Origin of the sequence: Pseudoalteromonas sp. MMG005 (assembly GCF_018101015.1) — a bacterium.
Taxonomy (GTDB): domain Bacteria; phylum Pseudomonadota; class Gammaproteobacteria; order Enterobacterales; family Alteromonadaceae; genus Pseudoalteromonas; species Pseudoalteromonas aurantia.
In genome coordinates this window covers 57,672-115,342 of the sequence record NZ_JAGJEK010000021.1, presented here as the reverse complement: position 1 = coordinate 115,342, position 57,671 = coordinate 57,672, and the positions used below count along the sequence as shown (strand labels likewise).

Annotated in this window: 54 protein-coding genes (2 of these 54 cut by a window edge); 41 read left to right on the top strand and 13 right to left on the bottom strand. The window is 40.8% G+C overall.

Annotation, left to right across the window (positions count from 1 at the left end):
* Positions 1-293, top strand: the end of a protein-coding gene (gene trkA, locus J8M01_RS16995) for a Trk system potassium transporter TrkA (protein ID WP_211050543.1). It extends 1,084 nt beyond the left edge of the window; only the last 293 of its 1,377 coding nucleotides appear in the window; its start codon lies beyond the left edge, outside the window; it ends in the stop codon at positions 291-293.
* Between the two features lie 17 nt (positions 294-310).
* Here trkA and J8M01_RS16990 read toward each other — a convergent pair whose 3' ends face one another.
* From J8M01_RS16990 to J8M01_RS16970, 5 genes are all read right to left on the bottom strand, one after another.
* A complete protein-coding gene (locus J8M01_RS16990) occupies positions 311-994 on the bottom strand; it encodes a flagellar brake protein (RefSeq protein ID WP_211058745.1) in 684 nt (227 codons plus the stop codon).
* 188 nt (positions 995-1,182) lie between these two features.
* On the bottom strand, positions 1,183-2,634 hold the full coding sequence (locus J8M01_RS16985; protein ID WP_210997978.1) for a TrkH family potassium uptake protein: 1,452 nt from the start codon (positions 2,632-2,634) through the stop codon (positions 1,183-1,185).
* Between the two features lie 50 nt (positions 2,635-2,684).
* Positions 2,685-3,299: a YigZ family protein gene (locus tag J8M01_RS16980; RefSeq protein WP_211058744.1), complete on the bottom strand. Its 615-nt coding sequence runs from the start codon at positions 3,297-3,299 to the stop codon at positions 2,685-2,687.
* Between the two features lie 71 nt (positions 3,300-3,370).
* Entirely contained in the window at positions 3,371-4,693 is a 1,323-nt protein-coding gene (gene pepQ, locus J8M01_RS16975) for a Xaa-Pro dipeptidase (RefSeq protein ID WP_210997976.1), read from the bottom strand.
* A gap of 107 nt (positions 4,694-4,800) precedes the next feature.
* Positions 4,801-6,687: a transglycosylase SLT domain-containing protein gene (locus J8M01_RS16970; RefSeq protein WP_211058743.1), complete on the bottom strand. Its 1,887-nt coding sequence runs from the start codon at positions 6,685-6,687 to the stop codon at positions 4,801-4,803.
* A 274-nt stretch (positions 6,688-6,961) separates the two neighbouring features.
* On the opposite strand from J8M01_RS16970, the gene fadB reads away from it, so the two are divergent.
* From fadB to J8M01_RS16950, 4 genes are all read left to right on the top strand, one after another.
* A complete protein-coding gene (gene fadB, locus J8M01_RS16965) occupies positions 6,962-9,124 on the top strand; it encodes a fatty acid oxidation complex subunit alpha FadB (protein ID WP_211058742.1) in 2,163 nt (720 codons plus the stop codon).
* Positions 9,125-9,134: 10 nt separating this feature from the next.
* On the top strand, positions 9,135-10,301 hold the full coding sequence (gene fadA / locus J8M01_RS16960) for an acetyl-CoA C-acyltransferase FadA (protein WP_211058751.1): 1,167 nt from the start codon (positions 9,135-9,137) through the stop codon (positions 10,299-10,301).
* Between the two features lie 188 nt (positions 10,302-10,489).
* Positions 10,490-10,729: a sulfurtransferase TusA gene (tusA, locus tag J8M01_RS16955; RefSeq protein ID WP_211050536.1), complete on the top strand. Its 240-nt coding sequence runs from the start codon at positions 10,490-10,492 to the stop codon at positions 10,727-10,729.
* Positions 10,730-10,819: 90 nt separating this feature from the next.
* The gene (locus J8M01_RS16950; RefSeq protein ID WP_211058741.1) at positions 10,820-10,978 is read left to right on the top strand and encodes a hypothetical protein; all 159 of its coding nucleotides are present in this window, start codon (positions 10,820-10,822) and stop codon (positions 10,976-10,978) included.
* A 44-nt stretch (positions 10,979-11,022) separates the two neighbouring features.
* Here the strand turns inward: J8M01_RS16950 and J8M01_RS16945 are convergent, their stop codons facing one another.
* The 7 genes from J8M01_RS16945 to dnaA form a co-directional block, all read right to left on the bottom strand.
* Positions 11,023-11,466, bottom strand: coding sequence for a hypothetical protein (locus tag J8M01_RS16945; RefSeq protein ID WP_211058740.1), 444 nt, complete (start codon positions 11,464-11,466; stop codon positions 11,023-11,025).
* 116 nt (positions 11,467-11,582) lie between these two features.
* Positions 11,583-13,652 (bottom strand): glycine--tRNA ligase subunit beta, encoded by a 2,070-nt coding sequence (gene glyS, locus J8M01_RS16940; protein ID WP_211058739.1) that lies wholly within the window; start codon positions 13,650-13,652, stop codon positions 11,583-11,585.
* Positions 13,653-13,655: 3 nt separating this feature from the next.
* The gene (gene glyQ / locus J8M01_RS16935; protein WP_010366281.1) at positions 13,656-14,555 is read right to left on the bottom strand and encodes a glycine--tRNA ligase subunit alpha; all 900 of its coding nucleotides are present in this window, start codon (positions 14,553-14,555) and stop codon (positions 13,656-13,658) included.
* 188 nt (positions 14,556-14,743) lie between these two features.
* The gene (gene gyrB / locus J8M01_RS16930) at positions 14,744-17,167 is read right to left on the bottom strand and encodes a DNA topoisomerase (ATP-hydrolyzing) subunit B (RefSeq protein ID WP_211058738.1); all 2,424 of its coding nucleotides are present in this window, start codon (positions 17,165-17,167) and stop codon (positions 14,744-14,746) included.
* Between the two features lie 12 nt (positions 17,168-17,179).
* Positions 17,180-18,268 (bottom strand): DNA replication/repair protein RecF, encoded by a 1,089-nt coding sequence (gene recF, locus J8M01_RS16925; protein ID WP_211058737.1) that lies wholly within the window; start codon positions 18,266-18,268, stop codon positions 17,180-17,182.
* Position 18,269: 1 nt separating this feature from the next.
* Positions 18,270-19,373 carry a DNA polymerase III subunit beta gene (dnaN, locus tag J8M01_RS16920; RefSeq protein ID WP_192509181.1) on the bottom strand — a complete coding sequence of 368 codons (1,104 nt, stop codon included), beginning with the start codon at positions 19,371-19,373 and terminating at the stop codon, positions 18,270-18,272.
* A 15-nt stretch (positions 19,374-19,388) separates the two neighbouring features.
* Complete coding sequence (gene dnaA / locus J8M01_RS16915) at positions 19,389-20,783, bottom strand: chromosomal replication initiator protein DnaA (RefSeq protein ID WP_192509180.1); 1,395 nt, start codon at positions 20,781-20,783, stop codon at positions 19,389-19,391.
* A 580-nt stretch (positions 20,784-21,363) separates the two neighbouring features.
* Here dnaA and rpmH point away from each other — a divergent pair.
* The 7 genes from rpmH (at position 21,364) to J8M01_RS16880 (ending at position 26,450) form a co-directional block, all read left to right on the top strand.
* A complete protein-coding gene (rpmH, locus tag J8M01_RS16910; RefSeq protein ID WP_004335215.1) occupies positions 21,364-21,498 on the top strand; it encodes a 50S ribosomal protein L34 in 135 nt (44 codons plus the stop codon).
* Positions 21,499-21,503: 5 nt separating this feature from the next.
* Positions 21,504-21,965, top strand: a complete 462-nt coding sequence (gene rnpA, locus J8M01_RS16905; protein ID WP_211058736.1) for a ribonuclease P protein component — start codon at positions 21,504-21,506, stop codon at positions 21,963-21,965.
* A gap of 45 nt (positions 21,966-22,010) precedes the next feature.
* Complete coding sequence (gene yidD / locus J8M01_RS16900; protein WP_225738488.1) at positions 22,011-22,304, top strand: membrane protein insertion efficiency factor YidD; 294 nt, start codon at positions 22,011-22,013, stop codon at positions 22,302-22,304.
* An 8-nt stretch (positions 22,305-22,312) separates the two neighbouring features.
* Positions 22,313-23,953 (top strand): membrane protein insertase YidC, encoded by a 1,641-nt coding sequence (gene yidC / locus J8M01_RS16895; RefSeq protein ID WP_211058735.1) that lies wholly within the window; start codon positions 22,313-22,315, stop codon positions 23,951-23,953.
* Positions 23,954-24,448: 495 nt separating this feature from the next.
* Positions 24,449-25,144, top strand: a complete 696-nt coding sequence (locus J8M01_RS16890) for a cytochrome c biogenesis protein CcdA (RefSeq protein WP_192509177.1) — start codon at positions 24,449-24,451, stop codon at positions 25,142-25,144.
* A gap of 18 nt (positions 25,145-25,162) precedes the next feature.
* Positions 25,163-25,645 (top strand): TlpA disulfide reductase family protein, encoded by a 483-nt coding sequence (locus tag J8M01_RS16885; RefSeq protein WP_192509176.1) that lies wholly within the window; start codon positions 25,163-25,165, stop codon positions 25,643-25,645.
* Positions 25,638-26,450, top strand: a complete 813-nt coding sequence (locus J8M01_RS16880; protein ID WP_211058734.1) for a thioredoxin family protein — start codon at positions 25,638-25,640, stop codon at positions 26,448-26,450. Before J8M01_RS16885 ends, J8M01_RS16880 begins: the two co-directional genes overlap by 8 nt.
* On the opposite strand, the gene J8M01_RS16875 is transcribed toward J8M01_RS16880, so the two are convergent.
* A complete protein-coding gene (locus J8M01_RS16875) occupies positions 26,426-28,678 on the bottom strand; it encodes a winged helix-turn-helix domain-containing protein (protein ID WP_211058733.1) in 2,253 nt (750 codons plus the stop codon). The two genes, J8M01_RS16880 and J8M01_RS16875, sit on opposite strands and share 25 nt — an antisense overlap.
* Before the next feature lie 135 nt (positions 28,679-28,813).
* Between J8M01_RS16875 and mnmE the strand changes: the two genes are divergently transcribed.
* The 29 genes from mnmE to J8M01_RS16760 all read left to right on the top strand — a co-directional run.
* Positions 28,814-30,178, top strand: a complete 1,365-nt coding sequence (gene mnmE, locus J8M01_RS16870) for a tRNA uridine-5-carboxymethylaminomethyl(34) synthesis GTPase MnmE (RefSeq protein ID WP_211058732.1) — start codon at positions 28,814-28,816, stop codon at positions 30,176-30,178.
* A 752-nt stretch (positions 30,179-30,930) separates the two neighbouring features.
* Positions 30,931-31,377: an FMN-binding protein MioC gene (gene mioC / locus J8M01_RS16865; protein WP_211058731.1), complete on the top strand. Its 447-nt coding sequence runs from the start codon at positions 30,931-30,933 to the stop codon at positions 31,375-31,377.
* 431 nt (positions 31,378-31,808) lie between these two features.
* Positions 31,809-33,698, top strand: a complete 1,890-nt coding sequence (gene mnmG, locus J8M01_RS16860; RefSeq protein WP_192509171.1) for a tRNA uridine-5-carboxymethylaminomethyl(34) synthesis enzyme MnmG — start codon at positions 31,809-31,811, stop codon at positions 33,696-33,698.
* 15 nt (positions 33,699-33,713) lie between these two features.
* Entirely contained in the window at positions 33,714-34,334 is a 621-nt protein-coding gene (gene rsmG, locus J8M01_RS16855) for a 16S rRNA (guanine(527)-N(7))-methyltransferase RsmG (RefSeq protein WP_192509170.1), read from the top strand.
* 16 nt (positions 34,335-34,350) lie between these two features.
* Entirely contained in the window at positions 34,351-35,136 is a 786-nt protein-coding gene (locus J8M01_RS16850) for a ParA family protein (protein WP_192509169.1), read from the top strand.
* Between the two features lie 15 nt (positions 35,137-35,151).
* Positions 35,152-36,105 (top strand): ParB/RepB/Spo0J family partition protein, encoded by a 954-nt coding sequence (locus J8M01_RS16845; protein ID WP_192509168.1) that lies wholly within the window; start codon positions 35,152-35,154, stop codon positions 36,103-36,105.
* A gap of 135 nt (positions 36,106-36,240) precedes the next feature.
* Positions 36,241-36,621: an ATP synthase subunit I gene (locus J8M01_RS16840; RefSeq protein WP_010366214.1), complete on the top strand. Its 381-nt coding sequence runs from the start codon at positions 36,241-36,243 to the stop codon at positions 36,619-36,621.
* 15 nt (positions 36,622-36,636) lie between these two features.
* Positions 36,637-37,494, top strand: coding sequence for a F0F1 ATP synthase subunit A (gene atpB, locus J8M01_RS16835; RefSeq protein ID WP_192509167.1), 858 nt, complete (start codon positions 36,637-36,639; stop codon positions 37,492-37,494).
* 52 nt (positions 37,495-37,546) lie between these two features.
* Positions 37,547-37,780, top strand: coding sequence for a F0F1 ATP synthase subunit C (atpE, locus tag J8M01_RS16830; protein WP_004335261.1), 234 nt, complete (start codon positions 37,547-37,549; stop codon positions 37,778-37,780).
* A gap of 39 nt (positions 37,781-37,819) precedes the next feature.
* Positions 37,820-38,290, top strand: coding sequence for a F0F1 ATP synthase subunit B (gene atpF, locus J8M01_RS16825; RefSeq protein WP_010366190.1), 471 nt, complete (start codon positions 37,820-37,822; stop codon positions 38,288-38,290).
* 14 nt (positions 38,291-38,304) lie between these two features.
* The gene (gene atpH / locus J8M01_RS16820; protein ID WP_010366188.1) at positions 38,305-38,838 is read left to right on the top strand and encodes a F0F1 ATP synthase subunit delta; all 534 of its coding nucleotides are present in this window, start codon (positions 38,305-38,307) and stop codon (positions 38,836-38,838) included.
* Between the two features lie 14 nt (positions 38,839-38,852).
* Entirely contained in the window at positions 38,853-40,394 is a 1,542-nt protein-coding gene (gene atpA, locus J8M01_RS16815) for a F0F1 ATP synthase subunit alpha (protein WP_010366186.1), read from the top strand.
* 58 nt (positions 40,395-40,452) lie between these two features.
* Positions 40,453-41,313 carry a F0F1 ATP synthase subunit gamma gene (gene atpG, locus J8M01_RS16810; RefSeq protein ID WP_010366183.1) on the top strand — a complete coding sequence of 287 codons (861 nt, stop codon included), beginning with the start codon at positions 40,453-40,455 and terminating at the stop codon, positions 41,311-41,313.
* A gap of 32 nt (positions 41,314-41,345) precedes the next feature.
* Positions 41,346-42,731 carry a F0F1 ATP synthase subunit beta gene (gene atpD, locus J8M01_RS16805; protein ID WP_119862580.1) on the top strand — a complete coding sequence of 462 codons (1,386 nt, stop codon included), beginning with the start codon at positions 41,346-41,348 and terminating at the stop codon, positions 42,729-42,731.
* Between the two features lie 11 nt (positions 42,732-42,742).
* Positions 42,743-43,162, top strand: coding sequence for a F0F1 ATP synthase subunit epsilon (locus tag J8M01_RS16800; protein ID WP_040698348.1), 420 nt, complete (start codon positions 42,743-42,745; stop codon positions 43,160-43,162).
* 222 nt (positions 43,163-43,384) lie between these two features.
* Positions 43,385-45,508: a winged helix-turn-helix domain-containing protein gene (locus J8M01_RS16795; RefSeq protein WP_211058730.1), complete on the top strand. Its 2,124-nt coding sequence runs from the start codon at positions 43,385-43,387 to the stop codon at positions 45,506-45,508.
* 1,036 nt (positions 45,509-46,544) lie between these two features.
* Positions 46,545-46,682 carry a hypothetical protein gene (locus J8M01_RS16790; protein ID WP_210997955.1) on the top strand — a complete coding sequence of 46 codons (138 nt, stop codon included), beginning with the start codon at positions 46,545-46,547 and terminating at the stop codon, positions 46,680-46,682.
* Between the two features lie 46 nt (positions 46,683-46,728).
* The gene (locus J8M01_RS24245) at positions 46,729-46,863 is read left to right on the top strand and encodes a hypothetical protein (protein WP_263973709.1); all 135 of its coding nucleotides are present in this window, start codon (positions 46,729-46,731) and stop codon (positions 46,861-46,863) included.
* A 46-nt stretch (positions 46,864-46,909) separates the two neighbouring features.
* Positions 46,910-47,044, top strand: a complete 135-nt coding sequence (locus J8M01_RS24240; RefSeq protein WP_263973709.1) for a hypothetical protein — start codon at positions 46,910-46,912, stop codon at positions 47,042-47,044.
* Between the two features lie 46 nt (positions 47,045-47,090).
* A complete protein-coding gene (locus tag J8M01_RS24235; RefSeq protein ID WP_282100533.1) occupies positions 47,091-47,225 on the top strand; it encodes a hypothetical protein in 135 nt (44 codons plus the stop codon).
* Between the two features lie 46 nt (positions 47,226-47,271).
* Positions 47,272-47,406, top strand: a complete 135-nt coding sequence (locus J8M01_RS24230; protein WP_263973709.1) for a hypothetical protein — start codon at positions 47,272-47,274, stop codon at positions 47,404-47,406.
* A 46-nt stretch (positions 47,407-47,452) separates the two neighbouring features.
* Complete coding sequence (locus J8M01_RS24225) at positions 47,453-47,587, top strand: hypothetical protein (RefSeq protein WP_263973709.1); 135 nt, start codon at positions 47,453-47,455, stop codon at positions 47,585-47,587.
* Positions 47,588-47,633: 46 nt separating this feature from the next.
* Positions 47,634-47,768, top strand: a complete 135-nt coding sequence (locus J8M01_RS24220) for a hypothetical protein (RefSeq protein WP_282100532.1) — start codon at positions 47,634-47,636, stop codon at positions 47,766-47,768.
* Positions 47,769-48,049: 281 nt separating this feature from the next.
* A complete protein-coding gene (locus J8M01_RS16785) occupies positions 48,050-48,598 on the top strand; it encodes a hypothetical protein (RefSeq protein ID WP_211058729.1) in 549 nt (182 codons plus the stop codon).
* 252 nt (positions 48,599-48,850) lie between these two features.
* Entirely contained in the window at positions 48,851-50,215 is a 1,365-nt protein-coding gene (glmU, locus tag J8M01_RS16780; protein WP_211058728.1) for a bifunctional UDP-N-acetylglucosamine diphosphorylase/glucosamine-1-phosphate N-acetyltransferase GlmU, read from the top strand.
* Between the two features lie 134 nt (positions 50,216-50,349).
* Complete coding sequence (locus J8M01_RS16775; RefSeq protein ID WP_211049009.1) at positions 50,350-51,594, top strand: HlyD family efflux transporter periplasmic adaptor subunit; 1,245 nt, start codon at positions 50,350-50,352, stop codon at positions 51,592-51,594.
* Between the two features lie 33 nt (positions 51,595-51,627).
* A complete protein-coding gene (locus J8M01_RS16770; protein ID WP_211058727.1) occupies positions 51,628-53,760 on the top strand; it encodes a peptidase domain-containing ABC transporter in 2,133 nt (710 codons plus the stop codon).
* A gap of 328 nt (positions 53,761-54,088) precedes the next feature.
* The gene (locus J8M01_RS16765; protein ID WP_211058726.1) at positions 54,089-55,306 is read left to right on the top strand and encodes a lanthionine synthetase C family protein; all 1,218 of its coding nucleotides are present in this window, start codon (positions 54,089-54,091) and stop codon (positions 55,304-55,306) included.
* A gap of 9 nt (positions 55,307-55,315) precedes the next feature.
* Positions 55,316-57,671: the 5' portion of a lantibiotic dehydratase gene (locus J8M01_RS16760; RefSeq protein ID WP_348772762.1), read on the top strand. Its footprint extends 815 nt past the window's final position; the window shows 2,356 of its 3,171 coding nt (coding positions 1-2,356); it begins with the start codon at positions 55,316-55,318; its stop codon lies off the right edge, out of view.

The following is a 57,671-nucleotide window of genomic DNA, read 5'->3' as shown; positions in this document are numbered from 1 at the left end:
TGCGTCGTGGCGACATTGTAAATGTATATTCTTTACGTAAAGGTGCTGCAGAAGCAATTGAAGCCGTAGCACATGGGGATGAAACAACCTCGAAAGTTGTAGGTCGCTCAATCAGGGAGATTAAGCTTCCTATGGGCACAACCATTGGTGCCATCGTAAGAGATGATGAAGTGCTTATTGCTCACGATGACACCGTCATTATATCAGGTGACCATGTCATCATGTTTTTAATTGATAAGCGTCAAATTAGCGTAGTTGAGAAGTTATTCCAGGTGAGTGCGCTATTCGTCTAGCGCACTCAATTTATTGCCTATTGCTCTTCATGCAATATTGTTAAATCAATCAAGTACTCTTTTAAAATACTTTCCATGGTGTTTTGCTCTCCTGTTAGTCTAATACCAAGGGCAATTGTGTCATCTTGAGGATGCAAGCTACAAATTGAGCCTGATAACGTGATCTGTTGATTATTCTTCCCTTCAAGTAAGACTTTGCAGTCTTGCTCTTTCATATTTTCAGAGTCATTACCATCTTCATGGTGAATATCAAATTGTAACCCAGACAATGAAATATCTTTGATCACCCCAACACAAGAATGATCAGCTAAATTTATTACCGCAGGGATCAAGGTCGGCACACGTGTTTGAGCACGCAAGCAGTACGTTTGTACTTGTTTAGGAGGCATTAAAAAAACCAGTCGCGCAGGGTGAGAAGTCATTGCTTTAATTGTTGTTTTGAAAGCGATGACCTGGCCTTCTCCATGCTCTAATAATGCGCGAACAATGACCTGTGTCCCTTCTTTAATATAATCAACTGCTGCACCGAGGCGTTTAGAGCTAGGAAAGTTCAGCACTAAGAATTGTGCATCCAACTGACCGACAAATTCCGTTTTTAAACGCTTTGAGCCTGCCGGCATGATCACTTCAATATCTATCACACTACCAGCTGGGATCTGCGCAATATGGTGTCCGCTTCCTGCGGCGCTGGTTTTTAACATCACTCAACCTTACTAATATAATGACTAAACCACACAGTTCAGTCCAAGAAATAAGTATATACCTATTATATAAGCCTCAATTAAAAACCGATATTTACTTAAATGCAAGCTGAGAACCGCATATTCATGCTTAGAATAACGTAAGAGAAAGACAAGTGATACTGAAGTCCAAGTATCACCTAATACCATTACCCACGCCAAAATGTTGGGGTAAATAAAACTAATAAAGTAAATATTTCCAATCGACCAAATACCATCGCAATCGTCAATATCCACTTTGCAGTGTCTGTTATATCACCATAATGTGCCGCGACTTCGCCTAACCCAGGTCCTAAATTATTCAAGCATGCAGCCGTTGCTGAAAACGCTGTAATGTTATCCATTCCTGTACCAAGTAGTGCAATCATGATAATTACAAATACCAATGCATAGGCTGAAAAGAACCCCCATACGGCCTCAACTACTTTGTCTGGTAATGCTTTTCGACCTAGCTTAATTGAATAAATAGCGCGAGGATGTACCAATCGATTGAGCTCTCTCACGCCTTGAAGGTACAGCAAAAAGACCCGTACTACTTTCATCCCTCCGCCAGTAGATCCTGCACATCCACCAATAAAACTAGAAAAAATCAGTAATATAGGTAAAAATAATGGCCAAGCAGAAAAGTTATCGGTCGCAAATCCAGCTGTCGTGCTAATGGATACAGCCTGGAACAACGCCTGATCTAATGTTTCATCGCCATTAACATATACTTGATTTGACGACAGTACCGCAAAACATAACACTACCAATGCCAACTGAATAAAAAGAAATACTTTAAATTCAGGATCGCGCAAATATACCCGTACATTTCGACTTGATACAGCCGCATAATGCAATGAGAAATTTATCGCAGCAATGATTAAAAATACCACACAAATAAAATTAATTAAGGGGCTATCGAAATATCCCATCGACGCATCATAAGTAGAAAACCCGCCAATCGCTATCGTGGAAAAAGCATGGCAAATCGCATCAAACCACCCCATTCCTGCTGCCCAATATGAAACCGTACATGCAGCAGTAAGCGATACATAAATATACCAAAGGTGCTTTGCTGTATCGGCAATTCGAGGTGTCATTTTCGAATCTTTTACCGGCCCCGGAGTTTCAGCTCGATACAACTGCATACCACCCACGCCGAGCATGGGTAAAACAGCCACAGCCAAAACAATGATCCCCATACCACCAAGCCACTGCAATTGTTGTCGATAAAACAATACCGACTTAGGCAAATGTTCGATGCCAGTCAGCACCGTTGCGCCTGTCGTGGTAAGCCCTGAAAACGCTTCAAATACCGCATCAGCTAAAGACAAACTCGGTGTTTGTAAAAAGATCAACGGGACTGATGCAAATGACCCTAACACCAACCAAAATAGTACAACGATTAAAAAGCCTTCTCGTGCCTTTAAATCCCCCTTCTCTTTACGGTTAGGATAATATGCCAACATACCTATCACAATGCTAAATACGAAAGCTAAAACGAATGGTACACCACCACCGTCTTTATAGATCAATGACACCAAAGCTGGTGGTACCATAGTAATACTAAACAATGCCACCAGCTGGCCGAGAATTTTAATGATGGTACGAAATTGCATGCTGCTTTTCGCTTTTTCTGATTATTAGAACTAATTTAGCACCAATTGTCTTATTCTTTGATAGTTAACTCAACTACACCGTTACTTAAATCAAAAATTTCTTGTTGGGCTTGGCGCGCCTGACGATGATCAATACTAATTTTCCAGCAAACTGACGCACTATATTCTTTATCTATCGCTAAAATAGTAAAGTGTGACTGTAAGTACTGTTCAATAATACCTTGCAAGGCATAATCAGATTCGCCTTGTAATATAATTGAAGGTATTTTTAAGCGAGTTTCGAGTTCAACAAGGGCATTATTTAGCGACCCACCATACGCACGTACTAGTCCACCGGTACCAAGTTTAATGCCTCCAAAATAGCGTGTCGTCACTGCCGTGATTTCTCCAAGCCCGGAGCCAGTTAGTACATTCAGCATCGGTTTACCTGCGGTCCCATTCGGCTCACCATCATCAGAAAACCCATAAACATGACTACCTCCTGGCTGTCCCGCAACATGCGCCCAACAATTATGTCGCGCATCAGGGTAGTCCTCATTTATTTTTTTGATAAATGCTTTAGCATCGTCAAGCGTTGGCGTATGTGCAATATGCACTATAAACGTACTTTTTTTAATTTCTTCTTGGAACTTTAATGTATCACTCGGGATGTAATATTCTGACATACAATAATTGTGTACCTTAACAACAAAAGGGAGCTTTATGCTCCCTCATTCTAATTTAAACTTGCATAACCTTAATCTAAGTTCAAATCTCGTGTCATATTCTCTAGTTGGTCATCATGCACAATGATGTTATCTTCAATTCGAATACCGCCAAAAGGTTTTAACTCTGCCACTTTGTCCCAATTGATGTACTGCTTATTGTCTGTATCTGCTAAATCTCTCAATAATGAATCAATGAAATATAATCCAGGTTCAATGGTGAATACTTGATTGGCTTCAATTTTACGCGTACAACGCAAGAACGGATGACCTTCAGGTGGGTCTTGATGGGTACCACGCTCGTCAGCCATAAACCCACCCATGTCGTGTACTTGCAGACCTAGATGATGACCTAAACCATGAGGGAAAAACGTTGACGTAATACCTTTAGTAACAATGTCTTCTGCTGGTAGCTTTACAATATTAAAGTCAGCTAAAACTTGGGCAACACGATTGTGGCAATCAATATGCAGTTCACCATAGAGTTTGCCTGGTTGTAATGCCTTACCTAATGCGATTTGATGCTCATTCATGACTGACACTAAATCGGCAAACTGTCCTTGTTTAGCATAGTCATAGGTACGTGTGATATCAGATGCATAGCCATGAAAGTTTGCGCCTGCATCAATTAAGAATGATCGATGTTGCGCAGGTGCCTGACGATCAAAGTGGGTATAATGTAAAATTGCACAATTTTCATTTAGTGCCACTATATTGCCATACGGTGTATCATTTTCCATATGTGATGTTGCATTCAAATAAGCTTGCTGAATACCAAACTCGGATGCCCCTGCATAAAAAGCGTTTCTTGCTGCAGTGTGACCAAGTACAGCGATACGGTTTGCTTCACGTAAACACACTAACTCATACTGTGTTTTATAAGCACGATGAAAATGTAGATAATTCATCACTGGCTCTGGGTTCATTTGTGTAAACCCGAGCGCTTGTGCAACCTCTAAGTATTCACCGATATATCCATAACCGGCTTTATCATAAGGTAAAAACTTTTCAACTTGATCAGGTTTTAATAATAATTCGATATCGAAATAATCAGCCCAAAAATCGCTCGGCTCATCTGGTACTTTATGCCAAAAATCAACCGGACGATAAAATATCAACTTTGGTTTATCTGTGCCGTTCACGACTAACCAACAGTGGGGGTTATCTATTACCGGTAGCCACGCCTTAAATTGTGGGTTTACCTTGAACGGATAATACATATCATCTAAGAATTGACGTTTAGCTTGACCTGAATGGATCACAAGCCCTTCCAATCCTTCACGTTCTACGATTGTTTTTGTGCGCTGCTGTAACGTTGCAATATGCTCAGCATAATATTGTGCTAATTGTTCCATGGTGTACCCATTAAGTTTAATCTACCAATAAATCCAGTCTATCATAAGCGCTAAAAGCCAATCCAGCGAAGTCGCTAGATTGACTCTGTGGTAATACTTGATTCGACTCAGCCACCAATTTTCATATCCAAGATTGGTGCCAATACATTACCATCGCGACCCATTTTAGTGTGGTAAACTTGGCGGTAAGCAAAGACATTTTTAACATAATCACGCGTTTCTTTGTATGGGATCAATTCAATCCACAACTCTGCAGGCATCGCTTCATCTGGCAACCATTTTTTAATACGGTGATATCCCGCATTATAAGATGCAGTAGCCAGTATTTCATTTCCACCATTCTTCTTTTTTAAATACTCTAAGTAGTCAGTCCCTAAACGGATATTGGTAACTGGCTGAAATAGCTTTGTCTTAGAAACGCGTTGTTTACTTACATAACGCGCAGTGCTAGGTAGCAATTGCATTAACCCATAGGCATTAGCATGAGAGCGCGCATCAGGGGCAAAAGAGCTTTCACGACGCGCAACCGCGATACTCCAAGCCACATCAATATGGCTCTTTTCACTGTAACGATTAAATAAATCTTGATACGCAAGTGGGAAACGTAAATCGACATAGTCCCATGCTTTGATTTCTGCCAATGTATAAATAGTACTATCATACCAATCAAGATCAGCGGCCAATGTAGAGGCTGCTAATTTCTCTGGTGTACTCGATGTATTCGTCAAATAGTTCCACTCTCTCCTCGCTTCAGTATAACGTTTCATTTCATAGAGTGCTTTTGCACGTTTAAAACCGGGCGCTTCTGACACTTTAATCAATAATTCAGGAGAAACATCTAAGGGCTTAGCGTTAAGAGATATAGGTAAACCAAGCCGTTCTGCTGCTAAAAAACCGTAGTAATCTCTTTTAACAGCAAGACTTTGCCACAATTGCTTTGCTTTGGATTCGTTGCCGCGATGAGCATGACTATATGCTAACCAATACGTTTGACCGTTACTTAAGTTTTTCATGGGTGTAAACAAAGCCGTGATCCCTGCCCAATCCTGCTCTTTGAGCATATTACCCATCATCCATTGCTTTAATTTACTATCTTGGTTTTCAGACGGAACTTTATTCAACCAAAATCGCGCTTGTGGGTGGCCTTTCGATGCCAATGCAAGAGCAAAACGATATGCGACGCTGTCTTTTTGTGATTGCGTGAAAGGAAACATTTTTTGCAACTTATCCCAAGCTTTGAGCGCTAACTTCTGATCCCGCCAAATTAATCTGCGTACGCCATAAATTGCAATTTCAGCCTCTTTTATGGAGCGCTTTTTAAATCGGTATAACCCCGCAGCAGCACTTGGATCCCGCCTAACGGTCGCATATAAATCAGCTAGGTACGCCTGCTCCTTTGGTAACAAGGTTTTTAGATAACGTAGCAATGATGTTTGCCCCCCTTGCGCAGCTTTGGTAATTCGCTGCCATACCATGTCGTCGGTTCTATATCCTGCATTTTGCCATTGCTTGAATAAGCTATTACACGCACGAGGCTGGGATTTGCCCACGACCCAAAGTGGTTCGACCTGATTTAAAATGGCTTTTTTTGGCGCGCCTAAATCTAGCTGATATTTTAGATAGCTACAGTGCAACTCAGCATCTTTAGTAGGCTGGTAATACTCAACGAATAGCGCTTTTTTACTTCGCCTTTTCAGGTACTTTAACCAACTAGAACGCACCGGCCACTCTAGGGGAGTACCATCATACACACTCAGAAAATGCGCAATTTCCGCTTGATACTTTAGCTTGCTATTACGTTTATAAAAAGCCAGTTCCACATACGGTTTTAACGGATGATTTAGCGTTTGTAAGGACCGTTTAAACGCCTTGTGCTGTCCAGACCAAGCAATTCGCTCAGCAGCTTTAAATGCTTTATGAGTGTCATCTGCACAAGAAAACCAGCTAAATAGCCCAAGACTGGTAGCAGCAACATTCAAGATCCATGATTTCATAATGACCTAAATTGATTAAGTAAAAATAATATGCGGGCGTACCACACATGCTTTTGTAATACAGTAATTATCTAAAAATTCCACAGTATAGTGACTGCGCACATCTATACTGGAGGTGAATAAAATCAACATCTCCACCTTAGCATCAAAATTTACGCTTTTTAAGGAGATGAGAAATACAGCATAAATTTTTCATTGCAATTTTTATTTAAAGCGGCCAAACTGGGTGAAATAGCAACTCATCGTACCAGTGTTACTACACGGGAGAACAAGCATGTTATATAAGAGTGAGTCCTTTGTTGTTGATTTCTGCAAAGGCAAAATCGCTGAATTTAGGTTTTGTATGCCAGGTTCGGTCAATAAACTATCTCAACAAACCCTATCAGAGTGCGCAAACGCATTTGCCGATTTACGTCAACGTGACGATATAGACGCAATGGTATTTACCAGTGATAAAGATCACTTCATCATTGGAGCTGACATTTTTGAGTTTTTACCAACCTTCCAGCGCCCCGAAGAAGAGCTCATTGGCTGGATAAAAGACGCAACCGATGTATTTGATGCCATCGAAGATTTACCGTTTCCTACTGCATCTGCCATCAATGGTTTAGCGCTTGGTGGTGGGTGTGAGTGGTTACTTGCTACTGACTTTCGTTTAGCCAGTACATCAGCAAAAATTGGCTTACCTGAAGTCAAACTTGGGATCATGCCTGGATTTGGCGGCACAGTACGTTTACCAAGAATTATTGGTGCTGACAACGCCATGACCTGGATAACGACAGGTAAAGAACACCGTGCCAATGATGCCTTAAAGGTTGGTGCGGTAGACGGCGTGGTTGCACCAGAAAAACTATTCGATGCGGCTATTCGCGTACTAGAACAAGCTGTAGCAGGTAAGCTCGACTGGCAATCTAAGCGCCAAGTAAAACTTTCACCATTGAAGCTAAATAAAGTAGAGCAAGGCATGAGCTTTGCGATGGCTGAAGGCATGGTAATGGGTAAAACCAAAGGTCATTACCCAGCGCCAGTTATGGCAGTAAGAACCATTAAAGCAGCCGCAAATAGCACTCGCGATGAAGCAATGGCCATTGAAAATGCCAATTTTGCCAAGCTTGCGAAAACAGCGGAAGCTGCCGCACAAACCGGTATTTTTTTAGCAGACCAATACATCAAAGGCGTTGCTAAAAAGCAAGCTAAAGCATCACAACTTGAGATCAAACAAGCTGCGGTACTCGGTGCGGGCATTATGGGCGGAGGCATTGCTTATCAGTCTGCGTATAAAGGCACACCGATTGTTATGAAAGACATCAACCAAGCGGCGCTTGATTTAGGCATGAATGAAGCGGCCACCATTCTTGGTAAAAAAGTAAAACGTGGTCATATGGCCATGGATAAAATGGTCGCAATACTTGGTAAAATAAAACCAACGCTTGACGATCGTGATTTAGCCAATTCTGATATTGTGGTTGAAGCGGTCGTAGAACACCCGAAAGTAAAACAGACGGTGCTAGCCGGTCTTGAAGAACAGCTGCCAGAAGGCACTATCTTAACGTCAAACACATCCACCATTTGTATTGACGAATTAGCAACTGCGCTAAAACGTCCAGAAGATTTCTGTGGTATGCACTTTTTCAATCCAGTGCCAAAGATGCCATTGGTTGAAATTATTCGCGGTAGCAAAACCTCTGATGCAACCATTAACGCGGTGGTTGATTATGCCTTAAAGCTTGGTAAATCACCTATTGTTGTTAATGACTGCCCCGGCTTCTTTGTAAACCGGGTTTTATTCCCTTACTTTGCAGGCTTCAGTCAACTTGTGGTTGAAGGCGCCGACTTTAGTAAAATAGATAAAGTGATGGAAAACGTATTTGGTTGGCCGATGGGCCCCGCTTACTTGCTCGATGTGGTAGGTATTGATACTGCTAATCACTGTACTGGTGTTATGGCGGATGGGTTCCCACAGCGCATGGCACGCCAAGAAAAAGATCCCGTTGCCGTATTGGCGAATGCAGAACGTTATGGTCAGAAAAATAAAGCCGGCTTTTATCAGTACGCACCAGACAGAAAAGGTCGTCTGAAAAAATCTAAAGATGCTGCAAGCCTTGAATTACTAGCAAGTATCTGTGAATCACCCAAAGAGTTCGACAAACAAACCATCATTGAACGCTGTATGGTGCCGATGCTGAACGAAGTCTTACTATGCTTACAAGAAGAAATTGTTGCCTCTGCACAAGAAGCAGATATGGCACTGATTTACGGTATTGGTTTCCCACCATTTAGAGGCGGTGCATTCCGTTACTTGGATCAAGTGGGACTGGCTAACTTTGTTACAATGGCAGATAAGTATGCGCACCTAGGTGCCATTTACCAAGTATCTGAACAAACCCGTGAGTGGGCAAAACAAGGTAAAGTGTTCTATTCAGTGGAGGGTCAATAATATGTCTGCAATGCAACAAGCTGTAATCGTCGATTGTCTGCGTACCCCTATGGGTCGGTCTAAAAATGGCGTATTTAAACATCGTCGTGCTGAAGATTTAAGTGCACATTTAATGAAGGGCTTACTTGAACGTAACCCTGCTGTAGACCCTGCATCTATTGATGATATTTATTGGGGCTGTGTCCAGCAAACATTAGAGCAAGGCTTTAATATTGCCCGTAACGCAGCGTTACTGGCTGGTATTCCTCATTCAGTACCTGCGGTCACCGTAAACCGTTTATGTGGCTCTTCAATGCAAGCTTTGCACGATGCTGCAAGGGCAATTATGACCGGTGCAGGTGACACTTACCTTATTGGTGGCGTTGAGCATATGGGCCATGTTCCTATGACGCACGGTGTTGACTTTCATTCAGGGTTATCAACGTCGATTGCCCAAGCATCTGGCGTAATGGGTCTCACCGCAGAATACCTAGCAACACTGCATGGTATCAGCCGTGAACAGCAAGATAACTTTGCATATCGCTCACACCAACGCGCGCATGCAGCGACGGTTGAAGGCCGCTTTAGCCGTGAAATATTACCAATGCAAGGTCACGATGACGATGGCGTGCCAGTCCTTGTCGAGCATGACGAAGTCATTCGCCCTGAAACAACCGTAGAAGGTTTGAGTCAATTACGTCCTGTTTTCAATCCAGCCTCAGGTACTGTGACAGCCGGTACTTCATCTGCCTTGTCAGATGGTGCTTCCGCCATGTTGGTAATGAGCGAAGAAAAAGCCAAAGCACTAGGTTTGCCTATTCGCGCACGGATAAAGTCAATGGCGGTGGCTGGATGTGATCCATCCATCATGGGTTATGGTCCAGTTCCAGCAAGTAAAAAGGCGCTAAAGCAGGCCGGAATAAGCATTGATGATATTGACGTAGCCGAATTAAACGAAGCATTTGCTGCACAATCATTACCGGTATTAAAAGACTTAGGTTTATTAGACGTCGCGGACGAAAAAGTAAACCTTAATGGCGGCGCCATTGCCTTAGGTCACCCGCTTGGCTGTTCTGGCTCACGCATTAGTACATCCCTAATTCATATTATGGAAGACAAAAACGCAAAGTATGGTTTAGCCACAATGTGTATTGGTTTAGGCCAGGGCATTGCGACCGTATTTGAGCGCGTCGAGTAGACAATACCGACAAACCCTTTCAACTTGGTGACAAAGGCAAAGTGAGCACATCGCTTTGCCTTTTTTCGTGCTGATATAATGGTAAACCCATTTATTTTCAGCTTTTTCTAAGGGGTGGTTTATTTGTCTAAAAACACTGGTTAAAATAGCGCACAAAATCATTCAGCAGCCGCTAAGCGAGTTAACTCATGCCATTCTCAAACCCAGACCATACGTTAGATGCCATTGGCCTGCGCTGCCCTGAGCCTGTGATGATGATCCGCGGTATGGTCAGAAAAATGAATACCGGTGAAACACTCTTAATTGTCGCTGATGATCCATCAACAACCCGTGATATCCCCAGCTTTTGTGAGTTTATGGATCATACCTTAATTGCCCAAGAAACTGCCGAAGCACCCTATAAATACCTGTTAAAAAAAGGCTGCTAGCCTAATCCTTGACTCTCAAAGAAAGATTATGCTAAATTTAATTTCCCAAATATAGGGAACCTTTCATAAATAACATAAGGACAGTTAAAAATGAAATTGACTTTAAAAACTCAAAAACTTAAAAACTTAAACAACAAACAAGTTAGTAATAACCAAACACATTTGGTAGCTGGCGCAGGTGAAAACCGCGTATTTAACGGCACCCAAGGCATGAGAGAATCATGCGAAATAAAGTGTAAATACCATTAATAAATACCATTAGTGAATAGAAAGAGTAAAATATATAGTACATTTTACTCTTTTTTAATCATCACTTTAGGTGATCGATTATCAGAATAGTCTAGCGTGATCTTATACCAACCCTTTTTTTTCGGCATAAAGTTAAAGTAATTATAAACTGTATCGCAGTCTGCTAATTGAGGTTGATTTAACCGCAATGTCCCCTGTACTTTATACCCGCAATTAAACCCTTTCGACCATGCATCATCCGCAAGTTTAAATTCATATACTTTACCAGGCGTCATAAACTTCGCTTTGACTGAATATACACCTTTCTTCGACTCTTGCAGCATGTAATGTGATTCCGCATCCCACAAGGTAAAATCACCTCGTAAGTACATCGGTCTATTTAATTCTTGAGCTACTGTCGTATTTGTTTGCTGAGAGTCTGTAATTTGTACCTGATTTGCGCAAGCTGACAATAACAGCATTAATAAAACTGTACTGAGCTTTTTCATATTACAACTCCAGTGTCTTCGATTTAAATAATAAGTAAGTACACGCTATACCGTATAACAGTGCATATGGTAATAAAAAAGCCAGCTTATTGCTGGCTTTTAACGTAACAAATTACTTATTTTTGTAATACAGAAATATCTGCAGTGTTTAAAAATAAGCGACTAAGCTGGCTGAGTAATGCTAAACGGTTATTTTTAACCGCATCATCATCCGCCATCACCATTACGTTATCAAAGAAGTCATCGACGGCGTCGCGCAAGCTTGCAAGACGACTTAATGCATGTTGATAGTCACCTGCCGCATACACAGGAGCCAACTCAACGGTCAGAGCACTCACTTGTTGTGCTAATACTTGCTCAGCGGATTCAGTTAATAGTGCATCATTAACTTGTGCATCACTGGTGACGTTGTTTTTAGCCAAGATATTATTCACTCGCTTGTTCGCGGCAGCCAAAGCATCCGCTTCAGAGAGAGCTCTAAAATGACTAACGGCTTTAACACGACGATCAAAATCAATCGGCGATGTTGGTTTGCGAACCAGTACCGCTTGAATAACATCCACACTTATACCTTCGTCTTGGTACCATGCACGAAAACGACCTAGCATAAATTCGAGGACATCTTCTGCCACTTGGTCATTACTTAACTTATCAGCAAAGAGGGTTTTTGCTTTCGCTACGATGTCATTAATATCTAACGACAGCTCTTTTTCAACCATGATGCGCAATGCACCAATGGCTGCACGACGAAGTGCAAATGGGTCTTTGTCTCCTTTAGGTGCTTGACCTATCCCAAAAATACCCACAAGCGTATCGAACTTATCAGCAAGTGCTACCGCATAGCTAATTGGGTTTGACGGTAATGCATCCCCCGCAAAACGCGGCATATATTGCTCATTCTGTGCTAATGCCACATCTTCCGCTTCGCCGTCAATGCGTGCATAATGCATTCCCATCACGCCTTGCACATCCGTAAATTCCATGACCATTTCAGTCATTAAGTCAGTTTTACTCAAAAGACCTGCACGCTCTGCCAACGTTTTATCAGCGCCAACTTGCTCAGCAATATAACCTGCTAAAGCCGCAATACGCTCAGACTTATCTTTAAGCGTACCTAGTTGCTTTTGAAATAATACAGACTCTAACGAGGTTAACCTGCTTTCAAGTGTTTTCTTTTTATCCGTCTCAAAGAAGAATTGCGCATCGGCTAAACGAGGGCGAACCACTTTTTCATTGCCGGCAATAACGACATTGGGATCTTTACTTTCAATATTAGAAACAAACAGGAACTTATTTATTAGGTTACCTTCTTGATCTAATAACGGGAAGTATTTTTGGTCGTCTTTCATTGTATAGATCAGGGCTTCTGATGGAACATCCAAGAAAGCTTCTTCAAATGAGGCTGTTAATGTTACCGGCCACTCAACCAATGAAGTCACTTCATCAAGTAAATCTTCATCCATCGCCACTTGCGCATGAATCTCTTTAGCGGCTGCTTCTATCTGCTCACGGATCAGGTTTTTGCGCTTGTCATAGTCAGCTATCACATACGCCCCCTTCAATACCTCAAATGCATCATCGGCATGCTTAATTGATACACGTGCTGGATGGTGAAAACGGTGACCTTGTAATTCATTACTAATTGATTTACCCAGTACTTCGCCGCTGACCTGTGTACTACCGAGTAAGGCAGCCACAGTATGTACCGGACGAATGAACTGAGTCTTATTGGCCCCCCAGCGCATGGGTTTTGGAATAGGTAACTTAGCAAGTGCTTTAGCAATAACATCCGCAAGTAGTGCAACTGACTGTTTGCCAGATACGGTCGCACGATGTAATAACCATGCACCTTTATCCGTTTCTAGTGTTTCAGCCTCACTGACGTCAATACCACACCCTCGTGCCCAACCTTGTGCTGCCTTGGTCGGATTGCCTTCAGCATCAAAAGCAGCCTTAGTAGCAGGGCCACGTTTCTCCACGACTTTGTCTTGCTGCTGGGTTTCTAATGCTGACACTTGCACACCCAAGCGGCGTGGTGACGCGTACCAATTGACCTGATGAAAGCCTAATTCTAATGATGTCAGTTCTGCCGACATATTATCAGCAAATGCTTGTGCAAGCTTGCGCAATGCTTTTGGTGGTAACTCTTCAGTACCAATTTCTACTAATAGATTTTCAGTCGACATTGCTTAATCCTTACAAAGCGGGAAGCCAAGCGCTTCTCGAGCATCATAATATGCTTGTGCACAGGCTTTAGATAAAGCGCGAACACGTAAAATATAACGTTGGCGCTCAGTCACAGAGATCGCATGACGCGCATCTAATAGATTAAATGCGTGTGATGCCTTCATAACTTGTTCATATGCAGGTAATGGTAAACTTGCTTCAATCAATTTTTGACTCTCTTTCTCACAGTGGTCAAATTGTGCAAATAGAGCATCGACATCTGCATGCTCAAAATTATATTTCGACTGCTCGACTTCGTTTTGATGGAATACATCGCCATAAGTTACTTTACCCATAGGGCCATCAGTCCATACTAGGTCATAAATACTATCTACACCTTGTATATACATGGCTAAACGCTCTAAACCATATGTGATTTCGCCTGTCACCGGTGCACACTCAATACCACCTACTTGCTGGAAGTAGGTAAACTGGGTCACTTCCATACCATTGAGCCAAATCTCCCAACCCAAACCCCATGCACCAAGTGTTGGAGATTCCCAGTTATCTTCAACAAAGCGTACTTCATGCGTTAACGTATCAATGCCCACAGCTTCCAATGATCCTAAATAGAGCTCTTGAATGTTCTCCGGCGATGGCTTTAGCACAACTTGGAATTGGTAATAGTGCTGTAGTCGGTTTGGATTTTCACCATAGCGGCCATCAGTTGGACGACGACATGGCTGTACGTACGCACTCGACATTGGCTCTGGGCCAATTGATTTTAAAAACGTCAGCGGGTGAAATGTTCCCGCGCCTACTTCCATATCTAATGGCTGAGCAATGATACAGCCTTGCTGTGCCCAGTAATCCTGTAATGCCAGGATCAACCCTTGAAAGGTTTTAACATCGTATTTTTGCATAGTTGGCTTAATTATATTATTTGGTTCATGACTAAACCCGTATTGCACTGTTTTTACTTACATCAGTGAAGGGTTTCAAATGAGTGAAAATTATGCTCAGTATACCGCGAGCGCAGCATGGTTTTAAGCGTTAGACACAAAAAAAGGAGGGAAAACCCTCCTTTTTTTCATTTTTCTATCACTTAGAATTATACGTCCAAGTTAACCACTCGCAGTGCATTTGTCTCGATGAACTCTCGGCGAGGCTCTACCTGATCACCCATTAAAGTAGCAAACAACTGATCTGCTGCAATCGCATCTTCAATTGTAACACGTAGCATACGACGGCCACCTGGATCCATGGTTGTTTCCCACAACTGACTTGGATTCATCTCACCAAGTCCTTTATATCGTTGTGTATACAAGCCACGCTTCGATTCATTGATCAGCCAGTCTAAGCCTTCGACAAAGTTATCGACTTCAAGCGTTTTCTCGCCACGCTGAACATATCCGCCATCACCGATCAAGTTCGCTATATTTTTACCTGTATTGGCAATACGTACATAGTCTTTAGAAGTAATAAAGCTATGATCTAGTGTATACGCTTTATCTACACCATGCTGGCGAATTTTAATAACGGGGTAATATAAACTGCGCTCTTCATCAAATTTCACATCAGCTTCAAATATAGTGGCATCTTCATCACGCTCAACTAAATCCGCTATGAATGACTCTGTCCATTGCGTTACTTTTGTTTGCTCTGCTAAGTCAGCTTCTGTTAGCTCTGATTGATAAATCAGGCGGTTAGTCACCGATGACGGGAACTTACGGTTTAATCGCTCAATGATTTTCACGGTATTTTGATAATCATCAACCATGATTGCCAATGGTTCCCCCTCTATCGCAGCTGCACCTTCAGTTGGATACAACGCAGCACCATTAAGCGCTAATGCAGTAAGGTATACCGTTAGGGCTGCGTCATCTTTAATATATTGCTCTTGCTTACCTTTTTTCACTTTATATAAAGGTGGCTGGGCAATATAGACATAGCCACGCTCAATGATTTCAGGCATTTGGCGATAGAAGAACGTCAGAAGCAATGTACGAATGTGAGAACCATCCACATCCGCATCCGTCATAATGATAATACGATGGTAACGTAACTTTTCAGGGTTATATTCATCACGACCAATGCCACAGCCCAGCGCAGTAATCAGTGTTGCTACTTCTTGTGAAGACAACATTTTGTCAAATCGTGCTTTTTCAACATTCAGTATTTTACCTTTCAACGGTAAAATTGCCTGATTCTTACGATTACGGCCTTGTTTAGCCGATCCACCTGCTGAGTCACCCTCCACTATATATAGTTCAGAAAGTGCAGGATCCCGTTCTTGGCAATCTGCCAATTTGCCAGGTAAGCCAGCTAAATCCATCACACCTTTACGGCGAGTCATCTCTCTTGCTTTGCGTGCCGCCTCTCTTGCACGAGCAGCATCGATGATTTTACTGACAACAATTTTGGCATCTGCAGGGTTCTCAAGTAAGAACTCACCCAATTTCTCACCCATGGCTTGCTCAACTGCCGTCTTCACTTCACTTGAAACAAGTTTGTCTTTTGTTTGTGAAGAGAACTTTGGATCAGGTACTTTTACACTAACAACAGCCGTTAGTCCTTCGCGCGCATCATCGCCGGTTGCATTACTATTGGTTTTCGCTTTCTTATGAAATCCTTCTTTTTCCATGTACGTATTCAGTGTACGCGTTAATGCCGAACGAAAACCTGCTAAGTGTGTTCCACCGTCTCGCTGTGGAATATTGTTGGTAAAACAATAAATATTTTCTTGGAAACCATCATTCCACTGCATTGATACTTCAACACTTGTGCCATCTTCACGTTCACTCGTGAAATGGAAGACACTTTGATGAACAGGTGTTTTTTTACGATTCAAATAAGCCACAAACGCTTGGATACCACCTTCATATTTAAAGTGGTCTTGTTTATTCTCCTCACGTTCATCATTTAAGATAATGCTAACACCAGAATTCAAAAATGAGAGTTCACGTAATCGCTTAGCTAAAATATCGAAATGGAAGTTTATATCAGTAAAGGTTTCTGAACTTGGCCAAAAGCGTAATTCAGTTCCTGTAGTGTCAGACTCACCTATAACAGCCAATGGCGCATCAGGTACACCCATTGAATATGTTTGTTGATGCACCTTGCCTTCTCGGCGGATTGTTAATTGTAGTTTTTCAGAAAGTGCATTTACAACAGAAACACCTACACCATGTAAGCCACCTGATACTTTATATGAGTTATCATCAAACTTACCACCAGCATGTAGTACAGTCATAATAACTTCTGCGGCAGATACACCTTCTTCTTCATGAATAGAAGTTGGAATACCACGACCATTGTCGCGCACGGATACAGAGCCATCAAGATGAATTGTTACAAAGATATCGTCACAATGACCAGCTAAAGCTTCATCAATTGAGTTATCAACAACTTCAAATACCATATGATGCAGACCGGTGCCATCATCTGTATCCCCTATATACATTCCTGGACGCTTTCTTACTGCATCCAATCCTTTCAGTACTTTAATACTGGATGAATCGTAATTTTCAGACATGGTTTCTTCCAATTATTTTGTTATTAAGCTGCCTTGTTTCACGTGGAACATTTTTAGTTCACGTTTCATCGGTTCCACAACAGCAGAAATACTTTCAGCGGTGATTGCAGTAATAAACAGTTGAGACTGACACTGCGACAATAATGTCGACACGTACTGCATAGTTTCTTCACCTAATTCTGAAGGTAAGTCGTCGATAAGCAATATCGACTGCTTATCGGTTTCAGATTCAATTAAGCTATTCTGTACAACTTTAAGCGCATATAGAAGTAGTTTTAATTGACCCCGAGATAAAATACTTTCTACACTATGGCCTTGAATATAAAAACTGAAATCAGCTTTGTGTGGCCCTTTGGTTGTATAACCTAGCTTTGTATCGCGGTGAAACTGTTGTTTCAATGTGACAGCTAAGCTTTCTTTCCACCCTTCATCATAGCGCAATTCAAGCCCTGAGAATACGGGTATTTGACTAACTATTTTATCAAAAAAAAGCGTTTTAAACCTACTTATATACGCTTCTCGGTGGTTATTTATTTTCTCTGCCAATCGTACAAACTCTTTGTCCCAATATTGGATTTGTTCAGCGTAGTTATTGGGTCTTAACTTCAAGAGTGCATTGCGTTGTTTAAGTACTTTGTTGAAATCTTTCCACTCTTGAAAAAAACCATGTTCCACGTGGAACACCCCTAAGTCCATAAATTTACGACGTTCTTTAGGGCCACCAAAAAACAAATCATAACTTTCTGGTGTAATCACTTGAACAGGTATTAGCTGGGCAAGCTCAGACACTTTTCGACTTGACTGCCCTTGGATCCGTAAAGAGGTTTCTCCCGAAGAATCTTTACCAATACCAACTGGTATAGACAAGCTAAGGTGTTGTTTTTTGGCGTGAACTGAACAGCGAGTCTGTTCGTGTCGGATCAATAATTTATGCCTATTAGTACGAAAAGACTTTCCATGGGAGAGAAAGTAAATGGCTTCTAATAAACTCGTTTTACCACTGCCATTCGCACCAATAATCACATTAATATCTGGACTGGGCTCTAAAGAAATCGCCTCGATGTTTCGAAAGTCACCGAGGCTCAAATGGGTAAGGCTCATTTTATAAACGCATTGGCATCACGACATACATTGCTTCATCATCTCCAGCGCCCTCAATTAACGCACTGCTATTGGAATCAGCTAAAGTAAATTGTACGTCTTCCGTTTTTATTGTATTTAAAACATCTAATACATAAGAAACATTAAAACCTATTTCCAAATCATCACCTTGATAACCCACTTCGACAACTTCTTCTGCTTGTTCTTGTTCAGGGTTATTGGCACTAATTTTTAAAAGACCACTTGATAAATTGAGGCGAACGCCACGAAACTTTTCATTTGATAAAATAGACACACGTTGAAAAGCACTGCGCAGCCATTCTCTATTGGCAGTAACAAGTTTATCTCCGCCTCGAGGTAACACGCGCCGATAATCAGGGAAGCGCCCATCAACCAACTTACTGGTAAAGGTAAATTCACTGTCGACAATACGCACATGGTTTGCACCAAACTGAATACTTAATAACTCATCGTCAGCTGGCAACAATCGCATAATTTCTTGAACACCTTTACGCGGTATAATTAACTGCCTTTGCATTTCAACAGATTCGGATAGTTTCTTGTGTGCAATTGCTAAACGATGCCCATCTGTCGCGACCGTTTTAATTTCACTGTTATCAACTTCAAATGACATGCCATTTAAATAATAACGAACATCTTGGTTTGCCATAGAGAAATGAGTACTTTCCAGCAACTTACGTAATTCTAACCGCGTTAGCTGAAATTCAACTTCGCCATCCCATTGCTCAAGATTAGGAAAATCTTCAGCGGCCAACGTTGTTAATGAAAAGCGGCTTTTCCCACTGGTGAGTAATAATTGATGCTCTTGACTTGCCAACTTAATATCAGAGCCATCAGGCAAACTCTTACAAATATCCAGCAACTTTTTTGCGGGTAAAGTGATTTTTGCATCGCTAATTGGCTCATCCAACTGCACTGCTGCGACCAGCTCAATTTCCAAATCAGTCCCTGTCATAGCCAACGTACCATCTTTAATCTCAAGTAGTACATTCGATAAAATAGGTAACGTATGCTTACGCTCAATTGCACCGGAAACTTGGGTTAGCGGTTTTAAAAACTGCTCTCTAGAAATGGTTATTTGCATAATAAAAACGAGCCCTTAAGACGACAATGTTCTAATCAAATTCTGATAATCTTCTTTTACTTCATGTGATTCATCACGAAGTGCTTTTACTTTACGACAGGCATGTAATACCGTTGTATGATCTCGTCCACCAAAAGCATCGCCTATTTCTGGTAAACTATGATTGGTCAACTCTTTAGATAACGCCATCGCAACTTGGCGAGGACGCGCTACAGAGCGGCTACGGCGCTTTGATAATAAATCAGATACACGTATACGATAATATTCAGCAACAGTACGTTGTATATTATCAATGGTTACTAACTTATCTTGTAGTGCTAATAAGTCACGCAATGCCTCTTTTACGAAGTCAATAGAGATAGGCCTGCCTGTAAAATTTGCATTGGCTATCACACGATTTAACGCACCTTCTAATTCACGTACATTAGAGCGAAGTTTTTTAGCAATAAAGAATGCAACTTCATGTGGTAAGTTAATATTACTCTGCTGCGCCTTTTTCATTAAAATCGCAACTCGTGTTTCCAGCTCAGGGGGCTCTATTGCTATCGTCAAGCCCCACCCAAAACGAGACTTAAGCCTGTCTTCTACTCCCACAATTTCTTTAGGATAACGGTCTGACGTCAAAATGATTTGTTGATTACCTTCAAGCAACGCATTAAAGGTATGAAAAAATTCTTCTTGAGAGCGCTCTTTATTGGCGAAAAACTGAATATCATCAATCATCAAGGCGTCAACACTTCGGTAATATCGCTTAAACTCTTCGATTGCATTATTTTGTAGTGCTTTAACCATATCTTGTACAAAGCGCTCTGAATGCATATACACAATTTTTGCGTCTGGCTTTTTAGCCAAAATACCATTGCCGACAGCATGCAATAAGTGTGTTTTACCTAGGCCTGTCCCGCCATAAATAAAAACAGGATTAAATGCCGAGCCAGGATTATCAGAAACCTGAGTAGCGGCAGCTTTTGCCAATTGGTTAGATTTACCCTCAACAAAATTATCAAACGTATAATTTTCTTTAATATTAGGGCGATATGCTGATTTTGGTGCTGGTTCAATCTTTTCAACGGCTGGCGCAGCAACGCTTTGCGTACTTGTTGCAGGCTGTGCACTTACCATCGGTACTTGTTGGGTATCAGCACTAGGTTGTTGACCTAAAATAGGTTTACTACCTACGTCAAAGTGTAACTTTGGCGCTTCATCACCGCAGATCTCAATAAGTAATTCATTAATACGATTTAAGTACTTCTCTCTCACCCAATCAAGCACAAAACGGTTAGGTGCATAAATCGTTAAGGTATCATCGGTACTTTCTGCTTGTAGTGGTCTAACCCACATACTAAATTGCTGAGACGGCAATTCATCTTGCAACACATATAAACAACTTTGCCAAACCGACAGATACACGCTGAACTCCAATACATAGTTAATATTCCCGGGCACCTAAAAAGGTTAAAATTCACCCAGAAATTTTCTTTTATTATCATTAAATTAATAATGGAAGCCGAGTATTATGAATGGATCTTATCCACAACTTCAATGTTGACTTTTCAAAAAATGAGGATCCTGTTGATAAAAAACAATAAACAGCTGTTTTAAATGAAATTTTATTTTAGATCCAAGAGTTAGATCATAGCAAAAAATAGACAAGATCTCACTGCTATTTTACGATCATTTTTAGTTTTCCAAAGGTTTTTTCCATATTCCCCCCAAAGCCTGTGGAAAACTCTAATTAGATCAGATCGATCCAGATCTACTGGTGCGATCGAAAGATCACCTTTATAATGCAGCAGCTTTATATAATAGCGACTACTAATAACCAACTACGTAGAGACCTACATAGTATTAGTTAAAAAACCACCAGCGCCAGAGATAGTTATTGACTTTCGAGGCAATGGGCATTACTATCTCGCGCTCGCAATGGCACCTGTGCCAGGATCGCGACCTGCATAGGATGTTTTAACTTAACCGATCGGACGGAATTGTTATGAAAAGAACTTTTCAACCTAGCGTTTTAAAACGCAAACGTGCTCACGGTTTCCGTGCTCGCATGGCAACTGTAAATGGCCGTAAAGTACTAGCACGTCGTCGTGCTAAAGGCCGTAAAGTACTTTCTGCTTAATATAAGTGGAAAGCTTTAGCTTTGGCAGGGAGTTACGTCTGTTAACTCCCTCGCATTACTCTCGAATATTTCAAGAACCTGCTCGCGCAGCGACACCTTATTTTACTCTTCTAGCAAAACCTAATGATATTGGACGTCCTCGTTTAGGCCTTACTGTTGCTAAAAAACGCTGTAAACTGGCTTGCCAACGCAACCGCATCAAACGGCTTGCTCGCGAAAGTTTTCGTTTAAATCAGCATAAACTTGATAACATTGATATTGTATTAATGGTTAAAAGCGGTGTTGATGAACAAAGTAATGCCGAGTTAACGCAACAACTTAATAAAATGTGGCGAAAACTCAATGAACGTTGTAAACCGGGAGCACCAAAGCCTAAACCGTTTAAAAAGCGCCCAGCAAAGAATGTAAAAAAGCAAACTCGCCGCAAAAGCGCGATAATACACCCCGTTCGTAGCTTTAGCCCTTGATTTAGGGTATCTTTAGCTCACCTTTTGAACATTAATAGTATGGCAATGATAATTAAAGTGCTAAAGCCTTGGTTCACCATATTACTTGATGCCCCGAAGCGTATCTTTATTCTATTGATTAAAGGTTACCAACACTTTATTAGTCCTATGTTAGGTCCACATTGTCGTTTTAATCCAACTTGCTCTAGCTATGCCATACAAGCAATTAATTGTCATGGTTTGTTAAAAGGGAGTTGGTTCGCGGTCAAACGCATATTAAAATGTCACCCTTTAAGTGCAGGCGGGGATGACCCCGTACCTGAGAAATCAACCCAAGTTAAACATCAACACGAGAAATAAGAGCTGTTATGGAATCACAACGCACGTTTTTATTTATCGGTTTATTGCTTGTGTCGTATTTATTATTCCAAGAGTGGAATAATGACTACAACCAACCAAAAATCGATACCAGTGCCACAACACAAGTAACTACCCCAAATGTATCATCGGCTGCATCACAAAATGATGTACCAGTATCGAGTCAAGGCGACGTGCCTGTAGCCGCAACTAAAGCAATTCGTTCAGTGATCACAGTAACAACTGACGTATTAGCGGTACAAATTGATACCAAAGGGGGCGACATTGTTGAAGCTAAACTTCTAAAGCATGCTGAAACGCATGGTAGTGAAGACCCTTACTTACTACTAGGTGAGTTTGAAGGTAAGCAATATATCTCGCAAAGTGGCTTAATTGGCTTAAATGGGCCTGATGCATCACAAGATGGTCGTCCTGTATATACAAGTTCTAATACGCAATACCAATTGAATGGTGATGAGTTGCGTGTGCCTTTAACTTTTGTTGATGCCAAAGGTGTTGAGTTTACCAAAACGTATGTATTTAAAGCTGGTAAATACGATGTGAACCTTGAATATAGCGTTAACAACGCAACGGCAGAGCCTATACAAGTGCAATTGTATACTCAGGTTAAACGTACAATTCAGGCCAAAGGCAGCATGGTTGATCAAACCTACCTTGGTACTGCGTACGGTACAGCTGAAGAGCCCTATGAAAAATACAGCTTTGATGACATGATTGAAGCGAATCTTAACAAGAATACGTTAGGTGGCTATGTCGCATTTATTCAGCATTACTTTGTAAGTGCATGGGTACCAATGCAAGAGTCAAATAACACCATTTATACCGCAGTGCGTAATGGCCAAGGTATTATGGGGTTAAAAGGCGAGCCGGTGAATGTCCAAGCCAATAGTACAGTTAACCTGTCAGCTACCTATTACATGGGCCCGAAAGATGGAGATGCTTTAGAAGCTATTCATCATAACTTAGATTTAACTGTAGACTATGGCTGGTTATTTTTTATCTCTCAGCCACTGTTCATATTACTTAAGTTCTTATATGGCCTGATAGGTAACTGGGGACTAGCCATTATCGCGATCACTATTTTGGTGAAGTCTGCACTTTACCCACTGACTAAAGCGCAATACACCTCAATGGCTAAAATGCGCATGCTACAGCCAAAAATGCAGGCATTAAAAGAGCGTTATGGCGATGACCGCCAGAAGTTTGGTCAAGCTACGATGGAACTATATCGCAAAGAGAAAGTTAACCCGATGGGTGGCTGTTTACCTCTATTACTACAAATGCCAATTTTCTTAGCCTTGTTCTATGTATTCTTAGAGTCGACAGAGTTACGCCACGCTGAATTCATGTTCTGGCTTACAGACTTGTCGGCGGCAGACCCATACTACGTACTGCCTATTTTATTTGGTGCGAGTATGTTTCTAACGCAAAAGCTGCAGCCGATGACTGTCACAGATCCAATGCAGCAAAAGATGATGACGTACATGCCTGTGGTATTTACGATATTCTTCTTAATCTTCCCTTTCCCATCAGGCCTCGTTTTATACTGGTTAGTATCGAACCTGATCACCATTGCACAGATGCTTATCATCTACCGCGGGATGGAAAAGAAAGGATTAAAGGTAAGATAAAGCCATTGTAAAACAGCTTTTTGTTATCGATCAAACGCCTGCTAACTTGCAGGCGTTTTCAATTATTTACTCCCGCTAGCATAGATGCTTTACCCCTCTTATTTAGACAACCCCCCATTTATTTACTACACCACTTTAATATAAGTAACCTGAGATCTGTATAAGAACTAAAGCGAGTTACCTTTATGCTCAGGTTAAGTAATAACCCTTCAAATTATTACCCCATAAAATACGATTATTAGTTTAGCGCAGACAGAGATTTCTCGTGTAATGCAATGAATACGAAATTACTGAACAGTATGCGCTAGCGCTTATCTTCATTTCCCATATTCAACGGCTAATCCCCCTCGCCTTTCATTCACTTTTTTATGGGTTTATATTTATATATATCAATAATTTAATGTTTTTTTATCTCTATTTTATGTCTATTTGATAGGCTTTACTGAGACCTTATAAAATACTCATCGACAATTTCAAGATTTCATAGAGTTTGTCATGGTTGTTGAATTAGAAACATTGCTATTAAGCCAACTTAATGTACTGCAATTAAGCTGGTGGTTACTTCTGAGCGCTTTTTTTAGTGGTGTATTAGCCAGTTTATCCCCTTGCATTTACCCTCTACTCCCCATAACAATTGCTTCATTAGCACCTAGAAATTCCGAACAGCAGTACAAAAAACGCAGAGCCGCGTACTACTGCTTAGGTTTTGCATTAGTTTATGCCGCGTTAGGTTGGTTAGCTGCTCTGTCCGGTAAAATGTTTGGATCTGTCGCCAGTGATCCATGGGTTCAAATTGGTTTTGCTAATTTACTTCTCTATTTTGCTGCCATTCTCAAAGGTTGGTTAGCACTTCCAAACTTACTTTCAAACGTCTCCTTATCGAGTCAAAAGCCGTTTTTCATGGGTGCGGCCAGTGGATTAGTCGCAGCCCCTTGTACCTCTCCTATACTGGCAGGCTTATTACTTTTTGTCGCAGAGCAACAACAGAGTGGCTTTGGTGCTGCACTGCTTTTTTGCTTTGCATTAGGGATGAGCGCTTTGCTATTTATACTGGGCGTATTTAGTCATTTACTCAATGTTCTTCCCAAGTCCGGACGTTGGTTAACGCTCCCACCCACTATTTTTGCACTACTGATGCTATTCATGGCGCAGTACTACTTAATACGCGCCGGACAAGCGCTATTCTTTTAATACAATAACGGAAACATCATGAAACGATATTACGCAGTCATATACTCACTACTTTTAATAGGTCTAACACACAATGCCTGTTATGCATCACAACTCATCAAACCACTCGTTTTAAACACAATACAGGGGAAGACAATTCACACTCAAAACAAAATTACTTACCTAAAGTTTTGGGCCACTTGGTGTCGCTACTGTATAGAAGAGATGCCCCACTTACAAAAAACAGCCAATACAAAGCGGGAACAGACACATGTTGTCTCGATTAACGTGGGTTTAAATCAATCACCTCAATTGGTCAGTCGCTTTCTATCTCAATATAACTATACCTTTCCCACCGTATTTGATGATGGCTCACTCGTGGAGCGATTTAAAATTACTGGCACACCGACTCATATCATTATTGATAAACAAGGGAACATCATCCATCGCAGCGCACTATTAACAGATGAGCTCAAAGCCAAGCTCCTCGACTTAACGACACAAGGACAACATCATGAATAAACCCCTACTATGGTTCCTTTTTAACATATTGATGATCTGTAATATAAAAATCACTGAAGCTCAAACAGCAATGGCCCATGAAGAAGTCGTCTTTATTGATATATGGAGTGAATATGCCGCATTAAGCAACCTTCCAAAATCACACCTTCCACGTCGTTATTTTCAAATAGATATGAACGTAAATACCGCTGACCTTGCACATTTCATACAAGCATACCCACAATTTAAGACGCTCAAAATAGACAAAAACAACCGCTTAGCAAAACACTTTTCGGTACAAAAAACACCAACAGTGATTAGCTTAAAACAGGGGGAAGTCGTTAATACATATACACCAAATACACTCGTTAGTTTACCAAACAAAGAGCACCTAGTTATCACTGCAGAGCAATTGCGATTAACTAGCTTGCAAAATAGCCATTTTGATTTTAATCAGTCCGACAAGCACCCTACTCGACTATTATTTTTTAGTGATGCGCTTTGCCCTAAACACCACTTACCCGATTGTGTAGAAAAGATTAAAGCGCATAACCAACTTGATTTAAACAGCAAAATAGAAAAGCTCACTATCATTAAGCCTTTTTACGTCTCTATTGCAGATACACATACTTATAAGCAACAATTTTACATCACTCATCCAGTGATATTTGATAAACATAATGTGCTTTTTAGGCAATTCTCAGTCTCTGAACTGCCCTATTGGATATTACTTAATAACCAAGGAAGTGTGATGTATAGAGGTAATACACCACCAAGTAAAACTTTGCTGCATACACCCCACTACTCAAACACCCATTCAGATTGACAATACACACTGTAAGGTGGTGGCAATAATTGAGGGAGCGAATCCAATTTAACTCCCTCATTTCTTGCTTCTATAAAATGGTGTAATAGATTTTGATCCGTACTTTGCCACTGTAAATGAAAACGCACTTTAGTTTCAGTCATAGATTTGATAGCACGATCAAAATGGCCTAATTGCCACTGCGCCGCACTTTTATAAATAGCCGTTAATTTATGTTTTGGTTTTTTCATAGCAAATGACAGTGAGTGCTCAAACTGTTCTTGCTGAAGCAAAATATACATTTTAGTGTAGTGTGCATACGCTAGGCTATCGACAAACTTATACGCTTTGTACGTCGTAATTGCCTGATCCGTTAATGACATAGCAGCGGTATAGTCTTGTTGGTGAACTAATAACCAAGCTAACAACAATTGCGCATTCGCCTGAGTAATATGGCCACTTTTATTATCCGAAATTAACTTTTCAAACCCTCGCTTCGCATTAATAAAAGATGTTTTATCAAATATATCTGCTCGTAGCACATTATCCATGTACGCCATCGATATTAAAAACTCAGCTTGTATTGCAATATTAGCTGAGAGAGCATTCATACTTTCTAACTTCCAAAGGGTCGTCAATGCAGCGTTCCCCTCGTGTAACTGAATATGAAAGAACCCCAAATAGAGTAGTATTTGTTGTTGTAAATACACATTGCCTTGGGTTTTAGCCATATTCAAACTCTTGTATAGCGCTTCTTTTCTCAGCCCTAACGGTGCTTGATAATTTTGCCCAAATGCAAAGTAGCTTTTCATTAACGGGGCGAGTTGCTTTTGTTGTTGATAATAATGAATCGCGCGATTTATCACCTTTAAATTATCTTCAATGTCTAATTCGGTGTTTTGTTCCAGACCTGCTTGAGGGGGGTTTGCAATATAAAATGCACGTTGCGATTCCAATAAACTCACAGACAGTCCCCCATTTATTAATTTCATATTTTGTACCGCTCGATGGTGGCGAGGCCAATCAAACTTCAGCCAAGCCAAATCAGCTTCTAATTGGTACACTTGACCAAGTAAGCTGCGGTGCTTTAATTCGTTGGCAAACTGCATACTTTTTGCTAATGATACCTCTATAGAATCAAAGCGGCCTTCATGTAATAAAAATTGGCCATAATAAAGGTGGTATCGAACCGTTAAAAACTCATCACTTTCATCCAAGTCAATACCATCAAAATAATGCTGTGCTAAAGAATATTGCCCCGTTTTCCATAGTAAATTGGCAAGTTCTAACCGTGCAGCTTGATTATTATCATCATGTAATAAAGAGGCTTGAAAAAATGGGGTTGCCGCGGAGATACCATAATAAGTTAACGCATGTAACCCACTTAAATAGCTGATCCTTGAATCATGATTTGCTGAAACAACTTCTGTTGATACCGGCTGTACGACACCATTTAATTGTTGCACCAACTCAGTGACCATACTATCTAGCGGTGCAGTCAGATTCTCACTGAATAGCTGACCGTATATCGGTGCTTGATTATTACGTGTTATTTGATAATTCAATACATATCGCTGCTGTTGCTGGGTTAAAGACGCTGAAAATATGGTTGTTTTGTCTGGCTTGTGTGTATCATTTTGTTGATCAATGAATGTGGCTTCATTCCCAATACTAAAGGTATGCCTTGCACCCTTTTTTAATTGTTGCTGCAGCGTAAAGCCCCACCAATCAAATTCAACCTTCCCTGTTAAATTATCGATGTCCATCACAATAAGTGTCGGTAATGATACCGTTACATGTGCACCTTGTTGCTGCTCTTTATCAAAGAAATTTGGTAGAGAAAGCGATAATACAACCCCGATCATCGTAATAAACAGCATCATGATAGAAGCAAAGTTCGATCGAAAAAAATTAGTCCTATTTAAGAATCGAGCTATTTTATACTTTCTATGTACCGGACTGATCCAAATATACCCTTTCTGCGGGTAAGTTTTAATAAAGCGCGGGTTCTGGGCGTTATCACCAAGGTGTTTTCGTAACTCCTGGATACTCTGCGTTAAAGCGGCATCACGATATTCACTATGAAGCCATAGCCGTGAAAGTATCTCCTCTCGGCTCAATAACTTGCCTGGCTGATCTAAAAATAATAAGAGTAATTGTGCGACTTTAGGTCGTAGAGTTACGATCTGCTCATCAACATGCAACTGCTCTAAAACAGGTTCAAATGTAAACTGTTTAAATTGATACACGTTTTCTTATATTCCCTATATACGCTAGTGCCCCTAATATACAAAAGCGAATGCAATATGTCATGGTTGTTAATAGCCCAGTTTGCCCCTTTGCTGTACAATTAAAAGTAATATAAACGCTTCATTAACGGCCTTATGAATACACAAGACACCATCGTTGCTCAAGCGACTGCACCAGGACGCGGCGGCGTAGGTATTATCCGCATATCAGGTGCATTAGCTTCTGACGTTGCGCAGCATATTATTGGGAAATGCCCAAAAACGCGCTATGCCGAATATTTACCTTTCAATACCTTAAAAGGTGAACAATTAGATCAAGGGATCGCACTCTATTTTGCAGGCCCTAATTCTTTTACTGGCGAAGATGTTTTAGAACTGCAAGGTCATGGTGGCCCTGTTGTCATTGATATGCTACTCAAAGAAATTTGCCAAATATCTGGCGTGCGCTTAGCGCAGCCCGGTGAGTTTTCAGAACGCGCATTCTTAAACGACAAAATGGACTTAACACAAGCAGAAGCGATTGCTGATCTAATTAATGCCACTAGTGAACAAGCAGCAAAAAGTGCCCTTCACTCTTTACAAGGCGATTTCTCTAATCATATTAATACGCTGGTGGAGAAAGTTATCCATTTACGTATGTATGTTGAAGCGGCTATCGACTTTCCAGATGAAGAAATCGACTTTTTATCTGATGGAAAAGTGAGTGGTGATTTAAACGCAATCATCGAACAACTTAATGAAGTCCGTAAACAAGCAAAGCAAGGCAGCATCATGCGCGAAGGTATGCGTGTCGTGATCGCAGGTCGCCCAAACGCAGGTAAATCTAGCTTACTTAATGCATTAGCTGGCCGCGAAGCCGCTATCGTGACAGACATTGCGGGTACCACCCGAGACGTACTGCGTGAGCATATTCATATAGATGGTATGCCACTGCACATAATTGATACCGCAGGACTGCGTGATAGCCCTGATAAAGTAGAGCAAATTGGTATTGAACGTGCCTGGGATGAAATAATCCAAGCCGACCATGTATTGTTTATGGTCGATGGAACCGACACCGTTCACACTGATCCTATGCAAATTTGGCCTGAATTTATGGCGCGTCTCCCTCAAGGTATGGCAGTCACCGTCGTTCGCAATAAAATAGATTTATCGCAAGAAGCGGTCGGTATGTGTCAACAAGGCGATTACCCTGTCTTACGTTTGAGTGCAAAAAATACCGATGGCATAGATTTGCTACGCGATCATCTAAAAGCTTGTATTGGCTTCCAGGGAGCTACGGAAGGTGGCTTTATGGCACGCCGCCGTCACTTAGATGCGTTAGAACGTTCAGCAGAGCACTTAGATATTGGTAAAACACAGTTAGAAATGCACATTGCTGGTGAAATTCTTGCTGAAGAGCTACGTTTAACGCAGCAATATTTAAACGAAATTACCGGTGAATTCACCTCCGACGATTTACTGGGTAAGATCTTCAGCTCATTTTGTATCGGTAAATAATACGTACACCGCAGTTAAAACCTTAAAAGATCTAGCCCCTTTAAGGTTTTAATTAAAGCTTTTCTATACCCATAGGTATTCTAATAACTCATCGTTTAGTATATTTACCATACTAGTGAGAAATATCACTGGCTAAAAAGAGAGCGTTATTTATCGGACATAACATCATAAGTAACAATAGATTAAAGACAGAAAATAGATTTTGATCCGAATATAAGCATACCTATTTTATAATTTGTAAACAATTCCAACACAGACAACCCCGCTGACTACTCAATTCCACAGCTCATCCCAAGCCATTAGTCCAAATAGCTAGCAAGTCAGTCAAAATCTAACCGTTCAAATAACAGCTCCGATCTAATTTAAATGTTTTTAGACTTTTTTAATATATAGATCTAACTTAATAGATCTAAAAAAACAGATCTAAATCAAAGACTTGATCGTTATACACATTCAATTTGTCCACATCATGAAAATCATCCTCATTCAAACCAAATTTAGTCAAAATCATCATATAATGCATTCATTGAATAAAACTTATCGAAAAGATATTCTCAGTTTATCCACATAAATTTCACTTAATAACCGTATGGAATATTTTATTTATATATTAAAATTCAATAACATAAAGTAAAAAAGTTCATTTTGAACAATAAACACACGTCATTTTTTATCCAATCAAACTCCCCTCCTCTTTACTTCTTCCACAGGCACGATATTATGACGGCATTAAAAAGACTTGATCAATTACAATGCCACAAATAGAGATCGTCGTAGGTAGTCAAATGGGATCAGCTGAATATGTTGCTGATCAAATAAAAGAAGACTTAGATAATCAAGGGTTTACTGTTAATTTACAAGAACAACCGGACCTCACTCAGTGTGGATATAATGTATGGCTGGTCGTTACATCAACTTACGGTGCGGGTGACTACCCGGAAAACTTATTGCCTTTTATTGATCAAATAAATCAACAAGATAATTTGGATGGCATTCAGTTTGCTGTTATCGGCATTGGTGATACAAGTTATGACACTTACAATTATGCAGCTAAAAATATCGCTAAGTTATTGATTAATAAAGGAGCAAGTAAAATATTGCCGACTTTAGAGATCAATATACTCGATGAATCTCTACCAGAAGACACAGCGCTGGCTTGGTTACCGCAATTCAGTGATAGGCTTACGGTATATTCATAGGCACCAACAGATCTTTTACACAGATGTTATTCACATTTTTGCTTTTTTTTAGATCGTATTGTGGATAACCTTTGATCTACCTGCTGATCTAACCATAGTTATCCTTGGGATAATTATAAGTTGATCTGACCCTGTGTATAAATCGTTGTTTTGATCAGAGCTTATTAGATACTTGATCCGATCCTATTCACATCAATTGATCTGATCTAAGTTATTGCTATTAAATAGATATTAAACCTTACTCACAGATATTGAGTTCAGTAGTAATAAGATCTAATAAAGATCTTTAAAAAGATCTTATTTATATTAAAAGATCTCTTTTTGGTTTTTTCTTGTTGGTTACTATTTAATCATTTCACTTCTGAGTATTTCTAGGTAGAATACGCATCCTTTCAAAATCTAACCGGTAATTTTTAAGTAGGATCCCGTAAATGATTTATCATGAACATTTTGACGTTATTGTAGTTGGTGGCGGACACGCAGGTACTGAAGCTGCGCTTGCTGCTGCTAGAATGGGTATGAACACTTTATTGTTAACACACAATATGGATACTCTGGGTCAGATGTCATGTAATCCCGCAATTGGTGGCATCGGCAAGGGACATTTAGTTAAAGAAATTGACGCGCTTGGTGGAGCTATGGCGAAAGCGATAGACAAAGGGGGTATTCAATTTCGAACTCTGAATTCGTCTAAAGGACCTGCGGTAAGAGCAACACGAGCACAAGCTGATCGTGTTTTATACAAAGCTGAAATTCAAAGTATTTTACAAAATCAAAAGAACCTGAAAATCTTTCAACAATCTTGTGATGATTTAATTGTTGAGCAAGACCAAGTAAAAGGCGTTGTAACTCAAATGGGGTTACGTTTTGGTGCTAATTCAGTGGTACTTACTGTAGGTACATTCTTAGGTGGACAAATTCACATTGGCATGGAAAATTTCAAAGGTGGAAGAGCTGGCGATCCGCCTTCAATTGCACTTGCTGAGCGTTTGCGTGAACTTCCATTTCGTGTTGATAGATTAAAAACAGGTACACCACCGCGTATTGACGCCAGAACCGTTGATTTCTCTGTGATGCAAACACAGCCTGGCGATACACCCACACCCACTTTTTCATTTATGGGTAAACATTCAGATCATCCGCAACAGATCCCTTGCTATATCACTTATACCAATGAAAAAACACATGATGTGATCCGTGAGAATTTACACCGTTCTCCTATGTATGCTGGTGTTATTGAAGGGATTGGTCCGAGATACTGTCCTTCGATTGAAGATAAAATAGTGCGTTTTGCAGATAAAGATAAACATCAGATCTTTGTTGAACCAGAAGGACTTACTTCTTATGAATTATATCCTAATGGCATTTCCACCAGCTTACCCTTCGATGTGCAGTTGCAAATAGTACAGTCAATTAAAGGATTTGAAAGTGCACATATTTGTAGGCCCGGTTATGCGATTGAATATGACTTTTTTGATCCGAGAGATTTAAAACAATCTTTAGAAACTAAATTTATCAGCGGCTTATTTTTCGCTGGACAAATAAATGGGACTACCGGTTATGAAGAGGCTGGTGCACAAGGTCTTATTGCTGGTATGAATGCTGCGTTACAAGTGCAAGGCAAAGATGCATGGACACCACGTCGAGATCAAGCATATACCGGCGTTCTAATTGATGACTTAGCGACTCTTGGTACCAAAGAACCGTACCGTATGTTTACTAGCCGTGCTGAATACCGATTGTTATTACGTGAAGATAACGCCGATTTACGTTTAACAGAGAAAGGCCGAGAGCTTGGCTTAGTTGATGATGAACGATGGGCTGCATTTAATGATAAACTAGAGGTTATGGAACAAGAATCACAACGTTTAAAAGCAACGTGGATCCATAAAGATCACCCATCAATTGATCAAGTTAATGAGTTACTTAAAACACCATTAACTCGTGAAGCCAGTTTAGAAGATCTGATCCGTCGCCCAGAGATCAACTATCATGATCTTATGGCTATTGAAGGTTTAGGATCTGATGCTACGAATATTCAAGCACTTGAACAAGTAGAGATCCAAACGAAATATGCTGGATACATTGCACGTCAGCAAGATGAAATCAATAAACAACTGCGGCATGAAGAATCATTGCTACCAAAAGAGTTTGATTATAGTCAGGTAAGTGGTTTATCAAATGAGGTTGTTGCAAAGTTAACTGATGCTCGACCTGACACTATTGGTCAAGCTTCTCGTATTTCTGGTATCACCCCGGCGGCGATTTCGCTATTATTAGTGTATCTGAAAAAGCAAGGGCTGTTGCGCAAATCAGCGTAACGGCAATGGGATCTCGTGTTACATCAACAACTATCTTCTTTATTAGCGCAAACGGATATTGTGCTAACTGAACGCCAACAACAGCAACTTGTGCAGTATGTTGAATTATTAGACAAATGGAATAAAGCTTACAACTTAACTTCTATACGTAACCCGAACGAAATGGTGGTTAAACACATCATGGACTCTTTGATGGTTGCACCTCACCTATCGGGTAAGCATTATATTGATGTGGGTACGGGTCCTGGATTACCGGGTATCGTATTAGCCATTGCATTACCAGAAACACAATTTGTATTACTTGATAGCCTTGGTAAACGAGTGCGTTTTTTAATGCAAGTAAAACATGCGCTTGGCTTAGATAATGTCATGCCAGTGCAGTCTCGTGTTGAAGATTATCAACCAGATGTTAAATTAGATGGTGTGCTGAGCCGTGCTTTTGCATCTTTACAAGATATGGTGCAATGGTGTGAGCATTTAATTGATAATTCAGGTCGCTTTATTGCGCTAAAAGGTCAATTTCCTGAGCAAGAGTTAGAAAACTTGCCGACGGGTGTGCACTTTGAGCAAAAGATTAGCTTAGAAGTTCCAGAACTGGATGCTGAGCGGCATTTAATTATTCTTTCTAAAGATTGAGCTTTTTGAGGACACTGTGGCAAAAGTTATTGCAATTGCAAACCAAAAAGGTGGCGTTGGCAAAACCACCACGGCTGTAAATTTAGCCGCATCAATGGCTGCGACCAAACGTAAAGTCCTACTTATTGACTTAGACCCGCAAGGGAATGCGACAATGGGAAGTGGCGTTGATAAATATAGTGATGTACCCACAATTTATGATTTGTTAATTGAAGAATTAGCTATTTCTGAAGTGATCAGTACAGAAACATCAGGAGAATATCACTTAATTGCAGCAAATGGAGATGTTACGGCTGCTGAAGTTAAATTGATGGAATTATTTGCGCGTGAGGTGCGTTTAAGAAATGCACTGGAGTCCATTCAAGATCAATATGAGTTTATATTTATTGACTGTCCACCCTCATTGAATATGTTGACGGTGAATGCGATGGCCGCCGCAGATTCAATTCTTGTGCCGATGCAGTGTGAATATTATGCATTGGAAGGATTAACTGCCTTGATGGATACCATTACCCAATTAGCTAAATTAGTAAATCCAAATTTACAGATTGAGGGGATTTTACGTACCATGTATGATCCACGTAATCGTTTAGCCAATGATGTTTCTGAACAATTAAAACAGCATTTTGGTGAAAAAGTATATCGTACTGTGATCCCACGTAATGTACGATTAGCCGAAGCGCCGAGTTTTGGTGCACCAGCAATGTACTACGATAGGGCATCAAGTGGTGCAAAAGCGTATTTGGCGTTAGCTGGGGAAATGTTGCGTCGAAAAGAAAAGCAATCTGCTGCGGTTGCCTAAGAGGATAATAATAACATGTCGGTTAAAAAACGTGGTTTAGGCCGAGGTTTGGACGCTTTATTGAGCTCTGCAAAACCGGCTCCTTCATCTGAGCCAGTTGCCATTGATACCGTGGAAGAAGTAAAAAGCGATGTTACCGAAAAGCACATTGACAGTAAAATTGAACATACTGATGGTGAGCTGCAACGGTTGCCGATTGAATATTTACGGCCAGGAAAATATCAACCTCGTAAAGACATGTCGGAACAAGCGCTTGAAGAACTGGCTGGTTCAATTCGCTCACAAGGTATATTACAGCCTATTGTTGTGCGCCATATCAGTGATACGGATTATGAAATTATTGCTGGTGAACGACGTTGGCGAGCTGCGCAATTAGCACAATTAAATGTTGTGCCTTGTATTTTGAAACAGGTGGCCGATGAGGCTGCGGTTGCTATTGCACTAATAGAGAATATTCAGCGTGAAGATCTCAACGCGATGGAAGAAGCGGTCGCATTGCATCGCTTGCTTACAGAATTTGAATTAACGCATCAACAGGTGGCTGAAGCGGTTGGTAAATCACGTACCACAGTGACGAATCTACTACGTCTCAATAATCTCAATGATGATGTTAAAATTTTGTTGGAGCATGGTGACATCGAAATGGGCCATGCTCGGTGCTTATTGGCACTCTCTGGAGAAGCGCAATCTGAGGTTGCCCGTACCGCTGTTGCAAAAGCCCTGACAGTCCGTGAAACAGAGAAACTGGTACGTAGTATTTTAACCCCAGTGGATAAAAAAGAAACAAAGGAAAAGGACCCTGATGTCAAATTGTTAGAACAACAATTAGGCGAAAATCTAGGTGCTAAAGTGGAAATTAATTATAATAATCGAGGTAAAGGCAAGTTGGTGATTTCTTATACTAGCTTAGATGAACTCGATGGCATTTTGGGCCGCATTCATCCAGACATGCAACAACCGCCTGAATGACCAATAAATAAACAATGGTGGTGCTGAAAAAGCGCCACTATTCGTCTCTTCAAGTTGCAAAATCACCAAAAATAAGTATAATTTCGCCAGTTTTCATACCCTGATTAAGTTTAAGGTCATAAAGGTTAATAAAAAGTGACTCATTCGTTAGCTGGCCCGTATAGACGAGCCGCATTAAAAGGCGTATTACTTCAGGGTATCGTAGCAATCGTCGCTGCAGTAATAGTTTTAATCGCTTGGGGAGTGCATGCGGGGGCATCAGCAATAGCCGGTGGCCTAGTTTCAGTACTTCCTAGCTTAGTGTTCGCTTTATACGCCTTTAGATATATGGGCGCGAGTAAAGCAGAGCAAGTATTTGACTCGATAAAACGAGGCAATGGATTAAAGTTTTTGCTGACTGTGTGTTTGTTCGCACTGGTATTTAAGTATTTTTCAGTCATGGCATTGCCATTTTTTTGCTGTTATATACTGGTGATGTTCACACAATGGTTGGCACCGATTTTTTTTAATCATTAACTTTTGGGATAAAACATGGCTGCAGAAGAAGTTACTCTATCAAGCCATATTCAGCATCACTTGACCAATGCCAAGATGTGTTCGACCGACGCCGGTCTTGCCTTCAATAAAGCATGCGCGGACAGTGGTTTCTGGACATGGCACGTAGATACCCTCGCATGGTCAATCGGGTTAGGTCTGATATTTTTATGGATCTTCCGTAGTGCCGCTACTAAATCTACCACAGGTGTACCGGGTAAATTTCAGTGTTTCATTGAAATGATCGTGGAGTTCGTTGGTGACAACGTACGTGACACCTATCATGGTAGTAGCAAGCTGATAGCTCCATTAGCTCTAACAATTTTTGTTTGGGTGTTCTTAATGAACCTAATGGATTTAATACCTGTAGATTTCTTACCTGCATTTGCTGGTGTTGTTGGTGAAACCGCATTTGGTATGGATTCTCACGATGTGTACATGAAGATTGTACCAACCACTGATATCAACTTGACCGCAGCGCTTGCAATTGGTGTGTTCTTATTGATGATCGGGTACTCAATTAAAATCAAAGGCATCGGTGGCTTTATTAAAGAGCTTACGTTGCACCCGTTCAGTTCAGATAACAAGCTGGTTCAAGTACTTTTGATCCCGTTTAACTTGCTACTAGAGACGATAGCACTGGTTGCTAAGCCGTTCTCGTTAGCGCTTCGTTTGTTTGGTAACTTATACGCTGGTGAGTTGATTTTCATCTTGATCGGCGCAGTTGGTTTAATGCAACTACCGTTGCACTTTATTTGGGCTGTATTCCACATCTTGGTAATCGTTCTGCAAGCATTCGTATTTATGATGCTTACAATCGTATACCTAAGCATGGCAAGCTCAGATAATCATTAATTTTTATTTTATATTTTAACTTTAATTTACAATTGAAACTTTGGAGAAAAAAATGGAACTAGTATTAGGTCTTAAGTACATCGCAGTTGCTTTACTTATCGGCTTCGGTGCTATCGGTACAGCGATCGGCTTCGGTAACATGGGTGGTAAATTCCTTGAAGCATGTGCTCGTCAGCCTGAACTTGCGCCTTCACTACAGGTTAAGATGTTCATCCTAGCTGGTCTAATCGATGCTGTTGCAATGATCGGTGTTGGTATCGCGATGGTATTGTTGTTCGTACTTTAATTTAACTTTGAACAGCTTACTATTTAAGGAGGAGCGGTTGTGAACTTAAACGCCACTCTTATCGGTGAATTAATTGCGTTTACGGTCTTCGTATTATTTTGTATGAAGTTCGTATGGCCACCACTAAATGGTGCAATTGAAGCTCGCCAGAAAAAAATCGAAGATGGTTTAGCTGCCTCTGATAAAGCCGAAAAAGAACTTGAACGTGTGCGTCTAGAGGCTGCAGAGCAGTTGACGGAAGCAAAAACTCAAGCGGCTGATATCATTGATCAAGCTAAAAAGCGTGCAGCGTTAATTGTTGACGAGGAGACTACTCGTGGTCAGCAAGAGCGTGAGAAAATTATTGCTCAAGGACACTCTGAAGTTGAATCAGAGCGTAGCCGTGTGACAGAGGACCTGCGTAAGCAAGTTGCTACTCTGGCAGTGGTTGGCGCTGAGAAGATTTTAGAGCGTGAAATCAATCAAGCCGCACACAGTGACATCGTTGAAAAACTTGTCGCTGAGCTGTAACGGAGGGTATGAGCATGTCTGAATTGACTACTATCGCTCGCCCATACGCTAAAGCGGCTTTTGAACTTGCTGTTGAAAAAGGCAATGTTGACGCTTGGAATGACATGTTGTTCTTCGCTGGCCAAGTGGCCAGCGATGAGCAAGTGGCTTCTTTGCTTGCAAGCATGCCAACTGCTGCAGAACAAACTGATGTATTACTGAAAGTATGTTCTGAGCAACTCAACGAACAGGGTCAGAATCTTATCAAGCTGATGGCCGAAAATGAGCGTTTAGCCGCCATTCCAGCAGTTGCTGATATTTTTGCTGAATTTAAAGCAGAATATGACAAAGAAATCGACGTTGACGTGATTTCTGCAACTGAACTTGCTGGTGAACAGCAAGACAAATTGGTCGCGGCACTTGAAAAACGTTTCGCACGCAAAGTTAAGCTGAATTGTAGCATCGACGAAGCCGTAGTTAGCGGCCTTGTGATCAAAGCTGGTGACACCGTTATTGACGGAACTGTCCGTGGCAAACTTGACCGCCTAGCGGCCTCGCTACAATCGTAATTGGGAAAATGAGCATGCAACTTAATTCCACAGAAATTTCTGCGCTGATCAAACAACGTATTGAGCAGTTTGAAGTTGTAAGTGAAGCACGTAACGAAGGTACAATTGTATCTGTTACAGATGGTATCATCCGCATCCACGGTCTAGCTGACTGTATGCAAGGTGAGATGATCGAGCTTCCTGGCAACCGTTATGCTATCGCACTAAACCTTGAGCGTGACTCAGTAGGTGCAGTAGTAATGGGTCCTTACGCCGACCTTAAAGAAGGCGTAAAAGTACAATCTACTGGTCGTATCCTAGAAGTACCTGTTGGTCGTGGTCTACTTGGTCGTGTTGTAAACACACTTGGTCAGCCTATCGATGGTAAAGGCGCACTAGATAACGACGGTTTTGAACCAGTTGAGAAAATTGCACCAGGCGTAATCGAGCGTCAATCAGTAGACGAACCAGTACAAACTGGTTATAAGTCTATCGATGCAATGATCCCAGTTGGTCGTGGTCAGCGTGAGCTGGTTATCGGTGACCGTCAGACTGGTAAAACTGCACTAGCAATCGATGCAATCATCAACCAAAAAGGCACAGGCGTTAAGTGTGTGTACGTAGCGGTTGGTCAAAAAGCATCTACGATTGCAAACGTAGTACGTAAACTTGAAGAACATGGTGCACTTGAAAACACAATCGTTGTTGTTGCATCAGCTTCAGAATCAGCAGCGCTACAATTCCTAGCGCCATTTGCTGGTTGTACTATGGGTGAATACTTCCGTGACCGCGGTGAAGATGCACTAATCGTATATGATGACCTGTCTAAGCAAGCTGTTGCTTACCGTCAGATCTCATTGCTATTGAAGCGTCCACCAGGTCGTGAAGCATACCCAGGTGACGTATTCTACCTTCACTCGCGTCTTCTAGAGCGTGCATCGCGTGTAAACGCTGATTACGTAGAGAAGTTCACTAACGGTGAAGTGAAAGGTAAAACAGGTTCATTGACAGCATTGCCTATCATTGAAACTCAAGGTGGTGATGTTTCTGCATTCGTACCTACTAACGTTATCTCAATCACCGATGGTCAGATCTTCCTAGAAACTGACTTATTCAACGCAGGTATCCGTCCGGCAGTAAATGCTGGTATCTCGGTATCTCGTGTTGGTGGTGCTGCGCAAACGAAAATCGTTAAGAAACTAGGTGGTGGTATCCGTCTAGCGCTAGCTCAATACCGTGAACTAGCAGCGTTCTCTCAGTTCGCTTCTGACCTTGACGATGCAACTCGTGCTCAACTTGAGCATGGTGAGCGCGTAACTGAGCTAATGAAGCAGAAACAATACGCACCAATGTCTGTTGCTGAAATGTCTCTGTCTCTATTTGCAGCTGAGAAAGGCTTCCTACAAGACATCGAAATCGCGAAAATCGGTGACTTCGAAGAAGGCCTAATTGGTTTTGCAAACAGCACATACGCAGAGCTAATGGCTCAAATCAATGAAACAGGTAACTACAACGCCGAGATCGAAGCGCAGTTGAAAGAACTTCTTGAGAAGTTCAAGTCAACGCAAACTTGGTAATTTAGTTATGCATGGTGGGTGTTATCGCTAACACTCACCTTGATTCGGAGAGAGAGTCATGGCCAGCGGAAAAGAGATTAAAAGCAAGATCGGGAGTATTAAAAATACTCAGAAGATCACCAGCGCAATGGAAATGGTTGCCGCTTCTAAAATGAAGCGTGCGCAAGACCGTGTGGCGTCAAGCCGTCCATATGCTGAGAACTTACGCAAAGTGATCGGTCGTGTTGCTCAAGCTAATCTTGACTTCCATCATCCGTTCTTAGAAGAACGTGATGTGAAGCGAGTTGGTTATATTGTTATCTCTACTGACCGTGGTCTGTGTGGCGGTTTGAACACGAATGAGTTCAAAAAAGTGACACAAGACGTACAAGCTTGGAAAGAAAAAGGCGTAGACGCAGAATATGCAACGCTCGGCGGCAAAGCTGCTGGTTTCTTCCAACGCTTCGGTGGTCAACTACTCGCTAAAAAAGCGGGTCTTGGAGATGCACCTTCAATTCAGGATGTAATTGGTCCTGTAAAAGTAATGCTTGATGCATTCGCTGAAGGAAAAATTGACCGTTTATTCGTGGTATACAACAACTTTGTAAATACCATGAAGCAAGAGCCAGTAATCGATCAGTTATTACCTTTGCCAAAAGCTGAAGAAGAAGTATCAGCTCACGCTTGGGACTACTTGTACGAGCCAAACCCAGAGGCTATTTTAGAGACTCTGTTAGTACGCTTCATTGAATCACAAGTGTACCAAGGTGTAGTTGAGAATGCTGCCTCTGAACAGGCTGCCCGTATGGTTGCGATGAAAGCCGCAACTGATAATGCTGGTGACCTAATTGATGAGCTGCAACTGATTTATAACAAAGCACGTCAAGCTGCAATCACACAAGAGATCAGTGAGATTGTTAGTGGTTCGGCTGCGGTATAACGCTTCGGCAAAGTTTAACGAGAGGAATAGACATGAGTTTAGGTAAGGTCGTCCAAATTATCGGCGCCGTTGTGGACATTGAGTTCCCACAAGATAGCGTGCCAGCTGTGTATGAAGCAGTAAAAATTACAGAAGGCGACTTAGTTGGTTTGACTCTAGAAGTTCAACAACAACTAGGTGGCGGCGTAGTTCGTGCAATCGCACTAGGTACTACTGACGGTTTACGTCGTAGCACTTCAGTAGAAGGCACAGGCGAGCCAATTAAAGTTCCAGTAGGTACAAAGACCCTTGGTCGTATCATGGACGTATTGGGTCAGCCAATCGATGAAGCAGGTCCAATTGGTGAAGACGAGCGTATGTCAATTCACCGTGCAGCCCCTTCATATGAAGAGCAATCAAGTTCAATTGAACTACTAGAAACAGGTATCAAGGTAATCGACCTTGTATGTCCGTTCGCTAAAGGTGGTAAAGTTGGACTATTCGGTGGTGCCGGTGTAGGTAAAACCGTAAACATGATGGAACTTATCCGTAACATCGCAATCGAGCACAGTGGTTACTCTGTATTCGCAGGTGTTGGTGAGCGTACTCGTGAGGGTAACGATTTCTATCATGAAATGAACGATTCAAACGTACTTGATAAAGTATCGCTTGTATACGGTCAGATGAACGAGCCTCCAGGTAACCGTTTACGTGTTGCATTGACTGGTCTTACTATGGCAGAGAAGTTCCGTGACGAAGGTCGTGATGTACTTTTCTTCGTAGATAACATCTACCGTTACACACTTGCAGGTACAGAAGTATCAGCACTTCTAGGTCGTATGCCATCAGCGGTAGGTTACCAGCCTACACTCGCTGAAGAAATGGGTGTACTTCAGGAGCGTATCGCGTCGACTAAAGCTGGTTCAATCACATCAATCCAAGCGGTATACGTACCTGCGGATGATTTGACGGATCCATCTCCTGCTACAACCTTTGCTCACTTAGACGCAACAGTTGTACTTTCACGTGATATCGCATCTCTTGGTATTTACCCAGCGGTAGATCCACTAGATTCATCATCTCGTCAGCTTGACCCACAAGTAATTGGTCAAGAGCACTATGATACTGCACGTGGCGTTCAGACAGTTCTTCAGCGTTATAAAGAGCTTAAAGACATCATCGCAATTCTAGGTATGGACGAGCTATCTGATGAAGATAAGCAAGTGGTATCTCGTGCACGTAAAATCCAACGTTTCCTATCTCAGCCGTTCTTCGTTGCTGAAGTATTCACAGGTGCGTCAGGTAAATACGTTTCACTGAAAGACACTATCGCAGGCTTCAACGGCATCTTAAACGGTGAGTATGATGATCTGCCAGAGCAAGCTTTCTACATGGTTGGTTCTATCGACGAAGCAGTTGATAAAGCAAAAAACATGTAATTTAGGGGGTTATTATGGCAATGACAGTACAACTTGACGTAGTAAGTGCAGAACAGAGTGTATTCTCTGGTAGCGTCGCTACAATTCAAGTGACAGGTAGTGAAGGTGAGTTGGGTATTCACCCAGGTCACGCCCCACTCCTGACTGGCCTAAAACCTGGTATGGTACGTTTAGTTAAAGCAGACAGCAGCGAAGAGATCATCTACGTTGCTGGCGGCACATTAGAGGTTCAACCACAAACAGTAACTGTCCTTGCTGACGTTGCTATCCGTGGTGAAGACTTAGATGAGCAAGCCGCTGAAGAAGCTAAGCGTGAAGCGCAAACTCAAATGGCATCAGGGGCAGCTTCAGAGCTTGACCACCAAGCTGCCGCGGCACAACTGGCTGAAGCGATTGCTCAGCTACGCGTTATCCGTCAATTGCGCAAATAAGTACAAACCTATCTGGTTTAAAAAGCCCACACCTTTTGGTGTGGGCTTTTTGTTTACAATCATTATACATATATAGATAAATATATTTTATTCCCTTCAATTTTCACAGTTTAAAAAATTATTATTGTTACTAATACACTAACAACTTTGTAATAAAAAGTTGTGTTCACTGTACCATTCGATAGAATAAACAGATTACTCATAATTATATTGCTTTGAACAATGAATGAAGTTAGCTTTTCCAGGAAGGTCAAAGAGGTTAAATTTGGCGAGTGGAGTCTAGATCCAAAACGTCAAACTATTCATGACGGAGAAGTAGAACGAGAGCTTGAACCTTTATTGTTTAACATACTATGCTATCTGGCGATCAATTGTGAGCAGATTATTACCAGACAAGATCTTGTTGATGATGTTTGGAAGCAAAATTATGTAGATGATAATGCCATTAATAGAGCGATGTCTGAACTTAGAAAGGTGCTTAAGTCTGAGCGGCAAAAAGGCATTATCGTAAAGACACACTATCGAAAAGGGTATAGTTTCTTTCTTGAACCAATTATTATTTATCATCAATCCAGCACGGATAAAAATCAAGAAACAAACAAAAAAGAAAGTGCAGGTAGAGAGCAAAATAATGCGATAGAGCTTGAAAAATCAACATCAAAACGTGGTTCTTCCAGTGTAAAGAAAGCGGTAATTATGACTTTTTTTACCGTCGTACTTTCGGCAGCTGCATATCAAGGATACCGCTTTAAAACTGATGTTAAAGTACAACAAAAAAGTATCGAAGAAAGTGTACTGTCTTGGTTACCAGGGCGATATACCTTACTCACATTATCTCCAGATAAAAAGCAGGTGGCTTTTTCATTCATTCCAAACGATAGCCAACATTATTCATTGGTGGTTAAAGGACTTAATGGCGGCCAAGAAAAGCGGCTAGGAGAGGAGGGGGTTAATTACCTTCCGCTAGGGTGGTCGGTAGACTCCAATGCTATTTTTTATCGCGCAACAACAAAAGATAAATGCCAAGTCTGGCGCTTGAATGCTGACTTTAATTCAGATAATCAGTTTTTATTTGATTGTAATTTAAATGACAGTATGACGGGGGGCGGTGCCGGCAATAATCGGTTTATTTATTCCAAAACAGGGTACAGAAATAGGGATGAATTAGCCGCATTAGTTAATAGGAGCTTAGCGACTGGCGATGAATTTCAAATTACATCACCAAACCTCAACTCGTATGGTGACCGTTTCTTATCGTATATTCCAGGTAAAGAGCTCATTCTATTTGAACGACGCCAATATGATATCAATGAGTTATATGTGACAGATCCTGATGGTGGAAATCAAGAGAAACTATTTGAGACATCGCATCGAATATGGGCTGTTACTTATGATGAGCCATCAGGAATGTTGGTTTGGCTAGATAATACTGAAAATATTGTTTATGAATATGATTTATTTAATCGCAAGATACATAGTATTGTTGAATTAGAAACAGATAAAACCTATGCCAGTTTTCAAGCATTCGATAAAGATTCGTTATTACTGGTCAGTTATCCTTTTTTGAGAGATATCCATCAATTTAATTTGCAAACCAATGACGTTAATATTGTGGATGAAAGTGATTATGAAGATCGCTCAGGAATAGAAGTTGATGATGGGTACTTATTTTTAACGCGGCGAGGCAGTGAGAGCTTCATTAGCTTTACACAAAAAAGCAGCAATGAACGACAACCACTTCAAATCCCTAAAGGGCGCCTAAGCGCAATTCGTTATAATTACGATACGGAACAACTTTTGTTGCAACACGCTGACAAAATAGAGCTGTATGATTACAAAACATTACGATTAGTCGATACTATTCGTACTGAAGGCACCGTTATTTCTGCCGAGTTCCTTGGCAAAGAACAAATAGGCTTTGTTGTTGTTAGTGATAAAAAAATAAAAAGCAAAACATTTAGATATTCAATTATTGATAAAAAGAAAGTAGAAGTTCCAGCCTTAACGTCTTTATGGATTGGCCATTTAAATGAGTCTACTTTGGTTTCGCTCTCATCAAATGATAAAGTTGTGCTCTATGATGTATTCTCTGGAGAGCAAATAGAGCAATATGAATTACCTCAGGCAAAGTACAAGCATTCTATTACTGTAGGTCACGGCAATATTTATTATTCTGATGGGGAAAAGGTATATAAAATCAACCGTGATGACTCTGAGAGTATAGAGGAGTTATATAATCCCGGCTCAGTCATCGGTGGTGTTCAATACTCTGAGATAAATGGCAATATCCTATTGGATATTATTACGGTATCAGAGAACCAGTTACTAAAAATAGCGCTTAAGTGAAATAACCTTTTCGTATCTAGGTGACTTAAAAATTACCGATTTGATTTATGGGTATCTTTAACATTTTCTACCAGTGAGATAACCCATAATAAACTTCAACCTTTGGCTGCTTACTGTCAGTATGTTATGTGAAGGAGGTTGTGCTCACGGGTAGGTAACATAGGGCTTTGTTTGTTGTAGCATCGATTTATATTCACTCCTTTCGATAAATTCTTGTCCACACGTTTCTGGATCAATACTCTGCTTTCACTTAGTGTTGAGCGTGTTTATTACTGGTTGGCAAAACATGATATTTGCGGTGTTTTATTTCTGTGTTTTTGTAGAGCCAAACTGAAGAGTACCTATTTGCAAATAGCGCCGAGTTTGAATAACTCTATTTTAAGTGCTGACTTATTGAGTTTATAAGATGCTTATTTGCAAGTTCTATGGCGTAATACTTGATATGATGTGTGAAAGCCTAACCCTTTGGCATATTAAATAACATCAAATAACGATTCTTTGCCAGATAGTTTGGTCAATCTGATGTCCCTTTCTAAACAAAAATATGTGACAGGTTGCATGACATTGCACCCTTACTACTGCACCGAGTAAATCTACACTTCATTACTTTGTTATTAAACAGTCATTGCGCTGCTTAAAAGCAACTCATGATAATTGATTTACACTTATACGACTATCAGTTTGCACTTTATCTCTATACGTATTCGTTAATTTCATATCGTACATCGCTCTATTTTAGCAAGCTTTTTGAGTTTTTATACTGGTTGACACTCAATCGTAACTTATTAAGCGCTTTGCAGCTGTGGCAAGGCATATAAAGAAGGGCAATTTTTAAAGTTGATGGAAACAATTTTAAGTATGAAATGATTTTTCAATATTATCAAAAGCGAACTTTGTTATTTAAGTATATAAATCAATTGTCTGCGTTAAATATTATGGGTGATATATAAGGTTTTATAATTACCTAAAAACAGTGAAATTGTTTAATCTGTAGTTACTCACAAAGCAGCAGTATATAAATTACGAGAATAAAAACATGATGAAACTGACACTGAAAACGAAAAAGATAAAGAAGCTACTTATTGAACCGACCTTAGATGCAAAGCAAACACAGCGTATCGCGGGTGGTACGAATACCGACACTATTACACGTACAGTACAAAACCCGAACTAAACTTTAATGTGGCACCTGACCAACAATAATAACAAGGGATAGCGTGATGAAACTGACATTGAGAACGAAAAAGATAAAGAAGTTACTTATTGAACCGACTTTGGATGCAAAGCAAACACAGCGTATCGCGGGTGGTACGAATACCGACACCATTACACAGACTGTAAAAAATCCGAACTAAATTTTAATGTGGCACCTGATCAACAATAATAATAAGGAATAGCGAGATGAAACTGACATTGAGAACGAAAAAGATAAAGAAGCTACTTATTGAACCGACTTTGGATGCAAAGCAGACACAGCGTATAGCGGGTGGTACGAATACCGACACCATTACTCAGACTGTAAAAAATCCGAACTAAATTTTGATGTGACACCCGAACAACAATAATAACAAGGGATAGCGTGATGAAACTGACATTGAGAACGAAAAAGATAAAGAAGCTACTTATTGAACCGACTTTGAATGCAAAGCAAACACAGCGTATCGCGGGTGGTACGAATACCGACACCATTACTCAGACTGTAAAAAATCCGAACTAAATTTTGAACTGGTACCTGACCAACAATAATAACAAGGGATAGCGTGATGAAACTGACATTGAGAACGAAAAAGATAAAGAAGTTACTTATTGAACCGACTTTGGATGCAAAGCAAACACAGCGTATCGCGGGTGGTACGAATACCGACACCATTACACAGACTGTAAAAAATCCGAACTAAATTTTAATGTGGCACCTGATCAACAATAATAATAAGGAATAGCGAGATGAAACTGACATTGAGAACGAAAAAGATAAAGAAGCTACTTATTGAACCGACTTTGGATGCAAAGCAGACACAGCGTATAGCGGGTGGTACGAATACCGACACCATTACTCAGACTGTAAAAAATCCGAACTAAATTTTGAACTGGTACCTGACCAACAATAATAACTAGGGATAGCGTGATGAAACTGACATTGAGAACGAAAAAGATAAAGAAGCTACTTATTGAACCGACCTTAGATGCAAAGCAAACACAGCGTATCGCGGGTGGTGCGAATACCGACACCATTACACAGACCGTAAAAAATCCGAACTAAATTTTAATGTGGCACCCGATCAACAATAATAACAAGGCATAGCGTGATGAAATTGACATTGAGAACGAAAAAGATAAAGAAGTGACTTATTGAACCGACCTTAGATGCAAAGTAAATATTGCTTATTGTGAATGAAGGAACCACAAATAACTAAAGTTAAGAGAAGCGATACTGAAAAGGGTAGGTTTCCCCAAAGAGACTCCTAGCTAATGCATGTTTGGAGGAATATAACGTCGGTTTTAAACGATGAAGCAATTACAAAAGCACAAGGAAATTAACGATTGAATATTATAAGTATGCCTCTTTTCTTATCTGTTATGGCAGGTTCACTCTATGGAAAGCTAGAACTGCAGGTACCCGCAAGTGATTTCTACTATGCAAGGGAGTCAGGAGAGCTTGTAAACAAAGAAGTTCTATATGTGGGGAATGGCGTTAAAAAAGGGCAAAGTTTATTAGAATATGCTGTGAAATCGGAACAAAATACGAGGCGCCTTCATGCTAAAACGAATGGATATGTTGAGTTCATAAATAAAGAACTTAATACTGGGCATTCACTTTCTGAAGGTCAGTTGTTATTTATTGTGACCTCGTACACAGTATTAGGAAAATATCAAACCTCGATTGAGTCCGATGATCCGATGATTACGCCAGGTTCCAGTTTATGGTTTTGCGACAGTTCAGAACAATGGCAATTTCACGTCGATGAAATAAAAGGAAGTAAGCTTTTAATTTCGAGTAATTTAGATCAGAGAAGTTTCAATTTGCTAGATAAATTAAGTAAGCAGGATGCACTTGTCTCTTTTTTCGATAAAGAACACTGTAATTTATAGCACAATGGGATGCAGCGGAGCAGGTACTCGCTATAGACATCGAGTTACTGTAACGTGGTATATGTATTTAAGAACCACCTACCTACACTTTATGATGTAGCAAAATATATCCAATTTGCAGCAGCACTTACCAATTAGAATGAAGAGCGTTACAATACGACTAATAAGAAATGTTGGTTGCTATCGTAAAAAAGCAAACTATGGCTGCCAGTTTCATTGGCTCATATTTTATTCTAAAAGGATCAAGTGTTCATGGCACTAACTTCAATTATCTTGGCGGCGGGTAAAGGTACTCGCATGCGCTCTAAACTCCCAAAAGTTTTACACTCAATAGCAGGAAAACCAATGGTACAGCATGTTATTGATAATGCTGTTGCAATGGGCGCTCGTGCGACAAATTTAGTGTTCGGTCATGGTGGTGAACAATTACAACTAGCACTAGCAAGTAATGATGTAAACTGGGTCCTTCAAGAAGAGCAGCTGGGAACTGGCCATGCCGTTGCTGTTGCGACACCACACATTAATGATGATGATATTGTATTGGTTTTGTATGGTGATGTGCCTTTAACAAAGCGTTCTACATTAGAACGTCTGCTCTCGGCCACACCTTCAGAAGGGTTAGCGGTATTAACCGTCAATTTAGATAACCCAAATGGCTATGGCAGGATGTTACGAGCCAACGGTAAATTGGTGGGAATTGTAGAGCAAAAAGATGCCACTGCTGAACAGCTGAAAATTACAGAGATTAACACCGGAATAATGGCGGCGAATGGTCGGCTGTTGAAAAAGTGGTTATCAAATTTATCGAATAACAACGCACAAGGTGAGTATTACCTCACTGATATTGTGGCAATGGCACATAATGAAGGCGTTGAGATATCTTCAGCTCAACCTGATGACCCCATGGAAGTTGAAGGTGCAAACAATCGAGTCCAATTGGCTGCGCTAGAGCGAGCATATCAATCTTGGCAGGCAGAAAAATTAATGCTTGGTGGTGCAACTTTAGCTGATCCTGCTCGTGTCGACGTGCGAGGCGTCGTTTCTACAGGTGAAGATATTCATATCGATATTAATGTAATATTTGAAGGAACAGTTACACTTGGTGATAATGTGGTAATTGGCCCTAATTGTGTTTTAAAAGATTGCAGTATTGGTGATAATGTTGTGATTAAAGCGAATACATTGATTGAAGATGCGCAGGTTGCGGCTCACTGTACGTTGGGGCCTTTTGCGCGCTTGCGTCCGGGGGCGGTGATGGATGAAGATTCTCATGTTGGAAACTTTGTTGAGATGAAGAAAACGCGTCTGGGTAAAGGTTCAAAAGCGAATCACTTGACATATTTGGGTGACGCTGAGGTGGGTGAAAAGGTCAATATAGGGGCAGGTACAATCACTTGTAACTATGATAGCGTGAATAAGTCAAAGACCATTATTGGTGATAATGCCTTTATTGGCTCAAATTCATCGTTAGTTGCGCCGATTGAAATAGGTAAGTTGGCGACAATTGGTGCAGGCTCAGTTATCACGGCAAATGTAGATGATGGCCAGTTGGCCGTTGCACGCTCTAAGCAGCGGAATTTAAATGGTTGGCAAAGACCTGTTAAAAATAAATCGTAAAAATTACGCAAAGTGAAGGTGAATATTGGCCTTCACTTCATCTGTTTAAGCGTGTTCCTTTCTTCTAGGCAAAGTGGTACATTACTGTGAGTTAATCAAAAATTAACAATAATTAAAAGGTCTGCAGTAGAGTTATGGAAAATCTATTTCGCAAAGAGGTAATGGAAAATAAACAGCATCGACTCGAAGGCGCTGTGTCACTCGTTCAGCCACCGGTTTTTAAAACTCTGACAATTCTCATCCTTACTGTTGTCGTGATCAGTTTATGCTTCCTATCCATTGGTAAATATACCCGTAAAGAACGGGTGTCAGGGGTGATTGAACCCAATACGGGGCTATTAAGATTAAAAGCATCTCAAACAGGGGTTATCTCAGAAATTTTGGTAAAAGAGGGGGAGTATGTTGCTAAAGATGCTCCTATTTTGCGCATTGCTTCGGCTAAGCACAGTAAACATGCTGTGGAGCTAAATCAGGCACTGTTGAATCAGTATAGCTTTCAGTTGCAAAGCTTGGAGCAACAGTTACAAAAACAAAGCCTTCAAGATAAGCTTGATATTAATGAACTCTCCCAACAAAAGCGTGTTGCAGTGGCTCGACTAGTTGAACTAGATTTACAGGCGAGTACGTTTTCTGAGCGCTTAAAGTTGAATGAACAAATGGTCACTCAGATTAGTACGTTAAAAGGTACTGGGTATATTTCAGAATTAGAATTACAACGCCAACGAGATACCTTACTTTCATTAAAACAACAAGCTTCCAGCATTAAGTCTGAGCGCTTATCGTTACAAAGCCAAATTGAACAGTTAGACAATCAACTTACGAAACTTCCTCTGGAGCAGAGTAATCGATTGTCACAGTTACTGTCACAAAAAGCGGATTTACAAATACAACTCTCCTCGATAGAACAGCAACGGTTAGGGGAGCTACGCTCACCAAAAGCGGGCATTGTTAGTGGGTTATTGGCAAAAGTAGGTAAAAATGTCGCTGAAGGCCAAAATTTACTGTCTGTTTTGCCTGAAAACAGTAAGATGCAGGCGGTGATCTTTGTACCAACTTCGGCATTTGGTTTTGTTAATGAGGGGCAACTTACACGCTTACGCTATCACGCATTTCCTTATGAAAAGTTTGGGGTTTATGATGGGGAAATTATTGAGGTCAGCAATAGCGTTATACTGCCTGATGAAACAAATACGCCAGGCATCATAACCGATCCTGCTTATAGAGTCGTGGTATCGCTGCATGAGCAACAGGTGCAAGCGTATGGGAAATCATCAGCGTTGCGCCCAGGAATGATGTTGGATGCTGATGTTATTATAGAAGAGCGGTCATTATTGCGATGGTTATTTGACCCAGTATTTAGTATTCAAGGTCAGCTGTAAGCTGTATAAAAATGAGAATAAAGGCGGCTTATAATGCATATTGAAGACGAAGCGCCTGTAGCAAAGCTACAGTTTTGGTCAAGGAAATCACTTCCCATAATTTTACAGTCAGAAGCGGCAGAGTGTGGTCTTGCTAGTTTGGCAATGGTTGCTGCCTATCATGGCTATGAAAGTGACTTAATTTCCCTCAGGCAGAGGTTTTGCATTTCCATGGAGGGAGCGACACTGCTTGACATCATGCAGTTTGCGGAGAAACTTGAGTTAACATCAAGGCCTCTACGGATTGAGTTAGAAGATTTAGATGCACTTCAGACACCTTGTATATTGCACTGGGATATGAATCACTTTGTGGTGTTAAAAAAAGCCAATGAGAAAAGAATCGTTATTCATGACCCTGCTTCCGGCGAAAAAACATTTACCTTAAAAGAAGCGTCGAATCATTTTACGGGTATTGCACTTGAATTGACGCCCACGAAGCAATTTGAAAAAAAAGAAGCGAAACCTTCTTTGAAATTTTCAGACTTTTGGAGTCGGATAACTGGTTTAAAAAGGTCATTATTTTTAATATTTGCGTTATCAATGCTACTGCAAGTGTTCACGCTGGCGGCACCTTACTATATTCAGTTGGTCATCGATGATGTGGTACTGACTGGTGATACATCGCTATTAACGGTACTCGCTGTTGGCTTTTGTCTGGTCATGGTTTTCGAAATCGCAACGAATGTCTTGCGGGGCTTTACCTTGTTACACTTTGGTAATCAGATGAATATTCAACTAGGCGCAAACTTATTTCATCATTTAGTAAGATTACCCTTATCTTATTTTGAAACACGTCATATGGGTGATGTGGTTTCTCGATTTGGCTCATTGCAACAAGTGAAGCAATTACTGACTACGGGTGTAATAGAAGCAATCATTGACGGTTTAATGGCAATTATAACATTGGCAATGATCTTCTTTTATAGTCCGATGTTATCGCTGGTGGTATTAGTGGCTGTAATTGCTTATGCATTAGTTCGAATGGCGATGTACAAACCGTTTCGTACTATTAGCGAGCAAGAAATAATGGCGCGAGCTGAAGAAAACTCTAACTTTATGGAAACGGTTCGCGGTATTCAAACCATAAAGCTGTTTGGCTCAGAAGTTAAACGCGAAGGACAGTGGCAAAATCGTTACGCTAAAGCAATTAACCAGAATATACGCTTAGGTAACTTTCAAATTGGTTATGATGCGATTAACCGCGCACTGTTTGGTATTGAAAACATTGTTGTTGTTTACTTGGCGGCACATTTGGTGATCCAAGGGGGCTTTAGTACGGGGATGCTATTTGCATTTATGTCGTATAAGCGCCAATTTATGGATAAAACGGCGAATCTTATTGAAAAGCTTATTGAGTTCAAAATGCTCGGTTTACATTTTGATCGTATAGCAGACATTGCACTGACTGAAAAAGAAGAGTTGCAACCAGATCAAACGAAAACGCATAAAATAGAAGGGAATATTGAGATTAAGAACGTGAGCTTTGCGTACTCGGATGCAACAGCTAATGTGCTCAATAAACTTAATTTAACAATTCAAGCTGGTGAATCTGTTGCGATCACCGGCCCTTCTGGTTGCGGTAAATCGACGTTGTTAAAAATCATGCTTGGCTTGAACCAAGCCAAAAGTGGTGAAGTGTTGATTGATGGTGTACCACTAGATCAGATTGGGGCACGTCAATACCGGCAACAAATATCAGCTGTGATGCAAGATGATGAACTTTTATCCGGCTCAGTTGCAGACAATATCGCTTTTTTTGATACACCTATTGATATGGAACGTGTTGTGTATTGTGCTGATTTGGCTGCCATTCATGATGATATTAGTGCGATGCCAATGGGGTATGATAGTTTAATTGGCGATATGGGGTCGAGCTTATCTGGTGGTCAAAAGCAAAGAATTATATTAGCACGTGCTCTTTATAAAGATCCGAAAATTCTTTTTATGGACGAAGCAACCAGTCATTTAGACACCAGTTTAGAGTCAGATATTAATGAAGCGGTATCTCGATTAAAAATCACACGAGTGATAATTGCGCACCGACGGGAAACTATTGCATCGGCCGATCGCGAAATTAAACTGAAAAAGTATAAAGTTGAGGAAGAGCCAATGGAGAATAACTCTTAAAGTTGTTCACGCTGTGACACGTTGCATATTATCTAGTGAGATGTGCAAAGTGTCACATGTTGTATATTACGCAGGCTAAGCAGTCATTATTGTGGTTGTTGTCTCAACAATAAAGTCGTGCGGTATTGGTGACCTATCAGCATCTACGTCACTATCTCGAATTCCCTCTCTAACAATTTGAAAAATGAATTAAGACGTGAAACCGATCGCAACAATAATGAAATAGTTTGTGACGAAGCTGTGCTGTTTTTTGTTGAATTTTAGTTTCCTCTTAAGTACCTTGTGTAGATACTCATAATAAAAAAACTAAATTACCTTAAGGATAAGTATGACCAAGCCTAATCACCTTAGTGTGCCACAAAATACTAAAATACATCGTATTATTCGTGAGCTTGCGAATAAAGTCATAAATCACACTGATGAGGTTGCTGGCAATGGATTATTAAGTGGTTTAGCGGGGCATTTACTCTTTTTATACAATGCGCATCGTTTTGACCCGAGTCTTCTAGATGAGAATAAATTTACTGATAAGCTGGAATTATTACAAGAAGGATTAGCAGAACAATCGTTTGAGCTAAGCAATGGGCTTGCGGGTCAAGCATGGGTATTAGAGTATTTAAATCAAGCGAATCAAGATGATTATGATGCCGATTTATTAGAGGATGTTGATGCGCTTTTTGTTGAGTCTTTAGCGCATAACCCATGGTTAGGCGAAATAGAAATGGTTTTGGGCTTATCAGGCTATGCGCCCTATGCAGCTAGAAGAGCGCGTTTTACTGATCAAACGGAATTGTATACGGTGATTGTTAATGGCCTAGCTAGCGTATCTACGAAGCTAGACAATGGCCATATTACTTGGTCACAACCTTCAGAGTCTGTTTATCGATTTGATAAAGATGAAGACTCTCCTCGAGGTCCTGAATATAACTTGGGCCTTGCTCATGGGGTACCCGGTATTATTGCTGCTTTGTTACCCGCTGTACATATTCCTAAACTAAAAGAACAAGTTACAGAACTGTTGCTGGGGGGGTGCGATTGGTTGCTGGAACAACAAAATCCAGACAAAGCAGCAAATGCTTGCTTTGGTTCATGTGCAGGTGAAGGGTATGAGTCTAGATTGGGCTGGTGTTATGGAGACCTTACTATCGCGCTGACTTTGGCGCGTGTCGGAAAAGCCATTGACCGACCTCATTATGTTGAACAGGCATTAGAAATCGCAATACACAGTGCACAACGAGATGCTGAGTCAGGGCATATCATTGATGCGGGGTTGTGTCATGGTTTTGTTGGGTTAGTGACAATTTATCAACTATTGAATCACATTATGCCCCACCCAGTATTAAGTGATGCAATGAATACTTGGCTTGAATATAGTTTGAAGCAATATGATGAACGGGGTATTGAAGCATTGTATTCATTTAATGGATTAGATAAAACACATAGTGAAGACTTCGGTTTCTTGATGGGCTATGCGGGGATAGGTATTGGGCTCATTAGCTTTTTAGATGATGATGTGAGTTGGTCTGATTGTTTGTTAATGTCATAGGAGATGAAGGTGTTAAATAAAAATAAAGTGAATCACAAGCCTAAGACTTTAAAAAATAGTCGTTTTTTTGTAGTGCGTATACCACGTCTAGCGGTAGAGCACTTAACGTCATTTTCAGATCCAGAGGTTGATAGCAATACAGTATTGAGCAATTGGCTAGCAATGCCTGGCGTTGAAGAGGCGGTATATTTAGCGAGTCCGTCTCTACTTGAACGCATTGAACAATGGCGTTCTAAGCCAGAATCAAAGCAGGGCAAAAAGGTGGCAAAAGCGCTACTGAAATATATGGTGAGAATGTGTTCACGGCCTACGCCATTCGGTTTATTTTCGGGCATTCATAAAGGCATGGTTACGGATAGTACACAGTTATGTGCGAGTGACCACACTCAAGATAGTCGTAAGACACGACTCGACATGTTCTATTTGTCGGCATTGAAAGAGCATTTTATTAAGCATGCATCGCATTCAGATACATTGACTTATAAACCCAACCCATCACATTACTTTATTGCAGAACAGTGTCGATATATCGAAACTTATATGTCTGATGAAAGTATGCAGTACCGATTAAGCGCAGTGGAAAGTGATGAATACTTTTGTTTTGCGTTAGACCAAGCGAGTTCAGGCTTAAGCTTGAATGGTTTGGTTGACGCATTCTGTGACCACTACGCAGAAGCTGAGCGTGAAGATGTGCAAGCATATATTCAAGACTTGATTAGTGAAGGGATACTACTTGCTGATATTCCACTGCCACTTACAGGGGACTCTCCTGATCTCGCTTTACTGAAGTCACTTGAGGATATTGAAGAGCGAGAGACCGCCGACCATTTGGCGACGGCGTTGTCACAAATTGAAAGGTTAGATGAGCAAAAAAGTGGTGAAATAACGCCTTATAAACAGTTACTCACCCATTTTGAGAATTTGCCAGTTAAAGCGCAAGAAAATAAACTGTTTCAGTCTGATATTTATCGCAGCTTTGAGACTTGCCATTTAAGTGAGATGGAACTCTCGCGTTTTCAAAAGCAATTAGAGCTGCTCTCGGGACTAAGCTTGTCACCAGAGCAAAGTGCCCTAAATCAGTTCTCAACCAAGTTTAACGCGCGGTTCGAAGGGCAGTTTGTGCCATTAGATGTCATTTTGGATGATGAGTCAGGCATTGGTGTGTCTAACGAAACCGGTTATGAAGCGCCCTTAGTTGCAGGTCTTAATTTAGCACGCTCAGGAAAAGGTAATGCCACGGTCCCTGAGATTAGCGTGCTAGACAATATAATTGAAGATGCGATCAGTTTGCCTGAAAATCGCAGTCGCACCAGTATTACACTCAAAAGCAAAGAATTAAAAGCTAAAGTAACCAACAAAGGAGCTGTGAGTAAATACCCAAGTTCTTTTGCAGCAATGATGAGTTTGTATCAAGATGAGAAGCAAAACCCGATCATTAAATTAAATGGCTGCTACGGACCATCGTCTGCGAATTTGTTGGGCCGCTTTTGCCACTTAGATGATTCTTTAAAAGCAGATGTTATTGGGGAGCTAAAGCGAGAGCAAATGCACTCCCCAGATGTGATTTTTGCAGAAGTTGTACATATGCCTGAAGGTCGGCCAGGCAATGTTATTGCCAGACCGCATTTGCGAGAATATGAAATTGTCTTTATGGCGGATAGTAGTCTCGCGCATGAGTATCAGATCCCATTGAGTGATCTATATGTTTGGGTAGAAGGACAAAAGGTAAAGCTATGGAGCAAGCGTTTGAATAAACAAGTGGTGCCACGCTTATCATGTGCACATAATTATTCAAACCGTAGTCTGAGTGCTTATAAATTTTTATGTATGTTGCAGCACCAAGACGGTCGAGCGCCTCATTTTAGTATGCCCAGTAGTACAGAACGAGCTGCATTCGTGCCACGCATTATGCTAGACAATTTAATTTTGAGTGAAAAAACATGGCGGATCGATCGTAAGCACTTTGAAGATATAGCTAAAAATGGTCATTTTGAACACGCAAAATTAGAAGTCTTGTTAAGCAAATACCAATTAGATCCATTGGTGAGCTATGCGATGTCAGACAATGTTTTAAACCTAGATTTACGTAGTCCAGACATGTTCGATATTCTGTTGAGTGAAACAAAAGGACAAACAAGAATAGAATTAAAAGAAGTACTGTATGCGCAGTTTGAATCTCGTACTATGGATGCGCAAGGTTTACACTACAACAATGAAGTGATTGTGCCATTTTTTAATGAACTGGCAACACCACACAGTCATTATGCGGATAATCCTCTAGCCAATATTACGGCCACGCCTATTAAACGCCGATTTAGTGCAGGTTCACAGTGGTTAAGTCTTAAAGTGTATTCAGGCAATTCTT

Excerpts from the sequence above, each read along its gene's own strand:
- J8M01_RS16990 (WP_211058745.1), bottom strand. The coding sequence starts at position 994 with ATGTTAAAAACCAGCGCCGCAGGAAGCGGACACCATATTGCGCAGATC.
- J8M01_RS16985 (WP_210997978.1), bottom strand. The coding sequence starts at position 2,634 with ATGCAATTTCGTACCATCATTAAAATTCTCGGCCAGCTGGTGGCATTG.
- J8M01_RS16980 (WP_211058744.1), bottom strand. The coding sequence starts at position 3,299 with ATGTCAGAATATTACATCCCGAGTGATACATTAAAGTTCCAAGAAGAA.
- pepQ (WP_210997976.1), bottom strand. The coding sequence starts at position 4,693 with ATGGAACAATTAGCACAATATTATGCTGAGCATATTGCAACGTTACAG.
- J8M01_RS16970 (WP_211058743.1), bottom strand. The coding sequence starts at position 6,687 with ATGAAATCATGGATCTTGAATGTTGCTGCTACCAGTCTTGGGCTATTT.
- fadB (WP_211058742.1), top strand. The coding sequence starts at position 6,962 with ATGTTATATAAGAGTGAGTCCTTTGTTGTTGATTTCTGCAAAGGCAAA.
- fadA (WP_211058751.1), top strand. The coding sequence starts at position 9,135 with ATGCAACAAGCTGTAATCGTCGATTGTCTGCGTACCCCTATGGGTCGG.
- tusA (WP_211050536.1), top strand. The coding sequence starts at position 10,490 with ATGCCATTCTCAAACCCAGACCATACGTTAGATGCCATTGGCCTGCGC.
- J8M01_RS16950 (WP_211058741.1), top strand. The coding sequence starts at position 10,820 with ATGAAATTGACTTTAAAAACTCAAAAACTTAAAAACTTAAACAACAAA.
- J8M01_RS16945 (WP_211058740.1), bottom strand. The coding sequence starts at position 11,466 with ATGAAAAAGCTCAGTACAGTTTTATTAATGCTGTTATTGTCAGCTTGC.
- glyS (WP_211058739.1), bottom strand. The coding sequence starts at position 13,652 with ATGTCGACTGAAAATCTATTAGTAGAAATTGGTACTGAAGAGTTACCA.
- glyQ (WP_010366281.1), bottom strand. The coding sequence starts at position 14,555 with ATGCAAAAATACGATGTTAAAACCTTTCAAGGGTTGATCCTGGCATTA.
- gyrB (WP_211058738.1), bottom strand. The coding sequence starts at position 17,167 with ATGTCTGAAAATTACGATTCATCCAGTATTAAAGTACTGAAAGGATTG.
- recF (WP_211058737.1), bottom strand. The coding sequence starts at position 18,268 with ATGAGCCTTACCCATTTGAGCCTCGGTGACTTTCGAAACATCGAGGCG.
- dnaN (WP_192509181.1), bottom strand. The coding sequence starts at position 19,373 with ATGCAAATAACCATTTCTAGAGAGCAGTTTTTAAAACCGCTAACCCAA.
- rpmH (WP_004335215.1), top strand. The coding sequence starts at position 21,364 with ATGAAAAGAACTTTTCAACCTAGCGTTTTAAAACGCAAACGTGCTCAC.
- yidD (WP_225738488.1), top strand. The coding sequence starts at position 22,011 with ATGATAATTAAAGTGCTAAAGCCTTGGTTCACCATATTACTTGATGCC.
- yidC (WP_211058735.1), top strand. The coding sequence starts at position 22,313 with ATGGAATCACAACGCACGTTTTTATTTATCGGTTTATTGCTTGTGTCG.
- J8M01_RS16890 (WP_192509177.1), top strand. The coding sequence starts at position 24,449 with ATGGTTGTTGAATTAGAAACATTGCTATTAAGCCAACTTAATGTACTG.
- J8M01_RS16885 (WP_192509176.1), top strand. The coding sequence starts at position 25,163 with ATGAAACGATATTACGCAGTCATATACTCACTACTTTTAATAGGTCTA.
- J8M01_RS16880 (WP_211058734.1), top strand. The coding sequence starts at position 25,638 with ATGAATAAACCCCTACTATGGTTCCTTTTTAACATATTGATGATCTGT.
- mnmE (WP_211058732.1), top strand. The coding sequence starts at position 28,814 with ATGAATACACAAGACACCATCGTTGCTCAAGCGACTGCACCAGGACGC.
- mioC (WP_211058731.1), top strand. The coding sequence starts at position 30,931 with ATGCCACAAATAGAGATCGTCGTAGGTAGTCAAATGGGATCAGCTGAA.
- mnmG (WP_192509171.1), top strand. The coding sequence starts at position 31,809 with ATGATTTATCATGAACATTTTGACGTTATTGTAGTTGGTGGCGGACAC.
- J8M01_RS16845 (WP_192509168.1), top strand. The coding sequence starts at position 35,152 with ATGTCGGTTAAAAAACGTGGTTTAGGCCGAGGTTTGGACGCTTTATTG.
- atpB (WP_192509167.1), top strand. The coding sequence starts at position 36,637 with ATGGCTGCAGAAGAAGTTACTCTATCAAGCCATATTCAGCATCACTTG.
- atpE (WP_004335261.1), top strand. The coding sequence starts at position 37,547 with ATGGAACTAGTATTAGGTCTTAAGTACATCGCAGTTGCTTTACTTATC.
- atpH (WP_010366188.1), top strand. The coding sequence starts at position 38,305 with ATGTCTGAATTGACTACTATCGCTCGCCCATACGCTAAAGCGGCTTTT.
- atpA (WP_010366186.1), top strand. The coding sequence starts at position 38,853 with ATGCAACTTAATTCCACAGAAATTTCTGCGCTGATCAAACAACGTATT.
- atpG (WP_010366183.1), top strand. The coding sequence starts at position 40,453 with ATGGCCAGCGGAAAAGAGATTAAAAGCAAGATCGGGAGTATTAAAAAT.
- atpD (WP_119862580.1), top strand. The coding sequence starts at position 41,346 with ATGAGTTTAGGTAAGGTCGTCCAAATTATCGGCGCCGTTGTGGACATT.
- J8M01_RS16795 (WP_211058730.1), top strand. The coding sequence starts at position 43,385 with ATGAATGAAGTTAGCTTTTCCAGGAAGGTCAAAGAGGTTAAATTTGGC.
- J8M01_RS16790 (WP_210997955.1), top strand. The coding sequence starts at position 46,545 with ATGATGAAACTGACACTGAAAACGAAAAAGATAAAGAAGCTACTTATT.
- J8M01_RS24245 (WP_263973709.1), top strand. The coding sequence starts at position 46,729 with ATGAAACTGACATTGAGAACGAAAAAGATAAAGAAGTTACTTATTGAA.
- J8M01_RS24240 (WP_263973709.1), top strand. The coding sequence starts at position 46,910 with ATGAAACTGACATTGAGAACGAAAAAGATAAAGAAGCTACTTATTGAA.
- J8M01_RS24235 (WP_282100533.1), top strand. The coding sequence starts at position 47,091 with ATGAAACTGACATTGAGAACGAAAAAGATAAAGAAGCTACTTATTGAA.
- J8M01_RS24230 (WP_263973709.1), top strand. The coding sequence starts at position 47,272 with ATGAAACTGACATTGAGAACGAAAAAGATAAAGAAGTTACTTATTGAA.
- J8M01_RS24225 (WP_263973709.1), top strand. The coding sequence starts at position 47,453 with ATGAAACTGACATTGAGAACGAAAAAGATAAAGAAGCTACTTATTGAA.
- J8M01_RS24220 (WP_282100532.1), top strand. The coding sequence starts at position 47,634 with ATGAAACTGACATTGAGAACGAAAAAGATAAAGAAGCTACTTATTGAA.
- glmU (WP_211058728.1), top strand. The coding sequence starts at position 48,851 with ATGGCACTAACTTCAATTATCTTGGCGGCGGGTAAAGGTACTCGCATG.
- J8M01_RS16775 (WP_211049009.1), top strand. The coding sequence starts at position 50,350 with ATGGAAAATCTATTTCGCAAAGAGGTAATGGAAAATAAACAGCATCGA.
- J8M01_RS16770 (WP_211058727.1), top strand. The coding sequence starts at position 51,628 with ATGCATATTGAAGACGAAGCGCCTGTAGCAAAGCTACAGTTTTGGTCA.
- J8M01_RS16765 (WP_211058726.1), top strand. The coding sequence starts at position 54,089 with ATGACCAAGCCTAATCACCTTAGTGTGCCACAAAATACTAAAATACAT.